The organism is Pedobacter sp. P26 (genome assembly GCF_050632135.1).
Taxonomy (GTDB): Bacteria; Bacteroidota; Bacteroidia; order Sphingobacteriales; family Sphingobacteriaceae; genus Pedobacter.
In genome coordinates this window covers 6,283,575-6,341,245 of sequence record NZ_CP192574.1, presented here as the reverse complement: position 1 = coordinate 6,341,245, position 57,671 = coordinate 6,283,575, and the positions used below count along the sequence as shown (strand labels likewise).

Sequence of the window (57,671 nt, the reverse complement as noted above, 5' to 3'; positions counted from 1 at the left end):
AGAGGAGCAGGGCAGAGGTTAAAAAAAACGGAAGCTTTTATTCATTAGGGATTCTATTTCGGTTTGGTTCTGTGCTGCTGCAACAGCTTCAGATGTTAACAAATATCTACATTAAACGCTAAAAAGTGATTCTTGTTTTGTGTGAGCAAAAAACAGATATAAACAAAAACGTCCCGATTAGATCGGGACGTTTAATTATTTTTTTCGTGATGGATTAACCTTCGGCTACCTCGTGAGTTAAAGCCTCATCAACCAAAATACGACCGCAGTGTTCACAAACGATAATTTTTTTACGTTGACGGATATCTAACTGACGTTGAGGCGGAATCTGGTTGAAACAACCTGAACAAGAATCACGATCAATGGTTACTACCGCTAAACCATTTACCGCATTTTTGCGTAAACGTTTGTAAGCAACCAATAAACGCTCTTCGATTTGAGGCTCAGCTTTATCTGCTTTCTTTTGTAAATCTTGCTCTTCTTTTTCAGTTTCAGCAGTAATTACATCCAGTTCGCCTTTTTTAACTTCCAAATCTTTCTTTCTGCCATCTAACTCTGCTTTAGCTGCTTCGTAAATTTCAGTTTTAGAAGTGATTTCGAAACCGTGTTCTTTAATTTTCTTTTCAGAAACCTGAATATCTAAACCTTGAATCTCAATTTCCTTAGTTAAAGCATCGTATTCACGGTTGTTTTTAACTTCTTTTAATTGAGTATCGTATCTTTTGATGGCAGCTTGCGCATCTTTAATTGTATTTTTACGGGTTACGATCGAATCTTCAAGATCATCAAGTTCACCTTTGATTTTTGCAATTCTAGTTTCTAATCCTAAAACATCATCCTCAAGATCGGCAACTTCCATTGGTAATTCACCACGTACCTGGCGGATCTTATCAATTTTTGTGTGGATATTTTGTAATTCGTATAAAGCCTTTAGCTTTTGTTCTACGGTTTGTTCCATTAAAACAAGTAATTTATGGGTTTGTTATTTCAACTCTAATAATCAACGACTTACGCCGTTCTCTTTAAATATTGGGACTAAATTTGGGACTATCTTAGTGGTAAATCCCGCAAGGCACAGCCTGACTTTCCTATATTAAAGCTTGCAAAGATAAGGATTATTTTTTCTTATTAGTAATAGTATCTTTTTTTATATCTGCTTTCGCTCTAGCCATAATCAATTCTTTTTTAGATTGATAGACGGACGGTTCGGGATTTATTATGTTATCTATATTGGTAACCAGTTCTAATATCTTCTTGATATCGCTGTTATTTCCATCCAGTTGGTCCTGATCCAATAATTTCGACAAATCTCCGGTTATGACAAAAGCAAATTGCATCGTACCTTCTTCGGATTTAATAAGAGTTCCTAGCTCCTGAACAAGCTTCAAAAGTTTTTCCCTACAAATGTTATTCATCAAATCCTTGATTAAAGTTTATTTAGCTGGTTAATTATGCACACCGGTTGAGCCTATTGAAGGAAGGATGTAATTAAAGTTGCCATTAGCCCCCGAAATATAGAATTTGGAATCGTGCATGATTTTTTGACCATATATTATTACAGCAACACGCCATCAAGCATTTTGCGATTACTTCGCCCCTTGTCCTTCTGAGTTGTTGAATATTTACAACAGATGATAAGTTTAAATTCCGAATCAGAAAAATCTGCATTAATTTTAATACTGGAATCGGGCTTCACAGGGATAAGATGTCTACCTATTTCTGACACAAGCCTCTCGAAGGTATCAAGATTAATAGACTGAGATTCGGACCACCATTTACTCCTCTCTCCGAGGACTCGTTTTCCCCCTTATATCCTTCGCCTATATCAAAGAACAAACCTTTGTGCAATTCAAAATTGCGCTTTAAATTGAATGGGATTTGACAACATTTAGAAATTGTCAACGTTTTTTGCTTGGTTAGACAAACACCTACTAACTTTTAAAGAGTTGAATGTCTCAATTTGCAGGAACATCGGATTGATTATTATAAGGGTTGCTGGCAGTTAAGTGGACATTTCACTAAAACTGGTTCTTCCCCACTTTCGCCGAAATATCCAATTTAGTTTTCACAGAACATTATTATATCCATAATGATAGCATCCGGGTTGCTACAGTTTATGTTACCTCTCCCTATAACATATCTCGGATTGCTACTCATCTGAAGCGGCCTTTTGTCAAACTCCTTTCGACAGCAATCATTTCAATCTGCGATGCCCTGAAAACAACATATTCAACTTCGTCGTTGCCTAAACTAGAAATCACGCCATCATACCCATTAGCAATCATCATTTCATGTCCGCGCTCGCTATTAAGACAATCACGCATTTCACCAACTTCACCTAAGCCAATTTCATCATAAAGTGTACTAAGCGCTGTAGCATTATCCAGCTTTTGTCCACTGAGTATTTCCCAAATTAACGAAGCCTGAGATTCATTATTAAAGATGCCATGTAGCCGCAGGTCAATTGGCATCCGAATATCTAAATGTGCAGTGATGATTGTATCTCCGAAAAGCTGTGCATTTTCTCTTTTATCGGCAAAGAAAAAACCATGGACTGTGTTACCCCAACCAGTATTACTGCCTTTGAAAGAATCCTCGAAACTTTCAAAGTAGGCATCTGTTCCATGATAGAAAACTCCATATGGATCAACTATTGGTGACTCATACTCCCATACCATTGTCTGTTCTTTTTATGCCGATTTTCGTCTTAATAAACCCTTAATGCTAAAAGTCCTTTTTCCAAGTTCAAGGGCAGAGAGTATGGAGCTTGATTTTGCCAGACCCAATCCCTTGAATTTCGCGAGTTCCGTATGGCTGAGCTCAGAAAGTCTTGACAGGTCATTATCGACAGAACTAAGTATTTTTTCACCCAGCTTTATTGCATTTGCATCTGATGTTCCAGATCCGATCAGCATTGCAAGGAGTTCTGCGACGGTCATTTCGCTAGGTCCATTTTCTAAAAACTTTTCTCTTGGCCGTTTTTGAGGATCCCATGATTTTATGCCACTTTCTTTCTTTTGCTTCCCTTGGTTGAACAGATCCAAAACTGTCACTTCTTTTTCGCTGGCATGCGCAGCTGACTGAAACAAAGATGCAAAAGCCGAAATCCAAAGCTCGAAATCCTCCTGCCAGATATACATTCTTGCTTTTTTGGTACTCCCATCTTCGTATTTCACTAGATTGGTAATCCGCATATAGTTGCTTTTATTTCTGGCCAGCTTGAAATCCAGAAAAAGCTTTTTCTTCCCGAAGAAAAAGCCTCTGATGCAATGGTATTATCCTTCATAACCTATTTATATTTAAATCCTTACCCAAATCTCCTTATTGAAATTTAATTAGTCGGTTGTATATTAGGCAATCCGATTGAAGCGCTTTTAAATCGGTTAAATAACTGAAATACAAGAAGATTAATTTTTATGGAGTCAGTGGTCAATCACGAAACCGAGCGCACTTGTGCCTATTCTGGATGCAAAAGATTATTTGAAGGACGGAAGGACAAGGTATATTGCAGCGATCAATGTCGCAATTCCGCAGGCCGCGAGAAAAAAGATTTCAAAGTGGGAAGAGCCTGAACATTTTGGGCAGGTCAATAGGATCATCATGCGCAATTACCAAATTTTAAAACGACTTTATAACGAAAGAGGTATGCCAATAAAAAACTGGCAACTAAGTGATGAAGGATTCGAATTTAAGTTTATGACAGGCATTTATAAGTTGGATGAGGGTATTGATATCTTTATGTGCTACGAGTATGGTTGGTATCAACTCCAGGACAACAAGGTCAGAATCTATTTTGTTCCCCGCTTTTTTTAACTGGACTAGCAAGTGTTGTTAACAATGAGAAATAAGCTTCATTGTCCAAAATAATGTGCCAAAATAAACATAAAATACTCGTTACACTTTATAATTTTGTATAACCGTCCTTTTGTTTCCCCTCGCAAACGCGATTGCGCCATTTAAATATGAAATCAATTGATTTACGCCCACCTGATATAAATCTCTAATTGTTGCGTCAGCAGGTGGTTCCATCATCATCGACACCTTGTGCCATTTAAGTTCCCTACACCAAGATTTTATCGCCTTATCCTCAAATGAAGCATAAAGGTCATGTGCGAATTGATTTCGTATTTTACCGATTAATTTAAGATCATCCTTGACAATTTTCTCAATCAACCCCAAACAGTATACCATCCGAACACGATTGCCGAATGTTCCCAAAGGCTGGTTATATTCAATTAACCTTTCTACTTCAGAATCGTCTTCGGGAAAAAACGCTCGCAATACGTGTTCGAGAACAATATCCAAATACGATCCGCCAATGATTACGATAGCTCTATCATCTCCAGCATTGTAAACGAACAATTCGCTGAATTTTAAAAGCGCCTCATTCAGCTCAACATACCTTTGAGCTGCCTTCCCTGATAATATAAACTTCGGATCCATCTTCTTAAATTTGATCAAGAATGGTTATTTTTTCAGTTATGAAACCTGCTGGTATCTTTTTAGTGCTCCGTCATTCCACAAAATGATTTCATTCAATAATGATTGGTCAAGATCGGAGGGAAGGTAATCGATTATTCTAAATCTATCAAATACGAGTCCCGCTTCATATGCTCTAGCGTGCCAAATATCTCTCGGAAAATATTGAGCGCAAAAGAACAGTCTAACAGGGGTTAAAACCGGTTGCCTCGTAAACCACAGATTGCAAAAAGCATTAGTGTTCAATTCTGAAAGGGAACTAGCCCAAGAAGTTCCGGTTTTACATTGTCCAAATGCAATCATCTGTGATGGCATTTTATCAGAAAAACCTTTCCATACTATCAAATCTACGTTATCATCTTGGGGTACATGTCCGGGGTTGGGATGAATGCTACCTCCTTCTCCTATCCTTTTGAAGATGGTATCTAATTTGGCCCTGAACCCGCCGGCATTACTTTTGCTTGTGCCTAATACATCGGCTTGAGCGTTATCTCCAAAAACCGCAGCGCTATCTCGGCACAGAGTTTTTCAAATACCTGAGTGCCATCTAAACCATTCTGCTTTTTTTCATCACGCATATTGAGCCTCGTTGCAAGTAATAGAAATACATAAACATGGCTGTACACCGAACTATCCTCTGCTTGTTGTAAAGTATAGTCATTGTCCTTCAGTCTAAAAGGATATAATCCACCAGTACTTTTTATTCGAAGATTAACCTCTGCTGCTATTTCATCAACTTTCAGTATAAAACGATCTGTCTCATCTTCAATGCCCGAGTTAATAATCTCATCGGAGATAAGCATAGGTGTTTTTAGCAGCTTATTGAGCGAAAGATTGGGATCATGTAGACATAGGTATTCAGCATAGTCGGTCCAATCTTGCGATGATGTCCTCGAATTTGGAATTCCGTGTGGTAGTTTGAACATAGCTAGTCTTCAGAAAATTCTCGTTTCTTTTTTGCATCTGGTCCTTGATTCGACTGCCATTTTTTAAGCATGGCATCATAAAGCTCTTCTGCGATGTTAGCAATTGTTCCAGCTTGTTTGAGAATCCCTTCATCCTTACCATCAAAACCCTCCGTGTAAAATGACTGTGCTTTTTGAAGTGCGCGTTTGGCCTCTAGTAAACTTTGCTCGAAGGTTTCAGATTTTGGCTGGCTAATCTCATAGGCCTGAATCAAAGATACTCCATCGCGTAGTGCATAAGTCGCCTCCTTATCTCGGATTACTGCCTCAAGCCGTCTCAAGTCTGGGTTTTGTGAGACAATTACCGGCTCCCGTTCACTTTTATTACTTCCAAACAGCCAAATTAATAATTCTTCAAGATTATCTTCTTTGTCTACAGGAACAGGATTTTCAACCTCTTCGGAAACGTTTCGAAGACCTAAAAAATCCTTAAATCCATCGTATGTAAGCCCGGTGTATAGGTGCGAGAAATAAAGTCTATTTGCTTTGATATCATCCCTATCAAATCTGCCTTTTTTTTCCGCTTGTTCAATTACCTGCAGACCCTGATATAGTTTTTGTACTGTTTTATGTGTATCTCCAATCTGAGATGCTATCTCTTCAAGAGAAATATGGTATTCATTTTTGATTTGCGATATGTATTGTGCTTTTGCATAACTTCCCCACTTTGCTGGACCATTGATATGCTTAAATCCAATAAATTTCCATGCTTCTTTTCTATCATCAACAAATATGACAGGCAAACTGTCAAGTTCGTTCCTAAGCTCAATCGGTATACTTAAAAGATTCTTATTAATACCAATAAAATCTGCCAGTTGAGGATTGATTAGTGCTTTTACCGCAGCCAATCTTCTATTTCCTTCTATAACAACATTCTTCCCATTTTCTTTGACGGCAATTAATGGTTCGTTATCGAAAAAGCCACTAGCTTTTATTGAAAGTACAATCTCTTCCACGCCCATAGCATTCCAAAGAATTTTAATTATATCTTTTTCTGGGGTCGTTTCGCCTATGCTGAACTCTGCAATCCTGGGATTTCGATGATCAAAGCTAAGCGTTGCAGGATTTATAATCTCAATGTTCTTCTTCATTGGCTGTTTCGTTAAATAATATTAAATCACGCTTACGGCTGTTAACAGTGATTTCATTTCCTACCAACAAGTCCCTTGAAAACACTAAAAGTTCACTTCCATGTTTTTTTGTCTGGAGTGTATAGCTTAGATCAAATCCAGCCATTCTATAATCTTGGTATATTCCTCTAATCTCAGATACGTTGTCATAACTAATTAACCACTTAATGTTTCCATCCAATGTACCGATAGTATTCGCAAGATCTAGATGATTTTCGTGACTATAGTTGTTCAAGTATAGATATTTCCCTTATTGTAGTAAGGTGGATCTAGGTAGATGAAAATTTCATCCGTATTTCCATGATAAAGCTCCAAGTTCCGCAGAATATCCAGTGCATCGAGATTAGTCAAGGTAATGTTTGGTGAATGTGTTGCAATTTTTTGCACTCTCTTGATTAGGTCTTCCTTATTAAACCTAACGTCGATCAGATAATTTCCTGTCTGGTTAATACCACCAATAGGCCCAGCTTTATAAATGATTCCTGAACGATTCGTTCGGTTTAAAAAAAGGTGGCAAAGCCCAGCGATAAAATGTCATTATCCGCTCCCTGTCCATAGACAGCCTTTTGGTTGTGCCACTCTTCAATCGTAATAGGTGTTGATTGAATCAAATCGACAAATGCTTCATTATGATTGAGGATTGAAAACCACATGGCATACATCGCATAGTCATAATCATTAATATGGATATGGCTGAAAACACCATTATATAGCATGTTAAGTGCCGCTCCGGCTCCTCCAGCATAGAGTTCTACATACACTCCACCGACAAGCCCGTTGATATTGGCCAGGTCAGCGATAAAATTTGTAAGGCAGGCTTTACCGCCTGGATACCGCAATGGACTTTGGTTTCTTGGATTTGCCAATTTTATGATAAGGTTTTTAGCAAAGATAAATAAACTAAGGGATTAAAATAACATTTGTGCCAGCACTAAACGGTTGCTAGGTATTTTCATTGATGAAATTTAGTACAGGATAAAGTTTCTCCCAGGTTTTCTTAAGCTCTGCTTTTGTTTTGGTATAATATTCATTATGCACTAATAAATTGAGGTCGTTGTGTCCAAGGTAATCTTCATGCCCATTTATATAACCTATTAAGGCCTGTTTGAGTTTAACGTCAGGCAAAAGCGTATCTGAGGAAGTGAGGTGGCCTAGCATCTGTCTTAACGAAGGAACCCAAGATTTAGGCACACCGGTTTTAATTCCGAGAACTTTTTCAGATCAGTTTCATTGATATCATCCTCAGATATACCAAGAGCAAGAAGATAGCGTCTGCCTTTTTCGATTTTTTTTGCATTTTCCTCGTCTATTTTTTGCTGTTCGAGTTTCATCAACTCATGAATTTCATTTTGCTTATTTAGATATTGATATACGACCATATCCAAATAGCTTCGGAACAGTATTACGGTTGCATTAAACTGGTCGTTTAAGTTTGCCTCCCTAAGCTCCCTTGAAAATCTTATCTATTCTTAAATTCCCTGACCGCCAATGATGTGCTATTGGCGGAATAAGCTTGTTAGATGGAGCGGTTGTACTCGGATTCTTTAGCAAGGGAGTAGCCGGAGATTCTTCTTCGGGAGTAATTGGTTCTTCTATTACATCAGAATCATCATTATACTCCATTTCAAAAGTCTTACTTGGTTGAATCGCTAGGTTTAGATCTGGATCTTTATCAAATTTGGAAAGGTATTGCGCTTGAAGTTTATCGTCACCATAAGTTCTAGAATTCAAAAAGCCTCTAACAGCATCAGACGCCAATTTCCCTAACCGTTTCCTGTATTCTTCCTTTGGAAGACTATGTACCAGTTTTCCCTTACTATCTACCTCAATCCCAAGAAAACTCTTACCGTGCTTGGATTTATAAACGCGTTCTATATTGGTAATTGAAAATTTGGTTTCATCTGCAAGTGCCAACTTATCCTCTTCTTTTAGTTCTAGCTCTTGCAGTTCTTCAAAAATATTATATCTGGTAAGAGAATCCTTGATGGCTCCACGAGGAAGGTTGAATTTTGCAGCAATCTCATCGATGGACATACCATCATTAAACTTGTGATAAAAGAAACGGTCTTGTTTGGTCTTGTCCCACTTCTCGATTGTAGAACCATCCGTATGCCTGTTTACAATTAATGTATCTGCAGCTTCGCGATTTGGTGCAATAATGACAGCAAGGGATTTAACGTAATCCGAATTAAATTCATTGAGCAGTCTTTTTACGACTGCATGTTTACTGTTTTTTTCGGAATTAAATCCGGATCCACAAGGACTTTGCAGGCAGTTACCCTTCTATTGCCTTCTACAACCACATACCGATTGTTCTCCTTAAATACAATAGGTTCTTCATTAGGCAAGAAGCCCATTTTGGCAATATCCTTTGCCAACTGAATTACCTTTTCGTATTCGAGCATATATTCTACCACCTGGTTTTGGGTGGGCTTGCTAGAGCCAAAACCTGAAAGCCTTGGATTTTCATCGTCCAACTTAAGGCTTTTAACCTGAAGTTTCTTACGTTGCCATTGAGAGTAGTCAATCATTTTTCAGAAAAAATTTCGTTTAAGGTAGGAAATAAAAACCTTTATTTGGATAATCTAACCATTAGTAGGATAAAACTTCAGTATTTGCTCGTCAAGTTTTTATAGAAAATGATAATTGCCGTTATTTTTCCTTTTTAAAATACGAAATAAGCTCTTCGTGCGAATGGAAAACCGGAATACCATTCCTCACCGCAAACTCAACCTCCTTATCTGCACCATTAGACTCGCCCGGAAGTCTTAAAAGCCCGTTACATATTTCAAGGTAGGCGAGATCGAGCTTTAGCCACGTTTCATATTCCTGATATGCATTCATGTGTAAAAAATGAGTTAGGTGAGGACAGTAGGGCGCAAACCCAGCATTGATCAAAGCATCTGCAGAATCCATCGAGTTTTTAACATTTTGTGCCACATCACCCTTGGTATATGGACCGGAAATAAATATTCGTTTCATTATAAAATATAGTATAACCAGAAAAAAAGCACTAAAAAGACAAATGGCAGAACCCTTACTACAAACCAAGATATCCAATATTTGCCATCGGTCACTGATATTGGTTCATTCGAGGTTTTATCTAGTTCGGAAATCAAGGCAACCGCATCAGGTACCTGATTCATATGGATATGGTAGGTTCTTTTTATCTCCTGTTTCAACCCCTGAATATCAAGAAGATCATTATAAGGCATAAATCAAGCATCGTCACTTTGATGGGTGTGCTGGGTTCAGTATTATAATTTATAAACATCGTCAGAGCTAAGCAAACTATTGTTTGCCAAGTCCTAAAGAAAAAAGGGCCAAATGTAAACTTTCGCGCTCGTTTATAGGTTCCGTCTTTTCTTATTTGATATGAGATTGTTATACCTTTTGTGATAAAGTCCCAAAAAATATAGGTAGAGAAAATAATCATCGACCAAGTTGCCTCTGGAAAAATGCTGGCTTCTTTTATCGTGTGGCTTCCAAAATCGATCTCTGCTCCCCGAACGATGACAAAGTACGATAATACAAGGAATATATCTACCAAAAGTATAATGTATTGCAAGCTAAATATCGAGTTTATCTTGCCAGTATTTCCAACAGATTGTGAAATCTGCCATCCAACCCAACTGGTGGTGAGAATTACAACACAAAGTAATAAATGGCTGTAAACATAATGATACTCCTGGACGGAACCGAGGATATTGTTCGATCCTTTCAAATTAATCAATTCACCGCATTTTAGTGCTACCTGACCTACCGCTAAGGCAAATAGCATTTGCACGAAAATCTGCCGAAGGTTTGCATCTTTATTCATTAGATATTATTTTAAGATTTCATTAGAAAACGATAATTATTTGAAACGCTACTCTTGCATGTCTAATTTAGCTGAAGAATAATATTCACGACAGTGTGCTTATTTTTTTATACTCTTCAGCACATCTATCTTTCGGACAAAATCATCCAAAGTTGTTTTTATAGATAGGTTCAATGCGGTTATACTTTCCGCAAGCACCATGTTTGAGTTCAGCAATGTGTGATATTGTTCATTTACATTTTGACAATCCTGACACAACGATGTGACCTTTTTGATATATAAAAAATCTGGAATGAGAAATGTTGCTAATGCCTCATGCAGTGCCCTAATATAACTGTCAAGGTTTATCATATCTCGGTTAACAAGTGCACTAATGATACTCTGATGGTCCAATTTGTCAAGCTTAGAAAGCAGCTCATCCCTATCTATTGTATCTGTATTGTTGTTGTCAAGTTCTAAATGTAAATCGGATAGGTTTTTCAACAATGTTTTAGAGTTCACAAAATAATTATCCTTTGCAGTGTCAAAATGGGCTGAACTTTTTTCTATGTAACGATAAAGCTCAGTAAGATTACCGTGAAACAAATCGACATCAATCGCTAGATCGTTATAAATTCTTATCCTTTCAGATTCCTTCAGCCGTTTGTAACTTGTATTGAAAGCTGAAAAATATGCATCATTTGCCAATATTTTGGAAAGCCTGTCCAAATAATTAATAGGAAGATATGTTACCAGAGCAAATTCCGTTGGACTGGAGCTTAGCTCTTCCAATGCCGACTTATTATTTTCTATTTGTTGGCTAAGATGCCCTGAAGCATCTTCAAGAAGATTTAAAAGGTAGATACTTTTTTGCTTACTCTCGTTACGTTTTTTCCTTCCGTCCTTAATCTTATCCTTCCAGATAGTGAAAAGAAAAACGGAAACTGTAACGCATCCAGTGATGATTGGGGGCCATAGCTTATCGTTACGAACGAAGAACTCGCCTATGTCGTTAAATAGTTTTTGCAAGAGGTTAAATTTAGATGACTAATATATGAATTTCCTTTTTTCCAAAAAACCCTTTATAAATCCATATAAGTTAGTTACAAAACAGCGATTATCTATCTCCTAACTACATTCGTTCTGCTATGGATCGATATGGTTCATATTGCATTAGTGTTATCGAAATAGCATGTACGATTGCTGTTATTTCGTATTTGCGGCCTAAAGGAAGATCTCCCTCTACGATAGTGTGAATCACTTCAGCTTTAATTTTAGGATCCATTTTCCCCTCACCGATGAATTTTAAATGAACCGCATCACACATTTGATCTACTTCATTAATAAAGTCGTTTTTCCAAAACTCTACGCCTTGGCTACAGGCATCTGAAAACACTTCCATCGAAACAGGGTAAATTTTCTCTCCTTCAAAAACAGTATTTACTGCCGCTTTTTTTGAAGTTTCCTCTAAACCAAGAAATTCCTGTTGGTGCGAATCGTTTTTTTCATCCATGTAAAGGAAACAAGAAAATTCACCAACCAACATACTATATGGGTTGTCATTCCGATTATCTAAAAAAACAAAGGCATTATTTTTAAACGTATAGCCATAGCACCTCAATAATTTATAGCCTATATCTTTAATGCCATTTTTAGCTTGATTAACATATGTTTGCACATCACCCGGCATAATATTTAATCCTTCATCAATTATTACACGCAGCTTTTCCTCATTTTCGGTGTTTAACTTGTATTGTTTATTATCACTAACCGATAGCCTCCAAAATATCGATGTCCAGAATATTAAAGAGTGGAAACTTTCCTCATTGCTCAGATATTCTTGGTCTGAAAAGTTTTTCAAGCTGTTGGAATAGCTACTCTCCAATTTGCCCAATCTACTTTCGCAATGGGAACATAAAAGATAGTCTACTATCATACTGCTCCTGGAATTAGCAATATCTTCATCGGAAACCTCACCCAGTACCGGCTCCAGCCTTTCTGGTAAAACTGCCCCACCAAAATAGCTTTTTACGTGTCCCTGTGCTAGCTCGAAACCAAGTTCAAGATCCCTACCTGGCTTGCCATGTACATTATCAATGGTTTTCATCAGAAAATGGGGAACCAGGTGCGATCCTTTTTTATCTGCTTCTCTTTGTAAACATAATGCACATTTTGACATAAGCTATTGAAATTGATTTAGTACGAAGTTACCATAATAAGTATTTCACATCAAGCATTTCATGCCAAAGGATTTGTAAAATTGTTTTTCCAAGACTTTCTGATACCCGGTAAAAAACCTTTTATTTACCAAATGTATATTAGCGACCTCGAAGACAATATCCTAAAAGAAATTAGCACTGCTGAAGAACTATGGATTGCCGTCGGCCTCATTTCAAATCAAGGACTGTCTTACATAGAACATTTAGGTGCTCAAGTTCACATTCTTGTTGGTATTGACCTCCCGACACCACCTAAAGTACTGAGAAAGCTCGTGTTATGGGCGACCCAGGGGAGAATTAAATTCAAGATATATAGCTTAGAAGGTACTTTTTTCCATCCCAAAGTTTATATATGGAGAAAGGGAAGCAAATATAACGCCTATGTAGGTTCCGGCAATATGACTCAAGGTGGTTGGAAGAATAATGTTGAGCTTTTTTGGCAGGTCGAAAAAGAAACGGAATGTCACAAATTGGTTGATTGGTTTAATATCAATATGAACATGGGTATAGCTGTAGATGAAAATTTCATATTGGATTACGAAAAAAGGGTCTTCAATCCTGGAAAAGAAGCTACCAGACAACACCGTAAAAGGCTTCTAGAGTTCAAAGCGAACTACGAAAACGATTATGACTTTTATTTTAGGAAAGAGGACTTTGATGCCTTTACTCTCGAAAGAGCTGTGACTAACAATTCCGTAGCAAAGCAAGCCAGAAAAACCGTCAATCGGAAATTACTCGCTTTACATTACAGGATTTTTCCGAAACTGCGTGAAATGGGACTTGATTTGCATCACCATCATAAGCCGCAAAATATAGTTTCCAGTTTTGCGCACACTGCTCGGAACAGTAAAATCCTTAACGGCATGTGGTTATACTATGGTAAGTCGGCAGACGAAGCCGCCTCACATCCAACCAAGCACGATTCAGAAAAAAGCATGAACAATCATGTACGACTGCAATTAATTATAAGAGAGCACACAGTTGGTATATGGTGCGCTGTTGGAAAGGGTGGTGGTAGCAAGAGAGATCGCAATTATTTTTATCAAAAGATTCAATTGAAAGAAAATCAACATCATTTTTTCAATCTCTTGAAAACCTTGGGCGATGAGTATTTTATACAGGTTGCGGGTAAGAGAAATCCTGCCTATTTGAAAGATATTGGGACACCAAAACAACTTTACGACATCGTTATAGAAGACCGTGATAATCAGGATCAGTATTTTATTATTGGGATGGATATTACTCCAACCGACGAACGTCTACATGACAGTAGATTGGAGGATTTTATACTTCATGAGTTTGAAAAATTGTATCCGGTTTATAATTTCTTTAGAGCTCCAATAAATTGGTAATTTATCCAGGTTCGTTATAATTGATTGTTTAGATATGCTAAAGTTTTTTAGATGATCTGTGTTCACAGGTTTACCCAGCTGTTAAAACTTAAATCCATAAGTAATGTTATTGAAGAAAAAACTCATGGTGATTTTAATGCAAAAACAGATGGGCAGTGGCACCAAAGCTTTGGTTCTTGGCGCTATTGCAGGACTTGCTTTGACCACATTCTATTTTTTGCTCAAACGCAAGGATGCACAAGGCCCGGCAGGTAGACCACAGGATCACGATATAAAAGATTTAAACATGGAAAGATATATATTTGACATTGCTACCGACAAAGGTAGCGTCCCAGCTGTAGTGGAACAGGCAGGTGATTGCTATAGCGTTGAACTGGACGGCAAACAGGCGGGAACCATGTGGCAGAATGAGCAAAAGGGCATGCAATGGCAGACAGAGGATCAGGACCTTGAGTCTCATATATGGGAAATTGCCGTGCATTTATCTGAAGCATTTTCGAGAAAAGGTTTTCCTAGTTTACTCATGGGTACCTACCCAGAAATAGCATCCACCGTTTGGAAAACTAAAGAAACGCTGGAAGTGAACCTCAAACCAGATACAGATATGGAAGTATTCACCACTTTTTTGAAGGACGAAATATTAAACCTAGTAACCTTTGAAGAGCATCTTGATCTGATGGTCAAAAAAGAAAATGATGCTTATTTTCTGATTGTCGGTATAAATTAACACGAAATCTTGCCCATCAGATTCATCACATAGGTTAAAGTATATTAGTTTGTGTTATTTACGCATTCCCTTTTCAGCTTGAATCTTTGCTGACTCTTCAAACTGGGCTTCAGTTATGCAACAATCTATGATCCTCTTACCACTTCCACAAACACATGGGTCATTTTTCCCAACATGTGTAACTCGCGTAAAAAAGTTCCCTCATCTCCATTTTTCAATTTAATATCTTCACCGTCTGCAGCCTTTTCAAATTTCTTCATCATTTCCAGCGCTTCTGCCGTCAGCTTTTCGGAAGCCCCTTGCTTCCACTGCCACCCATCAGGATAATTGTAGAATTCCTTAAATCGCTGAAATGTGAATGAACTCTCCAAGATTGGTGGTGATTTTTTGAACCTGTCCTTCTCTTCCTCTGACTGTTCTGACAGATACTTATTTATATTCTTTAGATCTTCTTTAAGCTCAGACCCTTTTATAAAATATTGATCCTCCCTTATTAAAAGTGGAGCAAGGTTAAGGTGTAAGTTATCATTAGACGTGAAGATATTGCAAAATGGAAAGTAATACAGATATTCAAGGTCAACTTTATTCGTTGGCCTGGTGCTTATCAAGCCTGACTGTAATCCGACGTGGAACAATGTATTAACTCTTAAAACGTGATACGAATAAGGTACAAAATATTTCAATGGGGGCTGCCCTGATCTGACCCATTGCTGCATGGTGTTAAAAGCACGTAAAAGATTTACACCAGATGTCCTGCATAAGTCATGAAGCAATATCTTCTGGTTTTCTGGTCTATCGATAGACTCGGTTACAAAAGCATCAAGTTCCTTGAAGTTAGAAAGTTTGATTTTCCCACCCCTATCTTGAAGTTCTTTTTTTAAATTTACAAGCAGGTCCTCGTGTGTTGTCGTATTTCGCCATAAAATCGATAAATCGTGGTCGGCCTGTGAAAAATTTCCTTCGCGCCAGTTATAAATTGCCTTTTCTTCTGCCGTCTCCTGTACGACCCATCCTTTTGCACCATCTTCAGTTTGCACAGTTTTTCCAATTTCGACCAATGGCCTACCATCCATTTCAACAGCGCCATTCCCACAAAGCTCGCCTTTTAAAGGCTTAGAAAAATGCATATTAACAATGGTGTTCGTGGGAAACAGTTTTTTAGCAAAATCGATGACTCTATCTTGAGATGGAGCTTTACCTTCTTTTTTAGATCTCCTAGTATTTCCATTACCAAAACTGGTGTAATGTCATGCTTATAGTAGTAACTAAGCCTCAAAAGTTCTTCATAACTCAAAGACTGAAAGGTAGATTTATCAATGATAATAGTTAATGCCATAAATTTATACTCAATTTGAAACAGTATTAAATCTCACTTAGACAATAATTGAATGTTGATTTAGAATAATAAATATCAGCATTTTCTCACAAAGATCCCTTAAACTCCTATATTCTGATCACACATTTTAGGCGGTAATTTGAACAAATGGTGTTACAACATTTTTTATAGCTGCATTTGAGCTCGAGATGTTAAATCTAAGATTTAATTATTTGAAATTCCTGCCCTCATGGAATGCTTTTTTCGTGGCATCTTCTCGAACCTGAGCGCGTTTATTCTGTGAAGGATAGGGCGCGGTTTTTTCATCACCCCGAGCAAGTGTCAATACAGGTAGTTCATCTACCTCGCGTTGAACCAATTTGCCCAGCATCTTTGTAAAATCAAAACATTTGCTCACGATTACGTGCACCACCTGCCCCTCGCGCTGCAAACGGCCTTCGACCATAAGCAGCCTAGCGTGAAGTATTTCCTTCCTGTAGGTTTCAAACAGCTTTTCAAAAACCACAAGATTTGAATACCCGGTTTCATCCTCTATGGTAATAAAGCAAACTCCTCCAGCGGTTCCGGGGCGCTGGCGCACCAGTACCAATCCGGCTACTTTGACCAGTTGCCCATCTGTAGAATCGTTATTGATGTGATGGCATGTTCGGATGTTAAGCATATCCAGCTGCGAGCGGACAAAGCTCACCGGGTGGGCTTTTAGAGATAAACCAACCGTTGCATAATCCTGCACCACATGTTCTCCCTTGCCCATAAGTGGCAGCTCCACCTGCATTTCCAGCACACTTTCCGATGCCTGTCCTTTGAACAATTCCACTGGCATATCCTGCAGAGCGGAAACTTCCCAAAGCGCCTTGCGCCGATCCATTCCCATTGACCTAAACGCATCCGCATCAGCCAGCCTTTCGAGCGCTGCAATAGATACTCCCGTGTCACGAAGTGCGGTAATACTTTTATATCCACCAGCTCTTCCATTCACCAGAATCTCCATATCATCGGCCCTTATTCCGCTGATCTGCCTAAATCCCAAGTGCAGCGCAAAGTATTTGCCCGATTTTTCTTCAAGCCTGTTGTCCCAAAGCGAATAGTTAACATCCACTTCACGAACCTCCACGGTATGTTTCTGCGCATCGATAACAATCTGCGCCGGCTGGTAAAATCCCATTGGCATACTATTGAGCAGCGCCGCAGCGAAAACATCCGGGTAATAGTGCTTCAGCCAGCACGATACATAGACTAAAAGTGCAAAACTTGCTGCATGGGATTCTGGAAAACCATAGCTTCCAAATCCCTCCAGCTGCTTGAATATCCGCTTGGCAAACTCCAACGTATAACCCTTGGCCAGCATGCCATCGATAAGTTTCTGCTCGTACTGGTTCACCAATCCCTTGAACTTGAATGTTGCCATACTTCTGCGCAGGCCATCCGCCTCGGCAGGTGTAAAGCCAGCTGCCACGATTGCGATTTTCATCGCCTGTTCCTGGAACAGTGGTACACCGAGCGTGCGCCCCAAAATTTCTTTAAGTTCTGGCGAAGGGTAGACTACAGGCTCTTCGCCATTTCTCCGGCGTAAATAAGGATGCACCATATCTCCCTGAATTGGGCCGGGCCTAACGATTGCCACCTCTATAACCAGGTCATAAAATTCCCTGGGTTTTAGCCTTGGCAGCATCGACATCTGCGCGCGGCTCTCGATCTGGAATACGCCCAAGGTATCAGCCAGGCAGATCATATCATAAACCTCCGGGTCATCCTGGGGGATATTGGCCAGCGTATATTGCACGCCGTAATGATCCCGGCAGAGATCAAAAGCCTTTCTAATGCAGGTAAGCATCCCAAGCGCCAGCACATCTACCTTTAGAAAACCAAGCGCATCGATATCATCTTTATTCCATTCGATATTGGTACGATCCTCCATCCGGGCATTCAAGATAGGGCACAGGTCTGTAAGCTTCCCTTGTGTAACTACAAATCCCCCGGTATGCTGACCCAATTGGCGCGGGAAGCCCATCATTTGGGAAGTAAGCTCTAGCGTTTTTTTAAGATGCGGATCATTTGGATTTAGACCTTGCTCTGTAACCCTTTTTCCCTCGAACCATTCATCTGTAAACTCCCAAATTGAACTTGACAATCGGTTAATGGTATCAACCGAAAGTCCCATTGCCTTGCCCACATCACGGATTGCGCCTTTTTGGTGCTGCTGGGTAACTGTAGCTACGATTGCCGCTCTATCACGCCCGTATTTATTATAGATATACTGAATGATTTCTTCTCTTCGCTCATGCTCAAAATCGACATCAATATCAGGTGGCTCATTTCTGGCAGGGGAAATAAAACGCTCGAAAAGCAGATCAAATTTCATCGGATTTACCGATGTTATGCCTAAAACAAAACAGATTGCAGAATTGGCCGCCGAACCACGTCCTTGGCAGAGAATGCCACGTGACCTGGCCTCGCGGACTATATCTTCTACAAAAAGAAAATAATTGGCATAATCCATCTGCTTCACAAATTCCATTTCGTGGTTGATCATCTTAATCACTTTATCCGGAATGGTTTCACCGTAAAATTCATGCGCCCCTTTCCAGGTAAGGTATTCCAATTCTTCCAATGGCGAGCGGCCGCTTTTATTGATCTCCTCTGGGTAAACGTATTTGAGCTCATCCAGTGAGAAATTGCAGGCCTCGGCTATCACCATCGTATTTTGAATGGCACTGGGATATTTCCTGAACAAGCGTTTCATCTCTGCCACCTCTTTCATATACCGCTCTGCATTCTGGTGCAGCCGAAATCCAGCCTCCTGTATTGTACATTTTTCTCGCACGCATGTAAGCACATCCTGCAATTCCCTGCGCGAAGGGCAGTGGTAATGGATATCGCCTGTTGCTACAACAGGGATATTGTAAAACCTTGAAAGCTGTGAAGTACGAAAGATCAGTTTATCATCATTACCCATGTATGATCTTGTAGCTGCAAGGTACAATTGGCCTCCTAAAGCTTCACGGTATTCTGCCACTGAAGAGATAAAACCGGGATCGTATTCAAACCTGCGGTTGAGCTCACCGGGCATTACCACTGTAAATAAAATTCCCTTGCTATGGCTATAAACATCGGCTCTGGAGATATGGCATGAACCTTTTTCGGCCCTCATATTTCCAAGTGTAAGCAGCGCAGACAATCTACCGTATGCATCTTTATCCGTAGGGTAGGCCAGTAAACTTGGCCCATCCAGTAGATCAAGCCTGCATGCGGGGATAAGCTTTACATTTTTCTCCCTACATGCGGCATGCGCCCGCACGATTCCTGCCAATGTATTTCTATCTGTAATGGCTATTTTCTTATACCCGAAAATCTCGGCCTGTTCTACCAGCTCATGGGCGTGCGATGCTCCCCGTAAGAAACTGAAATTTGAAGTAACCTGTAATTCGCTGTATCCCATAACCCATCTCCTCTATGCAAAAAATCCATGTATAAACCATTTGTACTTATTCTCGCTGCCGTAGTGCCCCGAGCGGAACAGCCAATATCTGCCGCCCTGCTCGTCCTCCACCTGGTAATAATCCCTATGCTCGCCCTGATCGAGCCACCATTCGCGCTCGATGCGCTCAGGTCCATCTGCCTTTGCCACCATATGTCTCACGCCTTTATAGATAAAAAACTTTGGCGGGTGATCGGGTATGAAGGCCATTACCTCGATTGGAACAGGTATTTTTAGCAGCTCAGTAGGCCTGGGTTTATTCACGCGCCAAGGGGTAGCCGTTTTTTCGGTTACCGAAACAGCTCTTTGCACCGATCTCTCTGGCCAGTATTTGGTTGCCGGCAGGTAGCGGTGGATAACCTGGAAGCCTACTTTTCCGGCCACGCGGTCAAGCAGTCGGATCACGCTTTTATCATCAAGGCCGGGAGTTGATGTCCACATTTCCTCCTGAGGCACTTCCACATCATCCACTTTTGGCGCATCCAGAACAAAAAGCTCTATGCCAAGGGCCGGCCTGATCTGATCGATCTTCAGTTGAAAAAGCTTGAACAAATGGCAGATGCTATGGGTGGCACCGCTTGTCCCAATATCCACCCGGACAACTTTTCCATCGATACGGTAGCAGGTTAGCACTCCTGTTCGCAAGCCTTTTCCCTCAGCCTGCATTCGGGTGCACAGATTTTCCAGCAGTTTATTGATGGCTATTTCTATTCCATTTCGGGTCTTGATGGGCTCAAGGCATGCCAGCCTTTCGCTAAATGGCACTGGCACCTGCAGGGGAACAAGCGCTTCGTTTTCTGTACCGATGGCCTGCGCCAATCGAAGCAGAAAATCTTCGCCGAACCTTCTGCGCAGCACCGACCTTGGCATTCCGATGAAACTTTTGATCTGGTAAAATCCCAATTTGCACAATTTTGCCAGCACCGCCTCCTCTAACCGCAGGGCCTCCGGCACGAGATTCAGCAATGCATCTACCTGCTCTCCGGTTGGGATAAGTGGGGTAACCTTGCCGTAATGGGAAATAGCCCACGCGGCACCGGGCGTATCGGCAATGGCTAGGCGCACGGTATAACCTTTGCTTTTTAGCCTTGAAACTATTTCTTTCAGGTAGCCCCGTTCTCCGCCCCACAGGTGCGTGCATCCGGAAACATCGAGCAACAGCCCATCCATCCCGAAATCATCTATCGCCACTATCGGGGAATAGCGCACGCACCACTCGCCAAGACCTTTGAGCAAAGTTTTAGGCCGCCCCGGTTTATCATCCAGCACTTCAAGGCCTGGGCATATAGCCTTAGCATCGGCTGCACGCATACCGACTTCCACTCCAAAATCGCTCGCTATGGGGCTAACCGCTGTGATCATCATGCGCCCATGATCGGGTGCTGCGAAAACAAAGGGCACGTCCTTTAGTTCTGGCCTGCGGATAAGCTGCCAGTCAGATAGTAGTTGCCTGAACCATATGGAAACAAAACGCCTTTGCATGATATCTATCCAATCTGCCTGCCCTCCAGTTCAGACCAAACGATTTGTTTTTTAGCTTTTTTGACTTCTTCGAATTTTTCTCCCGCCCACTCCAGCACAAAACTTCCGGGGTTGCCGTTACGAACTTTTAGCAGCTCTACCTGCCAACGCGGAAAGCCAAGACCGGGCATTCCATCTTCTGTATGTGATGGCAGGGGACTGATCCTCCATCTTGCGGTGGCCACTGTACTTGCTGTTTTATTTTCATCTTTTCGCAGGATAAAACCGGTAATCCCACTGGATTCTACCGCTAGCTGCAACCTTCGCGATTCGATAAGGCTAAGGTTATTAACCTCGGCCACCACCGCAGCAAGCCCTTCGCATTTTAGCGCTTCTTCTGTGATCCATAGCACATCCTTCTCCGTTTGTACATCCATAAAAATGATGCGCTCGGGCTCTACATTAAAAAGGCTAAGTGAGGCGGGAAACAACCTGCGCGAGGTACTGACCCATACGCATGCCGCACCATTTTCCATCAGCACGGCCAGAACCCCGGCGATAAAGCCATCGCTTGCAGCCGAATGTTCGGGATGTACGGTAATGAATTCATGGATTGCCTTCTTGGGAAATATGCTGCCTGGAAAAGAATTTTCTATTTCTCCAAGGCCGATACGTTCAGCCTTGCCAGCGGACACGGGCTTAAAGCCCTGCCACAACAGTATATCCTGTTGCAATTTTTGAAACAACTCCCTTTTAGCATCCATGACGTGATAAATTTTATACTATTATTTTTAGCATTAACAAATTTAACAACAAACATAGAGCTAAAATTGTTAGTAAATAATAAAATGTTGAAAAGATTGTACTTTTGGTGGATAAGTCAGCTTTATTCTCGACTCGCGCATACCCGAAGATTAGTTCCGACACTGCTAAATCCAATAGCTATCTGAAATTGAATAATGCCACAATTTCGTTTAAATTTGAATATAAATCACCGATATCAAATACGTATGAAGTCTACGGAATCAATCAGGCTATTTGCCCTCGATACTTCTTTTATCGAATCCCAGAATTTCCTTGGGGGAAAACTGTTGAAAAACCTGGCGGATATGGGCAAAGAGAAACACGTAAAGATTTACATCACCGATATAGTCTATAGAGAAGTTTTATCCAGATTCGCAAAACGTCTTTTGGAGGAAGAGAGCAAGATTATCACGGTAAAAAAACGATTGCCCAAATTCGGGTATTAAAGAATTTCAACGACTATGCAGCCTATTTTACCCTGCCAGAACTGGATAGGGCCAAACTTATAGATCAGTTCAGGAAAGATTTTGACGAATGGATCAGCTATGCAGAGGTAAAAATCCTGCCTACCAAAGGGCTAACAATCGAGAAAGTGATGAACGATTATTTTGAAAGCAATCCCCCTTTTGCATCCGCAAAAAAGAAATCCGAATTCCCAGATGCGTTCAGTTTTTACGCGCTTGACCAATATTTCGAAATGGATAAGAAAGAATGTTTTTTTGTAACACTCGATGCCGATTTTGACAATGCTTTGTCCAACCACGTTAAACCTATTAACGATATCGCAGAAAAGCTTGACATCATCAACAGGGCTAACGAGCAGAGATTTGGCATACTGAAGCTGATTGAGGATACATATGCTTCCTCAAAATCCCAATTGGAGCATGATGCAAAAATTCGTTTTTCTAAATACCTAGAGGAGGTAGCGAGCACAAAGACTGAAATCAGAGGGATTGCTATCGATCATCTTGAATCATTTGAAGTATCCGATTTTAAGTTTGATCGCTATAACATTGTCTCGACCGGTGGATTTGGCGCGCAACTACAATGCACCGCTATTGTCACCTACGCCGTTACTTTGATATTAAAGGATGAGATCCACACGCCTCATCTAAACAAAAACGAATTTGGATATATTGGGGTCGAGTATTCCCCCTACGTGATGGAGGCTGAGAAAGCAATAAATTTTTACGTTACTGTAGACTTCAACCCTGGAACCGGAAAGGCCGATGCAAAATTAACAGACGCTGTTAGCCCGACAGGCATAGACATTTTTGACGATTGGGACTATGACATATTCTTTAAACAGCCAAAGCTCAACAGCTAATACATTGGGATAAACCGCTACTAAATATTTTTAGGCATCAAGCGCTATTTTCTTCTTAGTGCCAAATTGTAAGGAGGGAGGCGATTAATCAAATTCGAATTCCACCTTTTCCTCAAGGCATAATGCACGCCATTTTTGCTGCAACAGATTTGCCAGATCGAGGGTCGACCTCATATCCAAAATTTCAGCTCTGGTAAGCACTAAGATGCCTATTCCAAATTTGCTTACCGCCCGCATGATTTCAGATTTAGCGGCCTCCGTCTCATCTTTGCCCGTTACTCCGGAAAGCGTCAACAGTATCCCGTACCTACAGGTAGTGTCGCTTACCTTATTAGCAAACCAGTTGACCTGATCGCTAGTTGTTTTCTTTGTCGTGTTTTTGCACTCGATTGGAATAAAGCCATCGAGAAAATGGAGTTCAGAAGTACGCCTGTCATTGGTGAAGATAATATCAAGTTCTCTAGAACCACTTTTATTGAATTTATTTTTCCCGTAGAGTTCCAAGCCTTTCATTTTGCCAAAAAGATAGCATCCCAGCTCCTCAAGGGCTGCGCCCTTATGGTCTGGAAGCTTGGCTGCATCGGATTTCTCCAGCAGCTCCTTTATCCTTATGGTTGAAAACTTGGACATCTTATTTGTATTCCCTTTATTTTAAATAGTATGTAAAAACTTTTTTTACCGTTTATTCTTCAAGTATTTTTCACGATACCCTCTAATCTTTATATTATGTTATACCGAACTTTTCCAAAAGTTTCTACTAAGGTCCGAACCCGCTTTCAAACGGTAAACGACAGGTCGTTTTCAAACGCATTTGGTAAATCCTGTTCTATACATCAATAGATAAAATCGATGATTTTATCTTCGATTATCGCCGAAAACAGTGCCCAACATAGCTTCCGGGCACTGTCCAGAAAAGGACAGGCTTAAATGGCTTCTATGATTAGGATAAAATTTTCGGATTTCATCATACCTAGGGCAAACTTAGCTGCAGGTGCACAATGCCGAAAGGACAGGCAAATCGGCTCGCGCAATCAAGCGAGGCGCATTGATAGAATCGTCAGAAAAATAAAATGGTGGTACTTTAAGAAATGGTGGTATCCCCGCTTTAACGGATAGATAAAAAAAGCGATTTCTATACTAGGAAGTAGTGGTATTCCCAAACATCAAAATGGAGAATTAGCGCATAAAAAAAGGGCGGATATACATCCAACCCTTTCCCTTCTTCAAAAATCTTGTTGCTATTCTACCATGCCGGGTTTAACCAGCTTGTTTTATAGATATAGTTTTACATGCTTGGTTTGCGACCTTCGGAGATAAATGACAACCAGTCCTGGATCACTTTAATTTAAATTACAAAAGAAAAACTAACTCCAATGGTCAAAATCCAGCACCTCCTGATCAATGAACTCCTGTTTGATTTCAGGCAACTCCGGATATTCCTTTTTATTGATCACTCCCTCAAGGCGATACTCTGGACTTATAGTACATCTTTCCAGCAGGCGTGAAGGGATCTGGGTAACGGCGATCTCGGTAATCCTTTCATCGCTCAAATCTCCCATTAGCCATTCCCAGGCCAGCTCATCGGTAAGTATACATGGCATTCGCATCTTGGAGTTATGCACCTGCTTCATCAGCTCATTGGCCTTGGTAATGCCTATAGCAAACGTCTTTGTAACCTCGCCGGTATCTGTATTTACCCAGTCGCTATAAAGACCAGGAAGCCAGAAATACTCATGGTCTTTCACGGTAACCTGGTAAGGATATTTTATCGTCTCTTTAAGTTCCTGCCCCTTTTTACCGATCTTAGGGATATGCCTTGATTCCACTATGCCGGTAGACAGCACCAGGCATCTGCGCGACCTGGCGGCATCCTTCCACATTGATCGCTTGCCACTTTCGCTAACCCAAAGGTTTTCTGCCTTAAAATTTAAAGTAGTTAGTTTCCTTCGAAAGGCGATGGCCTCATCGGCACTCATCCTGCCGGGCACATAGCCCCACTGTGCTTGTACCAGCTCGAAATCCCTGCGGTCATCGGTAGCAATTGCTATCGCACATGGAGGATAATTAAATCCATTATGTACATCGACATTCAGAAAATCGTAATTTCTTACCGCTTTCTCCAATTGCTTAAGCTGGATAAATTCAGTTCTTGTTACTTTTTGTCCATTGTAATAACACATAACTATTTCTCTTTCTTAGAGCGGATGTGATCCGCTATTAACTTCCCAATTTCTGTAGCTTCCTTTTGCCTGCCCTCTGGTATGGAGGTCCAGAACTTTTTATCATTTGTCCCCACTGCAACTGTAATTACCAGGGGCTTGGATCCATTTTGAAAATTCACATGAAATACCCGTTTTCTTGCAACCTCATGCTCGACAACCTGAAGGTTAAGCTCGCCATAGAGCAGCTCAAACGGTTTTTCAATATCTCTCATTAGCTTAAAGATACCTAAATTATTTTAGGTTTTTATCCTCTCCAATTTTCGTTTCTAAAGAGTTCCATTGTCTAATTACTCGTGAGTGTGGTAAGTAACCAAGAGTGGCCACTGACTTTTAATGATGATTTTTGTCATAAGCCATTGTTTATCTAGTTGGGCTAAAAAACTTATATTGCGAAAAAATTAATCTCTCATGGATAGCCAGACGCAAAACCAGCTTTTTGACAGAATTCTTAGAACTGTATCTGAAAATCCAAATATTGGGTATGTCGAATTACAAGAATTGGTAGGCGAATCTTCCATAAATGACTCAATTTATAAATTGGTATACCTTAGATTATTGATTTCGAGTAGGAAGTCAATATCAACAGACACATTTTATCTACCTGGTGAAGTTGATGATCTCGTAAAAAAAGGTAAAGAGTATGAAGCTATTGTTGAGATCGTTAAGAAGAAAAAAGTATTTTCATGGCGAGCATTTTTTATGTCTTTCGGAATATCTTTCGGCCCAATAGCCTCTTATTCTATATTCTTTGGAATAAACGTTAGCACAATGGTCGCAGGGGCCATTACATCTTTAGCTTTAATAATCTTCATTTTTTCAATTTTAAGCAAGTATAAATTATCGCTACAAAGCCTATCGTTATTGATATTTTTTCATCTAGTGGTCTTTCCCGCTATTTACGCGGGACTTCTTAGAAGTAATCCATTTAGTTTTTCTGTTGATGGAGAAGTAAAATCGATAGCCAGTATATCTGCCAGAAAAAGTGCATTGGAAAAATATGACTTTAAAAATGCTAGTGCTGCCATTAAAGCAATAGAATTAATGCTAAAAAATAATTCGAAAGAATTATATAGTAACACAAAAAAACTTGAGAGTTTTGGCATTATCAAAATAGACACGTTCTTACTCCATAAGACTTTTAATCTTCCGCTGCCGGAATCTTTTGATGATTCTTCGGGAGCATTTCTGCATATTTTTAATAGCAAAGGGGACTTGATTTCAAAAACACATGGATTGGGCGGGCCAAGGAATGATTTGGATAAGTCTTCAGATTCTTTAAAAGAGCTATTAAAAAAACAGTCGGCAAGGTTAAATATTGAGGTTAAAAATTACATGTTAAATGATAAAGCTATTACTGAGAATAGGTTTTGGACTTATTTAGATGTACTACCGCATGCGATAAACATATTTTCTCTCAGCAATATTGTGCCCAAAACTAGTTTAGCTAATTTAATATTTACTTGCCATCAATGGATATTCTACATTCTGTTTGGCTTTACTGCCCTAACTGATATATCGAAAGAAATCCTAAACAAATTTCTCAATAGAGATCAAGAGAATTAAATTAATCACCAAGCTGGAAGGTTTATAGAAAATGGTAATGCATTTTTACAAAATGGTCACTTCTATGATCTAAATTGCCCTTCAGACCAATTGCACTATTAAATCACGACTTATTAATCTATGGAAAAGTTAGCACTATTTTCGCACGATAAAAGTAGCGCAAATTGTTCTGATACTATCAAAACCATTTTTTTTAAGACACGATTCCTATATTTTTTATTGCATTATCATCCAGAGTCAGTCTTCCAAAGAACCGCGGATACATCATTAATATCTTGATATATAAGAAAATAACCGACCTATATCCATAGGCCGGCTGCAAAAAATAAAAAACAATACCCTGGGTGATTCAATGGCTATCCTGCCGCCTCCCAGATTAGGCGGAGCAGTTTCTTTATAGTGTCGCGGAAAATTTCGCGTTCTTCTAAAATATTGATGTCTATTCCGCAAACGCTGCTTTTATTGTTTTCACCATGCCAAACATTGTAATATATCCCGCCAAGAATAATGGCAAAACAGGCCCTTAAGGAAATATCACCACCTCCAGCATATTTATCTATATATTCGAGCAATATCGAAGCTTTACGTTCCCGCTCTTCGGAAACCGCTTTCATCGTGTTGTTCTTTTTGGAAATCTGCCAGAGTATAAACTGCTGCATTTCGACATTGGTGGCAAAGTGGTCGAACTTGCCCTGGTATATATCTATGATGTAATCCCGCAATACCGATACTTCCGGGAAGTTACCATCATCAACCTTATCAAATACCTGTTCCCAAAAATCAGTGTTGTGGATATATTCTTTAAGCAGGTTCTCGAAATCCCCGAAATAAGTGTAGATATTCTTTGGATCAACATCCGCCGTTGCCGCAACCTTGGTAACCGATAGGCCGGTATAGCCCTCCTTTTTAAGAATATCACCAACCGCATCCAACAGAGCGGCCCTGGTCTCTTCGGAGTTTCTTTTCCTGAATTTGTTCTTTCTAGTTTTCATCTGTAAGGGTAGGGTCATTATGGGCTATTGGTACCTAGAGCCCAGCTTCAGTTTTTTAGAGATATCGGCAAAAGCGTTAAGCACTTTATCCAAATGTGGCCTGGTGTGGGTAGCCATCAAGCTCATTCGTATCCTGGAATCTTTTTTGGCGACCGCCGGGTACATTATGGGGTTTGCATACACCCCGGCTTTAAGCAACAGTCTTCCGATTTCCAGGGTCATGGGGATATCGCGCACTTTTACCGGCACAATACCAGATGCTGATGTACCAATATCAAGGCCCAGGCCCTTCAGCCCATCCTGAAAATACACGATATTATCCCACAGCAGATCCTGCCACTCGGGCTCCTCATCTATCAGATCAATGGCCTTTAAAATTGACATCGAAGCAGGTGAGGCAGTAACCGAAAACAAATGCTGGCGCGACTGGTACTTTAAAAACTGGATGAGCTCTGCACTTGCTACCACATAGCCGCCTACGTGTCCGAATGTTTTACTAAATGTTCCCGAAATAATATCCACTTTATCCAGCATATTATATTCCTCGATCAATCCCCGCCCGGTTTTTCCAAGCACTCCAATGCCATGCGCATCATCTACCATAAGGTAGGCACCATAAAAATGGGTGAGTTCCAAAATCTTATCCAAAGGGGCAAGGTCTCCATCTTGCGAATAGACACCATCGACTACAACGATCCTAGTGCGATGGGTATCCCGGCTTTCGCGCAATGCCCGCTCAAGGGCATCCATATTATTGTGAAGGAACATCTTGATATTGGTATTCATGCAGCCTTCATATACACTGGCATGCACCGACATATCCAAAATCGCCATATCTTCTTTTTTAAGCAGACATAACAAGCTTGCACTATTTGCCGTATAGCCGGTTGTATAGGTAATTGCCGCTTCACGCCCAAAGAATCCGGCAATTTTATTTTCCAGCATCTCATGAAAGGAAAAGTGTCCACCTATAGCAGGCGATGCACCAGCCCCAGTTCCGTATTTCATGATCCCATCGATTGCCGCCTTTTTTATCATTGCATGCTGGGTAAAGCCGAGGTAATCATTAGATACCAGGCTAACGTACTTTTTCTTTCCTCCATAACCGGGTATATCCATTTCCACCTCGGGACCGCAACCGCTCATGGTCTCCATTCTATAGTTCAGATGCCCACGTTCACGGAGGTAATCCAGGTACTCGGCAAAGAATGCTGCACGCTGGTAGGCATCCATCCCGTGAATGTTTTCGAAGTCCTTAAAACTTGCTTTTTCAAAATTTAATTCCATATATTTTTATTCTTTATGGGAGTAAAATTATCACCTCAACCCACAGGGCATTTTGAATTAGCAGACTATTTGAAAAAAACTTTTTTTGGGCTAAAAATGTGCGTTTATTCATATTTGAGAGGCGTTAAATCAATGGTTATGGATTTAGCTTTTTTGGTTAAGACAATCAGCAGTTAACAAATGTTAAGCGGTTTTCTGCTCTCAGACCATCTCAATTTGCAGCTCGGCTTTAAGCCTGGAAAAACTAACCGAAGTCATGTGCAGATACGCTGCAATCTGCTTATCAAAAAACTGCAGTTTATTCTCATTTTCTAGCATTGGAAACTGGTTGTAAAACTCCCTGATCCTGTCGATCCCTTTGAGATTAAGCAGTATATTTCTTAACCGATCTTTATCCATAATGCTCGACAAAATATTTGCCGCCAGCATGCTAGCGCCGGGATGTTTGGAAAATATCTGTTTGAGCGATATAGACTCAATAGATAGAGCGGCGGTATCCCCGCATGCCATAAGTCCGGTCTTTGCCCTTCTTTTATTAAAGAAGCTATCGGCCAGCAACGCTATCTCACCTTTCTGAAAAATACGGAAGGGGATTTTATTTCCATTTTCATCGCTATAATACGCATAGGCCATGCCCTTTGAGATAAAGAATGCTTTATTGGCTACTTTATGTTCCGGCTGGATGATGGTAGGCGTAGAAAACTCTGCAAATTCCATTTCGGAATCCAGGGCATTCCTGAAGGTATGGTCATCTATTCTTTTGAAACTATCCAAAAATGCTAGTAGATTCTGGAATGCGGTTCTCGGTAAACGTAGTTTTTTTGTATTCATATCTGCTAAAAATATTTGGGTACTTTATTATTAAACTTGGTATAAACTGCTTTTTTATTTTGCTTTTTCATCCCCAATAAAAAAGACAGGCTTCCATCCGAAAGGCCTGTCTCAATCACTATAACTATTCCTAAAACTAATTTTCTGTTGAAAAAGCATAAACTGTTCTTGTTCTATACTGCTCGCCCGGTCTGAGCACGGTACTTGGAAAGCTCGCTCTGTTTGGGCTATCGGGAAAATGCTGGGTCTCCAGACAGAATGCCGTGCGCAGGTCGTCCGGACCAGTTCGCAACCTGTTTTTGCCAGCCATGAAATTCCCTGAATAGAACTGCAATCCCGGCTGATCGGTAAACACCTTCATCACTATTCCAGACTTATCTCCCTTGGCCATTACGCTTGGGATGATCTTGCTTTTGTTAAGTACGTAGTTATGATCATAGCCTTTACCAAACCGCAGCTGCTCATCACTAGCATTTATCCTGCCGCCGATTGTTGTAGCGCCACGGAAATCAAAGACCGTTTCCTCAACATCCCTAATTTCTCCAGTAGGAATGAGCGTGCTATCGACCGGAAGAAATGCATTGGCATTGATCATCAGCACATGGTTCAAAATACTTCCCGAACCATTCAGATTAAAGAAAGCGTGATTGGTAAGATTGATAATTGTAGCTTTATTGGTCTTGGCCTCATAATCGATAACCAACTCATTGTTTCGGGTGAGAGTGTAGGTAACCTTCGTTTTTAATTCCCCAGGAAATCCATTTTCTCCATCGGGCGCTGTAAACCTGCACACCATTGCCGAATCGCTAACTTTTTCCAGTGACCACTTTTGATACTGAAAACCTTCTTTACCTCCATGCAGTGTATTTAGACCATTGTTGATGGTCAGCTGGTAGGACTTTCCATCCAACGAAAATTTTCCTTTTGCAATACGGTTCCCATAGCGACCGATGGTGGCTCCGAAATATGGTTCCGTTGAGGTATCATAATCCTCTGGGTTTTCAAACCCTACTACAACATCTGTAAGCTTTCCATTTTTATCCGGCACTTTTAACTCCATTAGCCGTGCCCCATTCTCGCAGAATTTTGCGCTTGCACCGCCCGCACCAGTAATGGTGTAGGTTTTATATTCTGGCTTATTCCGGCAACTAAAATTCACTGTCGCCAATATTCCAATGGCTGATACTGCCACTGCTTTCACATTCAAATTGATGTTAAAAATTTTCATAGGTAGGTGTTTTTAATTTCAATTTCTTCAAGTAAGTGCGGCAAGGCCATCCGGCTCATGCCGCAACTTCTCATTAACTAACTAAACTACTATATACTAAAACCTAAACCATGAGTATAATAGCCGTCTACTTATTGATTAATTGTTAGCACTCTGGGTGCTAAACATTCTTTGTTATCTCTCATTACGTGTATGCGTTTCTCGTAATTGGGCCTTCAATTTTCTACTCTCGAGAAAGCAAATGCAGCAGTTATATTTCCAATTACTTTTTTAACGATTATTATGATAAATTTTCTGATTGATGGATCGGATTTTCGGTATTTGAATTTTGATGATCTTTCTATCAAAAGTCATTAATCCGCATTCTTCTTGCTCCACATCAAAGCTTTGCGTAAAGATTGACGCAGTTAATCCCTTTTTCTCAAAATCAATTAAACGACTCACAAAATCTTCATATTGAAATAGATAATCGTCCAAACTATGTGCTTTTCCATGTCCCCAGCTGAATCCTTCACGCCATTCATGGCCAGGAATAAGTGCCAATACTCCACCGAACTCCCCTAAAACCGAAGCCTTACCACTTATGGCCTTTGGCATAATAGGATAGCTATAATGATGTATGGAGTTAAAATCACCAGATGCAATAGTATCTGCTCTGCTACCTGTGTTAACATTTACCAGTCTTGAAGGGTCTAATTTTCTAACTAGCCCCTCAATTCTGCTTCTATCGAACATAGCCCAATCCTCATTAAAGGGAAGCCACATAATGATCGAAGGGTGGTTGAACTGCTGTTCAATCAATTTTACCATTTCTGATTCAAACTGTTTTCTTGAGGAAATTCCGTCTATGGATTTATCTATCAAAGGAGATCGACATGGCATATCTTGCCACACCAGCATACCTAATTTATCACATAAATAATACCATCTATCAGGCTCCACTTTCAAGTGTTTCCGAATTGTGTTAAACCCCATAGATTTTATAGTTTCGATATCAAAACTCAATGCCTTATCACCAGGAGCGGTATAACCTCCATCTGGCCAATATCCCTGATCTAAAACACCAAGATTATAAACATATTTATGATTTAGAAAAATTCTCTCATGGCCTAAACTATCCCTTCGGATCTCTATCTTTCGCATTCCGAAATAGCTTTCTACCTCATCTATTATTTTTCCTCTCTGCATTATTTTGAGCTTAAAGGAATAGAGGTGTGGGGCATCTGGCGACCAAAGCTTTGCCCGAGGGATTTGTAATGTAATTTCTTTATCAGCCCTAGCTTTCGCTACTAATCCTTCACACTCTAATAAAAGTTCGTATTCTCTACCTTTATCGAGGTCTGCCTTCACATATAAATTTCCTTTGTCTATATCGGTTCCTATTTTAAGATCTTTGATGTATATCAAAGGAACCTCTTCTAACCACACTGTCTGCCAGATTCCACTGCATGCCGTAAAAAAAGAGGTTCTGGGGTTTAGTGTCTGTTTTCCGACTACATTATCACCCGTATTGGTAGGGTCAATTACCCGAACGACCAATTCATTTTCCCCAACTACAACATGATCCTTAAGATCAATTGAAAACCCATCAAATCCACCAGTATGTTTAGCAATTAGCTTTCCATTAAGATATATATCAGCCTTGTAATCAACAGCTCCAAAATGCAACAATAATCTCCGTTTATTGGATAATTTATCGATCAGAAAACTTCTTTTGTACCATAGAGCATTTGAAGGCAATAGGGGCTTCGATACCCCTGATAAAATGGACTCAACAGCAAAAGGAACTGTTATCTTTCCAGCGAATATTTCTGGACAGCTAGCGATGCTATCTGTAATTGCATAATCCCATAGGCCATTAAGATTTTTCCAAGTAGCCCTTCTCATCTGAGGCCGTGGATATTCAACAAGTCCTTTTCCTGGACTGATTCCAGAAGTCCAAACAGTAGACATGTTTACCTTTTTTTATTAATTCTATTATCATCCAGTACATCTATATTCTGGCAATAGCCAACTTGAGCTGCATTGAGCGACAGAAAAATCAAAAACACTTTGAATTTGAAGTAAACTTTAATTTTCATATAAATTTGAGTTGTTGAAAGGATTGCTTAGGTTTCTTTTGATGTAATTTGTCTCGGGTTTTTTATCCAATAGGGCGGCAAAAGCCGCCCCTGGACGATCACTAACTATTCAACTAAAACTAATATTATCTACAGCGCCTTGCGCTCAACCCTTTCATTTACCTTATACCATTTTCCATCTTCGAACAATGCTCCTTGATGGTCGCCCGAATGCCTATTTACATCTATTCCCAGTACTTTTCCGCCATAATAAAAGCCTATATTTTCAGGTACTATGGTATGGCCAACTACAATACGCTTCACTCCGAACACACGGAGTGTTTCCAAAACCTCAGCTTCTGTAGCCTTTGGATCGAAAAAATATCCCCGGTACCAGAACAGCGAACTCTCGCCCTTGAAAAACGGATCTATTTTGGCATCGCCAACCCCTTTAAGCACTTTCACCTTATCGTAATATGGCCTGCAGAGCTTATTGATATCCGCTACTGAAAGTCCAAGTGAATTGATGACAGGAGATACACCTGCATGCATACACAGGTTATCACCTATCTTTTCTATGGTATTTTTTGTGCGCAGCCATTTTCCGAGCTCGGAATCCACCCCATAAAGTGATAGATAATCAACCCCTAGGATCTTAGCCGATTCCATATATTTTGGCTGTACATACCGCAGGTCGCCCGATAGATTCATAATATCATGGTTCCCCAAGATCGTGTGCACATATCCTCCCGCAGCCTTGGCCAACCCCTCGAGCTTATAGATCAGCCAGATGCTTTCTGTAACCGATAGTCCGCGATCAAACAAATCACCACAGATTACCAGATGTCCCTTTCCAAACGTCCATTCGTATTTTTCATTGATGATTTTATTGGCCACGAGCAGTTTCCGAAACCCCTCGAACTCTCCTTCGATATCCGAAACAATGAACATCTTTTCAGGCTGAGCGAATTCGGAAGGTTCAATTTTCAGCTCTGGCTTTAGGGCCACGATGAAATTCCAATCCCCATTTCCTTCAAATTTTACATCGATATTTTTTGAGCCTTTGGCTTTGCTAGGAAACCGTTCTAAAACTGATTTTCCCGCTACTACTCGGCTTACCAAAATACTGTCCGGAGAGTAAACCACATAGGGGCCATCATTTACCTCTTGGGAATAACCAGTAAATGCTATTGTTGCTAGCAAGCATGCAATTATAATCTTCTTCATTTTCATAACTTTAAATCTTTAACCTAACTTTCTGCCATTTTTTTAATAGGCACCCAAACCTGTTTGAACTCCATAATCTTGCTATCGATCAGATACTTCAGAATAAATCTTGCCTCTGAATCCGATAGTCCAAGTTCCTGCGCTACATCCTCCAGCACAAAGGCTTCTTCGCAAACCGCCATCTTAAATGCATCGACCACTTCACCAGGTATCCCCAACTCTTCCAATGCCATTATTTCTTATTTTTAGTAAGTGATTTAATCAGATCCGTTTCTTTTGAATCATAAGGCACGCCATCTTTTCTAAAAATATCATGGAACCAAATTGCAGGCTCCTTATTGCCCCAATCCTTTTCATCCCAGGCGTATTTAGTTTGTGTTTTTCCATCGACGAGTCCCCAGTTAATAGCACCTATATTCTGCTTTTTTAGCATAGGCAGGATAGCAGCAAATGTGGATCCTCGTTTTCTGGCCATGTATTCCGTACAGATCAAAGGCCGTCCTCCGCTTACTTTATTTAGCGAATCAATCCTCCGCTGATGTACATCTGGCTTATCATAACTGTGGTAGGTAATGATATCAGAATTCTCGACCTGGAATTTGGCGATTGCCTTTTCATTGTCATCATAAACACCAGAGGTCAGTGGCTGGGAAGGATTGATTTTCCTTGCCCAGCCGAAAGCCTCTTTCATCAAGGGACGACTATTATCATGTTGATCGAACTGACCGGGCTCGTTGTAGAGATCCCACATCAATATCCGTTTATCATCTTTAAAGGTTCTAAGTATATCAGAAACGTAGGCCTGTAAGGTATCCAATAGCGGACCTCCTTTTTGTACGATATTTCCCGGATCTTTGAGCCATCCACTGTTGTGCACTCCAGGCCTTGGCAATGGCTGTCTGCCTATTGCATATTTATCATTCCAACAGTCATCGAAAAACACGAACAATATTTTCATTCCGTGCTTCTTAGCTACTGAAAGAACGTTGCACATGCGGTTTTTAAAGCCGGATTTATCCTGTTGCCATGCAGCATGGTGAAGGTATATGCGCATGCAGTTCATGCCAATACTTTGGGCCCAACCCAATTCTTTGTCGATTTCCGAAATGTTGAATGTTTCCGCCTGCCAGAATTCCAATTGGTTAATGGCATAAGCAGGGGAGTAGTTCGCACCAACTAGCCACCCCTGTTCTCTATACCATTTTTTTGACTTTTCCAGTGGCTCAGGTCTGTGCCAATAACGATTGCCAAACCATCATTATGCAAAGAAGTGCACCTATATTTGTTTTCATTTGATCAATATTTTATGTTTTCCAGCCTCAAGCTGCCTTTCGTATCCTTTAACTCCAAGTTTGGCTATTAGTCCATCTGGAATATCCACATGTAGTTCTATTGCTCTCAGAACCCTTTTCCATTTTACGCTAATTAGGCCAAAAGGAGTTTTGTGTGTCGCGCTTACCCAATCCAATCCTTTTGGAAATACAGGCGCTATAATGAGCTTAGAAAACCCGGCAAAATCTTCATCCAATTTTATTCCTGCTAAGCTTCGATAGCACCATGCCCCAAAATCCCCGAAGAATACATGGTTCTGTGATTGGTTTTTGGGATCCCAGCCTTCATACAACGTAGTGGCACCTTCGCTTATCCATTTTCCCCAGCCCGCCTTTGGATTGGTAAGCAAGGTAAATGCCTCATCGGCGCAACCGTTATCGCTCAGTGCCGATAATACCCACTTTGTTCCCAATACCCCGAAATCCGGAACATAACCTCTTTCGCGAACTCCCTCGGCAAGTTCTTTTGCCACAGTGACTCTGGAAGCTTTAGGGCAAAGTCCGTTTACGAGTATTCCACTAAGCGCGGTCAAGGTCTTTATTTTATAACTTTCACTTGGGATGTCGAAAAACTCTTTATTGAAAGCCTCTTTCACTCTCGTTGCAAGTGAGCTGTAATTATTCTCATCCTCTGATTTTCCAAGCGCAGTTGCCATTTTAGACAGCACTTGCAGATTTTTAAACAGAAATATTGTCGAGGTTAGTGCTTTTGGCGTTTTTTGGATTGATAGAAAATCGTCAAGGCCAGTTGTGTAGATATACCCTGTAGGCTTTGCCTTTTCTACCAAGAAATCAACATACTTTTTTACCGCAGCGTAGTTTTCTTTTAGCACTTCTGTGTTTCCGGTGTTTAGGTAAACTTGCCATGTGATGAGCGGCAGCGCTGAACCCCAGGCGGGGCCAAAATCGGTATCAGCGGTGTCTATCCAAGAATAGCCGATTCCACTAGTTGGGGCGACGCCAGGCAATTCTCCATTCGGTAATTGTACATCGCGGATATCGCCCAGAAATTTTCTGTAGCTTGAAGCAGCGTCGAAACTCCAAAGCCCAAGTTCACAAAGGTGGTGCGCATCGGCAAGCCATCCCATTTTTCCCTTTGCGGACAATCTGTTGGAATGCCAACATAATTGGATCTATAGCTCTGCAAGGCCGCCCAATTCAACTCGTTCAGCATCTTAGAGGAACTTTTAAAAGTGCCTATCTGCTCGAACCCCGTACTGTAGAACTGCCCCAGTATCGATGACTTTGAGAGTGTAATACCTTTTGAAACTATCACCTGCACATATCGAAACCCATGATAGGTAAACCTTGGGGTATAGGTTTCTGCGATACCGCCTTTAAGTATATAAACATCTGTAGCAAACTTTGGATCGGATTCTGGTCCGATCATTTGCCCGGCATTTTGTTCTACATCCAAACTGCCATCCGAATTTAGCCTTTCGCCATATTTGAGCACTACTGTGTCGCCGGCTTTTCCACGTACCTTTAGCCTAACTACACCAGCAAAATTCTGGCCCAGATCATATAGATATTCCTTTTCTTTTGTCTCACTGAATGAAACTGGTTTAATGTACTTAATTACTCTTACTGGTGGCATTTGCTGATCTTCCAATTTTCCACCAGGAGAGTTGGTCAGCGTTACCTTCTTCCACGATTGGTCTAAAAATCCAGGGCTATCCCAGCCCCTGACTTCTTTTCTTGCATCGTAGATTTCCCCGGCAACCAGGCTATTGAACAGGCTGCCGCCAGTTTCCCACTTCCAAGAGCCGTCTGAGGAAATAATCTGCTTTTTGCCATCGACGTATTCCAGTACCAGATCTGCTATAAGCCTTGGTGATCTGCGCCAACCGATCTTATCAAAATTCCAAATGGTTTTGCTCTGCATACTAAACCAACCATTTCCAAGCTCTACCCCCAAACAGTTTGTACCTTTTTTCATTAATAATGTAACATCGTAGCGGTTGTAAAGCAATCGTGAATCATATTTTGTAAAGCTCTGCTCAAGAACTGAGGCACTTACAGAACGACCATTTATAGTGGTAATTTGGTAACCAACCCCGCAGATGAAAAGACTAGCAGACTTTAACGCGCCACTGACCTCAAACTGCTTCCGCAGCAATGGGGCTGGTCGGAACTCGACGTCCTCTGTGGCACATATCCAGGATCCAGTAAATTCATGCGAAACCTGTCCCATTGCCCTACTGATGTTCGTAAGCACGGCCGTATAGATTATCATTAAAAAACACAGAATCCTCATATTATTTAACAGCTAACTGTACCATGCTTTTTGCAGGCATTACAACTTTAAGCGTCCCATTTTCGAACATTGCCCCCTTGAATGCCGCTAATTTTACTTCTGGGTCCTTTCCAAAATCATTGAACGAATTGATTTTTGGGGCAGTTAACAATTGACCCGATACATTTACACCTTTTACGTCAATATTAATGGTAGTTTCTTTGGATGGATCAAGGTTTACCAGAGTGATATTTGTGATTCCATCCTTTACCGAAGCTGATGCATTTATTGCTTTAATAGATTCGCTTCTAAACGCATAATCGGGTGAGGAAATTTGCAATGGCAAGAGCTTTGCATCCTGGTGCACCTTCATCATATCGAACACGTAGTATGTAGGGGTAAGCACCATTTGTTCTCCTTTTGTAAGTATGACCGAATGGATTACATTTACCGTTTGTGCCAGATTTGCTACCCGCACGCGGTCGGAATGGTTGTTGAAAATGTTAAGGGTTGAAGCCGCAATCAGCGCATCGCGCAGGGAGTTCTGCTGGAACAGCCAATCTTTAGGCTGCCCGGGTTCCTGCGCAGTCCAAATTCCCCATTCATCGACCAATAGTGCCACTTTTTTCTGGGGATCATATTTATCCATAATTGCACTGTGCTTTGCCACGACCTCTTCCATTTTTAATGCATTTTTTAACCCTCCAAAATATTGGTCTTCACCAAAAGAAGTGGCAGAACCTGAAGGTGGCCAGTGGCCTGTGATCAAGGTGTAATAATGTAGCGAAAGTCCCCACATCTGGCTCCAGTGGATATTTTTCATGCACACTTCTGTCCAATTGTAATCTTCGGAATTAGCTCCTGAAACAATCTTCTTTAATTTCGGTGCGCCTGGGTAGGTTTCGCAAAAGCTTGCGTATTGCTTGTAAAGATTAACATAGTGTTCTGCGGTCATATCGCCACCACATCCCCAGCTTTCATTTCCAACTCCCCAGAATGATACACCAAAAGGTTTCGGGTGTCCGTTTCTTCGCCTCTCTTCCGCAAATGCCGATTTTGAATCTGAATTAAGGTATTCAATCCAACTCGCCATCTCTTGAGGTGTTCCAGTTCCTACATTACCGGCGAAATATGGCTCACATTCAATTTTTTCACATAGTTCTAAAAACTCGTGCGTTCCAAAGGAGTTGTTTTCTTCTACCATTCCCCAAGTTGTATTGATCCTAATTGGGCGGGCGGATTTTGGCCCAATGCCATCTCTCCAGTGATATTCATCCGCGAAACAGCCTCCCGGCCATCGTAGATTGGGAACTTGGATTTTTTTAAAGCTGCTACGATATCCTCTCGGATTTTTCCGTTTCGGTAAAATCCATCATAAATGCTTCTGCCCAAGTGTTCGGCAAACTGCCCATAGATATGTTTACTAATGATCGGGGCATCAGATTTTGATTCCAATTTGATATCAGCTGTTTGGCTAAATACCAAAATTGGGAATAGGAGCAATGCTATTATTAAAAGGCGGTTCATTTCTTTGGCTTATATTTTTCTTCTAGAATCCAATTGATGCAGTCATCAATCCATTGTACTTTGGCCTGGCTATTGTTTGCACCATACCCATGATATCCTTTTTCGTAAAGGAATAAATCCATTGGCACATGATGCTGTTTTAGTGCCGCCGCGAAATAAAGTGTGTTCTTCACATCCACTATTTTATCATCCATACCAGAGGTAAGGTAAGTTGGTGGAGTTTGTTCTGTGACCTGAAGTTCATTGGAAAATTGTCTGATTTTCTCCTTGGTTACCTCTGGTCCAATGAGATTGGCTCTTGAATCCAAGTGCGTAAGTGAATCTGCAAAACTGATCACCGGATACACAAGGATCATAAAATCTGGTCTGAGACTGGTTTTATTTAAGTTGATGAGTTCTGAATTCTGGAAATGGGTACCTACAGAAGCAGCTAAATGTCCTCCAGCTGAAAAGCCCATGATACCAATTTTTTCAGGGTCAATTTTATATTGTTTAGCATTTTCTCTTACAAATTGTGTAGCTCGCTGAGCGTCAGTTAGGGGAACAACCTCTTTACGATCCATGAACTGGATTTTCGGAACTCGGTAATCGAGCAAAAACGCCGTTATACCAGCTTGCTGTAATTTTTTACAAGCTGGTAAACCTTCAACTGAATTCGCTCGCCCACCATATGCTCCGCCTGAACAGACAATAACGGCCGTTCCTTTACTGATGTTTTTCTCGGGTTGAAATAATGTAAGCTTCGGAATTTCCGTTCCACTTTTTGCAAAAGGTATTTGCCCTTCTGGATAAAGTCGAATTATATCCTGTGATTTGACACTCAGGCCAAATAGGCAAAAAAAAGCGAGATTGAGGTATGTTATAGTTTTCATTAAATATCCTTTATGTACTATCTAGATTACCTTAGGTCCATCTTTACCGTTCATGGGTAATTCCTATGGATAAATTTTTAGATAATTTTGTAAGTTTTTATCTTCTGGTCAAATAAAGCAATTAGTAAATTACCTCGAATTCGAAATCCTTTCAGTTTATTTTTTTCCTCACCTTCCAATTGAAGACTATATTTATATTCTCCACGCTGATTCAAGTCATACACATCAATTGTATATCCTCTATTAAAATCTTCAATATCTTCATTATCAGCTCTTAATCCCGACTGAATAAATAAGTTGCTTTTCCATACCCATGAATATCGATTCACCCTAGCAGCTGGAGCTGACATACTTAATCTATTTTGGCCATTGTAGCCAAGTTGTATTTTCGAATGACTTGTCGTGTCAATAGTTTTTGCCTCGAATTGCCTTTTTAAACTTGAATCTATAACAAGGAAGTCATTACGATATAAATAAACATAAACTATCTTACCTGATTCCGAGTCACTTAGCAAAATTCCATCCTTACTAAAATAATTATCCCCTTGCGCTTTGAGCAAAGTTTTATCTATGATAAATCTGTTTGTTCCGGCAAAAGCCTTCCCGATCACAATTCCATCCTTTCTATCATTAAGACGGACGATTAAACTGCCATCCTTGACTGAAACTGCTTTGTCAAACTTGATTTTGGGCATCTTATAGTCTCGCGCTAAAAAATCTCGAGTATTCCCTTTGAAAAACTTTGAAACGAAACTGTCATTAATAAAAAAAAATGGAGAGTCTATATTTAAACTGGCTCTGAAAAGGGAGGTGCTTTGAAAAATATTACCTCCTATGGTGGAAAAACATGAAGAATGATCGTTTATATTTATTTCCTTTATGTGTTGAACATATTTTTGATGCCCTAGATAAATCTTGTTATCGGTCAGTCCTACAAGTCTCCAAATTGGCTCTATGCTGATATCTTCGCCGATTTTTTGCAGGTGATGTGAACCGAAATTCCGAACAAAACCATTGGGTGTGGTCTCTCTAGTTTTAGCTAATCTATATAGGAACAATATTATACAAATTGCTAACGCAGTTAAGATTGTAAGATTAAGTAATTTATTTTTCACTTTTAAGCAGCTAAATAGTTGGAGGTTTGACCTCCAACTAGACCTAATAATAAATTTGATAAAGGAAATAAGATTGGTCGGGCCAAGAACACCCAGATGGAGTGTAAAATGCAGGATAACCGTTAACAGTGCAAAGAGGTCCTGTTTCATTTGGAGCGCATTCTTGAAAATCATCGATTGGCCCAAAACTGCACGGTCCCGACGTTGGCTTATAATACCCATAGAGCTGCCCTAAAGAACTCTTTTTTGTCCAGCAAACGCACTTACTGCTGCGATTAGGATTGCTGTAAGCGCAAAAATTTTCGTTTTATTCATAATTTAGTTTTTTAGATAATACCTACTCTATTCCAAGGTTTTCGGCTTCCCCTCTTTTATCTTCGTACTTAGGTTCTAATATCCGGTTATCGTGGCTCAAGATTATACCGATAAGTGTAAACAGCGTGACTGATAAATTGAATGTCAAATGAGTATTCCAACTCATCTTTTCCAAAATCCCTCCGCAAGAACATGGAATATCCCTTGTAAACCTTGTTACGCAAACAATATAAGCTGAGAATAAAACCATTAGAAAATATGATAAGTACAATCCCATCACTTTTGTCATCTTAAACCACAGCAGAATGATAGCCAAGAATTCTATTGAAAGAACGAACCAGACTGCAATCCCTGGAACATCCGATAGCAGAACTGACTGTCCAACTTGTGTTCGAAATTTATCCAGATCAAACACTTTATTTAACATTGCATATGTAAAAAGAGACATTAATGCAACACTCAAAAAGTAGACGTACTGAGACTTTTTATCCATTTTTCTTTATTTTATCAATCTTTTAACCGTTTTAATTTTTCGTGTAAAGGAACCTTGGAATATTCTTCAATCAACTTTTGCTCCGTCCCATTGACCAATGGGCTACTGCCAACCTCACGCTTTAGAGTATCTAACTTTAATCCATCTTTATAGTTCCTGTCTTTAAAAGGAATACCATCAATCATCCATACCGGTAATGGAGCGGATTTTAGGTAGTGGTCGAAAAATTGCTCGGTACGAATAGTCAAATCCACCTGGTTTTTATAATTTCCTATTGCGTGTTGCTCATTATAGTACTGGAGCAACCAAGCTGGCTTACCCAAGCGTGATAACGCCAGAAAAAATTCTGCACCTTGGCTAAAGGGAACATTAACATCTTCTCTGTTGTGAACTATCAGAACTGGGGTTGTTACTTTATCTACATAGAATACTGGAGAGTTTTGAATATACCACTCCGGTCTCTCAAACATCGACCTAACCATACGAGTCTGCCTCCATTCGATTACACCCTGAGGAGTTCCTTGATCCCGTACTTGATGATTTTTTGGGGACCAATCGTTATACCAGCTGACTAGATTTGTCACGGGGGCACCAATTGTTGCAGCTTTAAACCTATTCGATTGAGTTACGAAATATGCAGTTTCGAACCCTCCATGACTATGCCCGCTTAAGCCAATGCGTTCCCGATCTACATATGTTCTTTTGCAAATTTCATCAGTTCCAGATTCCAAGCATTCTAGTGCACTTTTTAGTACTTCCCCAACACGGTACTTCATATCGGGAACAAATACCAAATATCCACGGCTGACCGCTCTGGGAATATCTATATCCACAGTGTGCATAAGCTTTGGTTTCAGAAAATCGTAGATCGCATCTGATCTGTTTTCATAGTAAGTTATGATTACCGGATATTTCTTACTTAAATCAAGGTTTTCAGGCTTATATAGGATCCCTTGTAATTTTGTTCCTTTAGCAGTTTCCCAAGACAACAATTCTGAAGTCAGCCAGTTATATTTTTTTCAGGATATATATTGCTTACTTGTTTAACATTATGTCTATCAGATATAAACCAATTCGGAGAATCGCTCGCTGATGATTTTCTGAATAGCCAAATATTGGCATTTTGGGCTTTGATTGGTCTACGAAAGTTTCCATCAAATTCGTCCTTTATGATAGAAGCATCTTGATAAACTATTGACTTTGGAGTCGAGGCTCTGTCTAGGCTAATCTCAAAAAAACCATTTCGCTTTGTAACAGAATTTAGAGCAGCAACGGTCGCATAACCAGATGTTGATGATTTTTCCGAAAATGAAAAATCTGGTATTTCCTGAAAATTAATCTTATTTTCCCGCCCAAAATGGTTTGTAAGACATACCGGCTGAGTTTTTCCGCTGGGATCTAGTTTCCAAAAATCAAATCCATCGTTAACAACTAAAAATCCATCACTCAATATCTGAAAAGTAGAACTGGGTTCGAACTTTCTATATGGTTCTGCGGCCAGCAAAAAATCGTCTGAAGATGCTTTTTGGAATGAATTAGTCGACGCTGTCAGATTAACAGTCTTTTTTTCGATTACATTATAACTATAGTAGTCACCATGTTCAGCATTAAAATAAACAATAAATTGAGAATTGTCTGTGGCATAAAAACTATCACCTTTTTGAGAAACGGAATCCATTTGATCCAAAGAAATTGCTCTACCATCCTTTTCAGATATCATAAAGTCGAGTTTTGTCATTGACCGATCCTTCGGACCATAAGCCAATCTATTTAAAGGATTATCTCTCTTTCTCACTAACCATGTGTGTTTACCGATTTTAACAGCTTGACGAAGGCTATCCTCTAACTGCACAACCCGCTTTTCGGTCGGAATTATCAATGCGGCATAGCCACGCGCTTCTTTCGAAGGCTTGAATTCATCGCGATACTGAGACGGCCAATCTTTAAAAGTCCACAATGTGACTTTAGCTTGGTTTTGTACTTCCTCAATGATTACTTTTGTAGGGATTTCAACCAGTGTCACTTTGGCGACACCGGAAGGGAAAAGGTTATCAAGGGAAGATATTTTCAGTTTCTTTTCAATTTGTAGGGTTTTATCATTGCCAATATTCAAAGTTTCTCCTGTTTTACTTTCGATCCAAATAGAAGTAATTCCCTTTGTGTCCGTTTTTAAAAATGCTTTCCCATACCTTTCTGCTACAGCATCGACCTTTTTGCGGCCACCGGTTTTTGGATTTAAAACAAATGTCTCATTCTTCTCGATGCCGGATTTTTCCTTAAATTTTATTGCGTATTTACTGCGCTGATTAAACTCAATAGGGCCAACTACCAGAGCCGAATACTTAACATCATAACTAGGTAGGGACATGACAAATAAAGAGTCCCGCTTTTTGAATACCAAGTAGTCATCTTCAATAAAAAAACAGACCTCAGATGCATTGATAATTCGCTTCTTTTTGTCACTAACCTTTTGAACTATAGTTGTAAGAGATTTTCCATTTTCAATGGAGTAACAAACATATTTACCCGTAGAGCTAATTAGGGCCTTATTATAGACCTCCGGCCAATTTTTAACCGCTTCTCCATCTATAATCGGCTTGCTCTGTCCGAACAAAGTCGTGCAATTCAAAAGAATACTGGTCATAAAAAAAACTTTGATTAATCTCCCGAAATGATTCACCATGTTTTTTCTCCTTTTTTCATTTTTTCCAAATTAGATTTAAACTCCTTTTCCTCACCATTCGTATACTCCACGGCTTTCGTTTGCCATTCAATAGCTTTCTTTGACTTTCCAGCTTTATATAAAAGGTTCGAATAGGTATCAATATTATTTGCTGAATATTGATCTGCTGGCTCTCCTGCTCTTATTGAATTTGGGTTTTCTATTATCTTTTTTGACTGGATTGCCGCACGTAATAAAAGCTTTTTATCATTCACGTTTTTGAAAATCAGACTGTAGAGTGTATTGTTAACGGACCAACTCAATTGACGGTAGTTAGTCATTTTTTCAACTGGGTCATATTTTTCGAGACTAGTTAAATAGGCATCTGAAAACTTATCCCATTCATTTTTAATTTTATAATACTTAATTCTACTAGCGTTAATTATCATGCCTGCATTAGCATTGCGATATTTCTTTGAAATATTTCTTCTTATCTTTTTCCAATCTGGATCATCGGACACAGGTTGCTTAAAAGCTTTATCCTTATAAATTACAGAATTGATTTCGTCATCGATAATCTTTTGTTGGTCTATTACTGTTAAACCTTCCTGTGCAAAAATCATTGCCGGAAACAAAACAATAAGAAATACTAATTTTAATGATCTCATGTTATTTTTGATTGTGTGTAAAAAAAGCAAAGCAGTAGCTAAAGCAGATCATGAAAACCTGCTTTGGCACTACCTTTTCAAACGTTAATAATGTGGTACGCCGAGCACGCCGAACGCATCAGTTCCAGCACCTCCTATTTTACCTTTAATGGCCAAAGTGATGTTCCTGTGCCTAGCGGACGAAGGATTGACTGCGCCACTAAGTGCATAAGTAAATAACAAGGCGCCATTGGAGTCACGGATCTGAAATGTATCAGCACCAGCCGGAATTGGCACCGGCAATGGCAAAGTGCTAAACTCCGTTACCTGTTTGTATCCCACGGCACTAAAAACATTTACACTCGGTGCGGAGGCACGAGTGATGCTAAGGGGCCCAGAATTTGGGGAAAGGTTAATCACCCGCACATTTATAACATCGTCTTTTGGATAGAGAGGAATATCGTCCTTTACAAAAACTGCTTCTGGTGCTGTATGAGTTCCGGTCAGGTACAAGGAATAGATTCCACCGTTAGAAATATTCGGACTTTGTTCGAAATAGGGCGCATTTGGCGAAATACTGGCAAATGCTTTAATTGGTGAGGAATTACTAGCAAACAGTGTGAATATTTTATAATTATTTAATGCACAACTGTCCATAACATTGTTGTTCAGCCGCACAAATTTACCCTGGGAAATCACATTAGTGATAGTTAGCGAAGCCAGTGGTTTTACTGGAATATCGTTGGTACTATTCTTCTTACAACCAGTACTTCCGGTGATTAGAAGAATGGGTAATATTAATTTTAAGTAGGTTCTCATAATCTATCTCGATTGGTTAAAGTTTAATAGCCAGGTGTCTGGATAACATTCGGATTAAGTGTTAGCTGTGCGGGCATCACAGGATACAATGCCTGGTATGGCTGCCATTCGCCCCCACCTTTTACTGGAGTTGCAATGCGCATAACCTCGTCAATTTTGCCAGTACGTTTTAAATCGAACCAACGGTGACCAAATTCAGAAAACAGCTCGATCCTGCGTTCCGCCAAAATTGCATCCAAAAGTTTTTCTTTGGTATCAGCCTGGGTATCTCCTAGACCTGCCCGCTTGCGTACTACATTTAACATATTTTGCGCCTCAGAAATTTTGTCTTGCTTTACACAAGCCTCTGCGCAAATCAGATATTGTTCAGCCAGGCGGAGAACCATAGAATACTCATCTACTGGTGCATTTAAAGTAGCCACTTTATATTTATAAGGGTAATAATAAGTGTTTGTGCCGACTATCCTTGTTCCAATCCACGAAGTTCGCCGCTTATCGCCGCTTTCAAAAGCAGAGAGCAGGACCGGATTTATTCGAAATGGGTAACTAGAACCATTGGGCCCACTGGCAGGGATGATAAAACTCTGTGCCTCTTGAGTATTACGTCCAAGGAACACTGGTTGCAATTGTAAGATGGCTTCTGTGCTACCTGCTTTAAAGACGTTGTCCAAAGTCGTCAACATATACAAACCTCTATTTTCTATCACAGCTTTAGATTCCTGTTCGGCATCAGTAAAATTATTCATATAAAGATAGGTCCTTGCTAAAAGTGCCTTTGCAGCCCATTTGATTGGTCTAATTCTTGGACTGTTTACCCTCGAAGTTACAACGTCACTCTCCAAATAGGAATTTGCAAGATTGCTCTCAGCATCTTTGAGATCGCGTACTATCTGCTGATAAACTAAATCTTTTTTCGTTCTACCAATCGTAGAATTAATAAAATAATCGGTACTTGTGAGTAAAGGGACATCACCATACATTTGTATTAAATAGAAGTATGAGAACGCACGCATAAATTTCGCTTCACCCAATAATTGTCGCTTTACACGTGCACCCAATTTAGAGTTTGGATCTTCCTCTGAAGATCTTTGTGCCTCAATACCTTCGATAATCCTATTACAGTTATAAACATAATTTCCATAAAATGTGTTCCAAAACTGGTAATTACTACTAGTTGCTGTTAATGCTGTTAATGTGTTTCTGTTATACATTATGTAATCGGTATTTGTGCCGAACATTAACAATTCATCTGAACTCAAACCAATAATTCCTGAAAGTCCCAAAAAAGTTGCCTGCGTAATAGAGGATCCGGCAGCGCTTGAATACAGTTGGGTCACCGCGGCAATTGCGGTTTCATTATTTGAAAATACGGCCTCTGCTGTCAATGAAGTTTGCGGAGGAGGAATTTCAATCAGCTTTTTGCAACCGCAATGAATAGTAGCAATTAGTACTATTAAAATATAACAAATTGATTTCATAACTATGTGTTTCTAATTAAAAACTTGCCCTTACATTGGCAACAATTGTTCGAGTTGGAGGGATTGCGGTCGGACCAGTTATTGGATTGGCACCAGAATACCTGGAAATCGTAAAAAAGATTCTGGGCATTTACACCAATCCCACACCCTTTCATTCCAACCCTTCCAACCCAACGAGAGGGAATATTCCAAAAAATTGTGGCATTGTTTAATCGTATATAGCTTGCATCTTCAAAGTTCTGCACAGTGTTAGTAAGTTGGCCATCAGTATACAATGTAGAATACTTTTGTATCACTGCAATATCCCCTGGAGACCTCCACCGGTTAGCTGAATAGGCGAATTCAGGCTGGTTGTAAGCTTCCGCGCCTGGCCTGCTATTTTCAAAGAAATAACGGGGCTGAATCTGTTTGACGTAATCAAAAGAAAGGTTTAAGCTAAAATTTCCGACTGTAAATGTAGTCTGCAATCCAGCATAATATTTTGGGTTTAAACTGATTCGAGTGTATGATGTTTGGGCCGGAGTCCCGCTTCTGTCTACTGGGTTTCCGTTAATGTCTGCCAAAGTCTCCAATCCTGTCAAAGGATTTACACCCAGATAGTTTGCATACAGTGCTGATCCCAATGGTTCGTCAATTTTGTATTTCGTCGCACCATTAGGTATGCGATCTTGGTTTGGAATGGAAACCAATTTGTTTTTAGGAACAGTGAGATTAGCGGCGAATGTCCATTGGAAATCTTTGGATTTTACCGCGATTCCCCCTAATAAAAATTCCCAACCAGTGTTCTCTACTACAGCGTCAAAATTGACTAATATTTTAGAAAATCCAGCCGCGATTGGTAACGTTAGTTCCTCAAGTAAATTGGAACTTCTGTTTCGATTGTAATTGATCCCTAAAGTAAGGCGTTCTCTAAGAACACTTGCTTCCAACCCAAAATTCATTGATTTTTTTCTTCCCATTGCAACTCCTTATTAAGTAAGCCTCTTGGAGAAAGGCCAACTATTCCCTGGTATGGAACGCCTACTGTTGCTGAAGAATAAAGATCCATAAAGCTATAATCCCCGACAGCATCACTCCCAGTAATACCATAGCTTGACCTTAGCTTTAAAAAATCCAACCATGTTGCGTTTTCTTTTAACCAACGTTCTTCAGAAATGATCCACCCTGCAGCAACTGAGCCAAAATTACCAAAGCGGTTTGCAGGACCAAAACGAGCGCTACCATCTCTTCTAATCGATAGGTTGAATAAGTATCTATCTTTGAAGCTATATTCTAATCTCGAAAATATAGCATTATATCTATATTCTTGGTAAAATGCACCCGTTTGACTAAAACTAGATGCGGCAGCTAAATTTCTAACTTGGCTATCGCTATTTTGCCCATACCCCACGATACCGGACGTCTCTGCTTGACTGCGATTATATGTTGTGCCCAAAAGCGCTTTGATTCGATGAGCTCCAAATTGAAGCCCATAAGATACTTTTGGCTCAACGATCAATGAATTCGACTGGGTAAAACGAAGTGATCCGCTACGCTGAACATATATTTGATCTGCTGGGGGATAGGTTGCTAACAAATCTGCCGAAAATTCTTGCTGCTGAGCTCGATTGTAACCGATACTCGTTGACAAGTCAAAACCTTTAAAAATGTTGTAAGAAAGATCAAGATTGCTAGTCAGATTATTAGTTTTTACCTCATATGGATTAGTCAGAAAACGTGGAATTGGATTTAGCGGGAAAGTTGTTACTCCATCAGCATTGATCGCCCAATTTACAGAACCATCGGGATTATAAACGGCTGGAGCATTTGGAGAAAGTAACGATATGATACCACCACCAGGCAATGCACTGGAAAGACTTGGAAGGCTGTTTTGTCCATTTAAATAATTTGCGACAAGACTCATTTTAAATTTTTGGTTGGCTGAAGCAGAGTTTAATGAGGTACTCAACGCTACATTGTCGTTTCTAAAGTCCTGACCGTAGGGGCTGCCCTGACGGTTTGCTGTTAGAGCGACTCTATAATTAGAATTTATTGACCCTCCCGAAACTGAGAGGTTGGCATTGCTATAGTTTTGAGTTTTGATCAATTCTTTCTGCCAATCGGTATACCTAGTTTGATCCCAGGTACCATCCAAATCATAAGTACCAGGTTCCACAATTTGATTTGCATTAGCATAAGCTTCACGCCTGATTTCCAAATACTCCTCAGTGTTCAAAAATTTTGTTATCTGAGGTACTTTGTCCCAGCCACTTTGTGCTGTTAAATCAATTCTCAGTGCACCAGGTTTTCCCTTCTTAGTGGTGATGATTATCGCCCCATTTGCTGCTCTAGATCCATAAATAGCGGTAGCATCAGCATCTTTCAATACTTCGATACTCTCAATATCACTCGGATTTAGATACGTCAACGGACTGCCACTAGATTCCCTTTGCAAAGATGGTGTAGCACGTCCCCATACTTGAGGATTGCCTGTGCCTTCAATCGTTGATCCAGGGTAAGGAACCCCGTCTACCACATAAAATGGAACTGAGGATCCTTTAAGACTACTTGTGCCTTGAATATTAACGTTAACTGTTGCTCCAACGTTACCGCTTACTTGTTGAATCCGCAAACCGGCAACACGTCCTTGTAGTGCTAGCAACGGATTACTAACAACTTGGTTTTCGATATCTTTTGCCTTTACTGAAGTAATATTTGCAAGACTCAAACGCCTACTTGTCTTTCCATAGGCCTGAATTTGCACTTCGTCAAGTGGATTTTGAGTTGGCTCCATCCGGATATTTCCCAGTAATTTGGCTGCAACTATTTCTTTTTGATTATATCCTAAAAATTTAACAAGAAGCGGTGCACCTTCGTTGACATTACTTAGAGTAAAAGTTCCATCTGCAGCTGTACTAACACCTTTTCCATTGCTTTTTAGTACCACACTTGCCCCGCCTAATGGCGTTCCATTTTCATCAATTATCTTTCCCGTAACATCTATTAGAGTTTTTGTGGTTCCGGAAAAATCTGAGGTTTTGGGAACAACTTTTGGATAATGATCGTTTTTTCATCGATTAAATAGGAATAATCCTTAGCGGCTACAACCTTATCAAATACTTCTTTTAAATTGGAATGATCGAAATCTACGGACATCCTTTCATTGGCATTGAATTCCTCGCTACCCCATATTACCGAATAACCCGTTTGTTTTCTTATCTCCTTAAATAACTGACTAAGAGTGACATTGTTTTTCTTAAATGTTACTTGTTGAGCCATCGATGCCGCAGTTACGTTCAGCATCGAGCCGATTAAAAAAATAATGGACAGCCTCATAATAATTAGCATTTTTCGGATGCAGAAATAGTGGCTGCACCAAAATTTGTATAAATTTTTGTACATTCGTTTGTTTGGTTAAAATCTTTAAATCATTTGTTTCTCGCAAAATTTTATTGATTATCCAGACGATTTACCGGGAGCGTTGCAATCACTCCCGGTTATTTTTTGGACATTCAGTTATTGTCGTCAAGGGCCTAAAGTTCTTTTCTCTTTCATTTTTGCTTTGTTCGTTTGGTTGTGAGTTATTTGGATTTATTTTCTACAAAAATTGTTCGATTTTCAAGTTTAAAGCCGACCAATCCGATTTTGGCCAATTTGTCCAAAACTTGTGAAACTTTATAATAACGGGAAATCGAACCAGAAAACTTTTTGTGCTTAAGGTCATCACTGTTATATTTCACCTCTACATTATACCATCTTGCCAACTGTTTCATTACATCTTCCACCGATTCGTCTTCGAACACGAAAAAACCATTCTTCCAGGCCACTACATCATCGACATCAACTTCCGAAATTCTTATCAAATTTGCACCAGACAGAGTTGATTGCTCCCCTGGTTTTAGTACTTTCGCTTGGCCACCTAAAGTCGAAACCTGAATCGATCCTTCTAAAAGCGTCGTTTTAACCATGGTTTCGTCATGGTAAGAATTTATATTAAAATGCGTTCCTAGAACCTCCACTTCTTGTTTATCTGTTGCAACTATAAACGGGTGACTTTTATCTTTTGCAATTTCAAAGTAGGCTTCGCCGGCTAATTCTACCCTGCGTTTAGATGCGGCCGCAAACGAGGAAGGGTATTTTATTGAAGAAGCGGCGTTGAGCCATACCTTGCTTCCGTCGGGAAGTACCAGCACCTGGGTCTCGCCGCGGTAAGTTGTGAGCGTTTGCATTTTACCAGATTCTTGCTTGTTATCGATTATGGTATATACTAGCTCACCGTTTTCATTCTTTGTTATTTTTACACCTGATTCTTCAGCCACATTCCGCCCTTTTACATCAGCAATGTAGATTTTCTTTCCATTTGAAAGGGTTAGCGTTGCTGCTACTTTTCCGGGGTTGATATCGGCTGAAACAATACTTTGGTCGGCTGACTTCTTACCCGTTTGATAAATATAATGTCCCAGAAATACGGCTAGTGCGATAGAGGCTGCGATTGAAACCTTCACCCACAGTTTAATCGCAGGATTTTTTCCAGAATTGACTTCATAACCTGCCGACCCTTCATTCTAATCTCTTCGTGTTCTTCCTCGGGTAAGTATACTGGCTCATTGTTATTTAATTCATGAACCCAGCGTTCAAGCAACTCCTTCTCCTTTTCAGAAGCTTCACCAGTTACGGTATTTTTCCAGAAGTTTTAATGCGTCCTTCATATCATTTATAATGGAAATAATTGATTTTAGATTGTCAATATTTACCACATTTTATAACTAAGCCGATTAAATGGACAGCTACTGTACAAAATATTTTAAAATAATTTCAATCAACTGATATTCAATGCTTTAAATTAATATCAAAAAATTTTATTTCCAAATGATTGACCTTCTTTTCTGGTCTTTTGGCATAACTATGGCTTTAGTCTAGAGCTAGAACCTAAATAGCATATAGATGTACAGGAACAAGCCAAGTTTTTTGCGAAGGATAGAAAGGGCACGCGTGATATGCCGACTAACGTTCTCTTCCGATGTGCCGAGCACTTCCGCGATTTCCCGGTGGCTGAGGTTTTCTTTGCGGGAAAGCAGGAACACTTCCCTCATTTTGGTAGGCAATAGATCTACCTGTCTGTTGATAATTTCTATAATTTCTTTCTCCCTTACCCGATAGTCGGCCTGCTCACTAAAGTTTTTTGCATAGCTATCCAATGATTGCAGATATTTATCTTCCACCTTTTGATGGCTAAATATGTCCAGGATTTCATATCGCACGGCGCGATATAGATAATGTGTCAAAGGGGTTTCAATGTTAATGGATTTATGGCGATTCCAAAGGCTAACGTAAACTTCTTGAACTACATCTTCTGCCGCTTGGCGGTTTTTTAACTTTTTATCGGCGTAGATGATAAGCAGATTATAGTAACGTTCGAAGATTTCCACAAAGGCGTTCCTATCTCCCTGTTTCAGCAGGGCATAAAGTTCAGTGTCCTTATGGGTACTATAGATCAACATCGAATGAATGGTGCTGAGGTTGTTTGCCGTCAGTCTAATTTAAGAAATTTTGTTGCAGCAATGATAAAAATATTTTCTTAAAAATAATGTTAAATCTTGTTTATCAGAATTAATGTTTAGTTCCCGAGCGGTAAAGGTGGGACATCAAAAGCTATCAGAAATCCTTTTGTAAATGCTGAAGGTTATTCTCAATTAGAAACCGCTTGTATTCGAAAAGGTGCTCAAGGGTTAGGCCAGGAATATCCATTAACTCGATTGGGGATTTTTCCAATAACTGGCTTAGGAGGATGAGTCCATTACACTTTAGCAATTCGATAAATGTATGGCCTAACTCCAAATCTTCTACATGCTGATTGACTAACTCATTCACTTTGGCGAAATTAATTTAAAACCAAAGATAAAAATTTTCGTTATAAAGTCACTTATATTAAGGGTTATTATTATAGGTGGTATATCATAAGGCTGTTGATTTGTTTTGTAACATGCCCAAAGGAATTGATCTTTCAGAGAAAAAACATACCCTCAAACCAGATATTTATCTGAAGAAGTTTGGCGAAAGAGTACGCTCTCTGAGAATTGCTAAAGGATATACCAGCTACGATATGTTTGCCTATGAGCACGACATTAATAGAACGCAATGGGGAAGATATGAAACTGGAAAAGATGTACGCCTTTCTTCCATTCTACAAATCGTTTCCGTTTTCGACATGACCTTGGAGGAATTCTTTAGTGAAGGATTTTAGATTCGCTTTCATTTTTAACTAATTCAAGACTACCTGTTACTTGATTATTTAGACTTGCCGCCATTCAAGTTTAAACCTAATCAAATAAGTAATGAACAGAACCTATATTGATGGATTGTATGCTGCGATGGAAGATGAGCTGGCGGATATCCATCAATTTCCCGAACATTTTTCGCGCTCGCTCGGCATCGTTTCTTCTTCGATGCAGCTTATTCACAACCACATTATTTCCGATGGCTTTGCCTGTGATTCTGATGAAATAGAATTTTTTAAGGTCATTAAACCCAGGTTTTATCACTGGTATATTTTTCTGGTGGAACGCCATAATATCATGAAGGGGCTTGCCATTGGTATTGAGCACATGGCAAGGGACTACTATCTGCAGGAACTTTCCTTTATCAAGCGCTTTTTCGACCAGCATGCTTTTGTGTACCACTATTTTTTGGAAGGTGAGACTTCTAGGGATTGTGATTTTTTCCTGCGTTCTACATTTCAAGCCGCGCTTGATGCTCCTGGATTTATGTTGGGCAATTTTTCGACCAACCATGATTACACCTTTGCCAAGATCATGGCCTATGAACGGTTGCAGGAGTTTCTCATTGTCCGGCTCCGCGCTACCTATACCGCTGAAGTCGGTACAATTTTGGGTGAACTGCGTTCCGCTAAAAAGCGTACCTGGACAGATGAAAAGATCAAGTTGGTGGAACTTGCCTATGGCATTTATTTCATGGGCTCTGTAGATTTTGGGAAGGCTGATATCTCTGATATTATCGCAGGGCTGGAAAATTGCTTTAATGTTCACCTTGGCGTGGTATACCGCAGGTTCGTAGAAATCTCGCGGAGAAAATCCGAAAGCCATACCGCTTACCTTGATGCGATGCGTACTGAAATTGTGCGCCGCATCCACGAAAAAGACCGTTACAAGCCTTTTGTTCCCAAGAAAAGGCCGGGTTCTGATACGGATAAGAATATCTAACTATTTAAATGTTGTCAATCTCCCACTTCCGGCTTTGAGAATTTTGCTCCCAGTATCTGTTAGATCTTTGACATCTGGGAACGAAACATTATCCGCTTATTGGGCGGAAATTTTGCGAAGGCGGAGGTGGAAGCCCCGAGCTGAAAGCGCATTGGCAGACGAGGGTCCGGGTTGTAGAATCCGACGTGGGTAGTTCCGATTAACATAGAGGCCATCTTTAGCGGGTTGATACCACGCTTTTTAGGGCCAGCTTGAAGGGGGCATTGCCCCCTTTTGCATTTACGGTAATATAGAAACAATCTATTACCTATGGCAACATATATAGACGCTAGCGAACTGTTATCTGGCACATCCATAACAGGCTTCTTAGAACGGCTCGGACACCGGCCGGTTAGGCAATCCGGCAATGAAGATTTTTACCTGAGCATGCTGCGCGAGGAACGTACTGCTTCGCTCTGCGTGAACGAGGGGCTTTCGGTCTGGTTCGACCACGGTGGCCCGAATGCATCCGGGATAAGGGGCGGGAATTTGATCGATCTTGCTATTTCCTACTGGCATCCTATTTCTTATTCCGATGCGCTTTATAAGATAAAAGAAGTGATGGGGAATGTTATCCAAACAGGTGCTTCAGTCTCTATGAAAAATCAGGAGCGCAAACGGCTACCGGTTAAACTTCCCCATTACAAAATTGAAGCGATAAAACCTCTTGGTAAAAATCCGGCCATTACCAGTTATCTGCAGGGCAGGGGAATTTGGGGCATGGCAGATCACGGGCAGATCCAGGAGCTATACTATTTTGTAAGAGACGATAAGGGTGTACAAAAGGATTTTTTTGCTGCTGGGTGGCAGAATGAAAACGGTGGTTGGGAAGTTCGCAACAAATATTTTCAGGGCTGCCTCGGCCATAAGGGTTTAACCTATATTGAGGGCGATGATGATAGACTTGTCATTTTTGAGGGCTATATGGATTACCTGAGCTGGAAGTATGAAAACGAAGATTGCTATCCAAGTGTGATCGTGCTAAACTCCCTTTCTCTCTTGCCAGCTGGGATCAACAGGGCCAGAAAATTCGAATACATTGAAACTTATTTTGATAGGGACAAAGCAGGATTGAAAGCCACCTTAGATTTTAAGGAAGCGCTACCTATGGCAAAAGATTGTTCCAGGGTCTTTTTTGGGTTTAAGGACTATAACGAAAAACTCATGTCCGATCTGAAGTTTTTGCGTGATGGTTTTTCAGTTCAGGAACTTGGTTCGGTTAATGAAGTATGCCAGCCTAAGCGCTAATGAAATTCTGATGCCTGTATATACGGATATGGGTCTTTCTCAAAATATGCGTATAATCAAATATTAGCATATTCCGATATAGGAAGATGTGTAGATATTCCAATTAGGCTCGATATCTAAACATGACAACATATTCGGTTATACACATATTTCAGCCGCCCCTTCGCTCCGTATTAGTTGCAGTTTAAAATTTTGTCTAGATATGGCTAGCTAATAGAATAGCTTTTGATTGGTAAATTCTAATCTCATCGATTGGCATATTTCAATTCTTCATTTGGCGTTGTGAGGGATTTTGCGCTTTGCGAAATGTCCATTTTCCTTCAAAAAATGGAGCAAGCCGAAGTTGGGCAGAGCCCTACTTTGCTTGCCCCCTAGCGCTGCTGTGGGGGTATCAAGTATCCTCCGGGGATACTTGTCCGCGCTATCGCGCCATTGCGGTGGGAAAATAGGAACCTCTGGGGTATCCCGTTGATTTATTTTAGGCGTTTTAATCTTTATTCAGTATGGAGGATACCAATATCCGTTCGGTGAGGTTTTCGGTTGCTGTAGATGCAAAGTTTGAGAAGATTGCCGTTAAACTTAGCCGCACCAAAAGGCTGCTGTTCATTCAGATGGTGGATTACTTCTACAAGAGCAAAAAAGATCCGATGGATCTAAACGATGATCTTTTGAAAAACACCCTTGTTAAAAACCACCAGCAGTATATCAGCTTTATCCGCGCGCAGGAAAACATGCTACTTCTTCCGATCAAAGCGGAGGTAGATAGGGTTTCAAGATCCCAGCGCGATATCATCGAAAGATTTAATTCGGAAATACTAAAGCACAATGCGCTTGTTCTGGGCGGCCAAAAATCACACACTTTGGCCATAGGCGGTATGGAAAAGACGCTTGCGCTATTGTTGAAAAAAACGAAAGATGCAGATGTGCTCAAAGCGCAGTTTCTTTTTTATTTGAGGAATATGTTCTGGCAAGGGAAACACTGGGACCTAAGGCTTCGGCCAGGGAAAAACAGGAACTCTCTTCCAAAATTAAAGATCAGGTTCGATTGCTTTAAGACCTATTTATGTTCATAAACATTACCGATAAAAAAGAAGCGGAGAACAAAGGCAGCAGTGCTATGCTCGTGCATTATCTCGAAAAGGAAAACAGAAAACCGAAAAAGGAGCAACAGGAATTTTGGTTTAATGCCCTGCGTTCGGATAT

General features: G+C 40.3%; 58 protein-coding genes and 1 pseudogene (1 of these 59 only partly in view). 11 read left to right on the top strand and 48 right to left on the bottom strand.

The genetic code is table 11. The annotated features are described in order from the left end of the window. Nucleotides 1-214 precede the first annotated feature (214 nt). The 4 genes from ACQ86H_RS29660 to ACQ86H_RS29645 all read right to left on the bottom strand — a co-directional run bounded on the left by ACQ86H_RS29660 (nucleotide 215) and on the right by ACQ86H_RS29645 (nucleotide 3,194). Complete coding sequence (locus tag ACQ86H_RS29660; protein WP_121285379.1) at nucleotides 215-958, bottom strand: zinc ribbon domain-containing protein; 744 nt, start codon at nucleotides 956-958, stop codon at nucleotides 215-217. 157 nt (nucleotides 959-1,115) lie between these two features. Next, on the bottom strand, nucleotides 1,116-1,415 hold the full coding sequence (locus tag ACQ86H_RS29655) for a hypothetical protein (protein ID WP_431293420.1): 300 nt from the start codon (nucleotides 1,413-1,415) through the stop codon (nucleotides 1,116-1,118). A gap of 738 nt (nucleotides 1,416-2,153) precedes the next feature. Next, nucleotides 2,154-2,678 carry a hypothetical protein gene (locus ACQ86H_RS29650; protein ID WP_431293419.1) on the bottom strand — a complete coding sequence of 175 codons (525 nt, stop codon included), beginning with the start codon at nucleotides 2,676-2,678 and terminating at the stop codon, nucleotides 2,154-2,156. 12 nt (nucleotides 2,679-2,690) lie between these two features. After that, nucleotides 2,691-3,194: a UPF0758 domain-containing protein gene (locus ACQ86H_RS29645; protein WP_431293418.1), complete on the bottom strand. Its 504-nt coding sequence runs from the start codon at nucleotides 3,192-3,194 to the stop codon at nucleotides 2,691-2,693. Between the two features lie 259 nt (nucleotides 3,195-3,453). On the opposite strand from ACQ86H_RS29645, the gene ACQ86H_RS29640 reads away from it, so the two are divergent. Then, on the top strand, nucleotides 3,454-3,813 hold the full coding sequence (locus ACQ86H_RS29640) for a hypothetical protein (RefSeq protein ID WP_431293417.1): 360 nt from the start codon (nucleotides 3,454-3,456) through the stop codon (nucleotides 3,811-3,813). Nucleotides 3,814-3,894: 81 nt separating this feature from the next. Here the strand turns inward: ACQ86H_RS29640 and ACQ86H_RS29635 are convergent, their stop codons facing one another. From ACQ86H_RS29635 to ACQ86H_RS29580, 12 genes are all read right to left on the bottom strand, one after another. Beyond that, on the bottom strand, nucleotides 3,895-4,461 hold the full coding sequence (locus ACQ86H_RS29635; protein WP_431293416.1) for an MltR family transcriptional regulator: 567 nt from the start codon (nucleotides 4,459-4,461) through the stop codon (nucleotides 3,895-3,897). 485 nt (nucleotides 4,462-4,946) lie between these two features. Beyond that, the gene (locus tag ACQ86H_RS29630) at nucleotides 4,947-5,405 is read right to left on the bottom strand and encodes a hypothetical protein (RefSeq protein ID WP_431293415.1); all 459 of its coding nucleotides are present in this window, start codon (nucleotides 5,403-5,405) and stop codon (nucleotides 4,947-4,949) included. Nucleotides 5,406-5,407: 2 nt separating this feature from the next. Then, complete coding sequence (locus ACQ86H_RS29625) at nucleotides 5,408-6,535, bottom strand: ParB N-terminal domain-containing protein (RefSeq protein WP_431293414.1); 1,128 nt, start codon at nucleotides 6,533-6,535, stop codon at nucleotides 5,408-5,410. Beyond that, a complete protein-coding gene (locus ACQ86H_RS29620) occupies nucleotides 6,519-6,809 on the bottom strand; it encodes a hypothetical protein (RefSeq protein WP_431293413.1) in 291 nt (96 codons plus the stop codon). The genes ACQ86H_RS29625 and ACQ86H_RS29620 overlap by 17 nt, the downstream gene beginning before the upstream one ends. Before the next feature lie 265 nt (nucleotides 6,810-7,074). Beyond that, on the bottom strand, nucleotides 7,075-7,440 hold the full coding sequence (locus ACQ86H_RS29615; RefSeq protein ID WP_431293412.1) for a DNA adenine methylase: 366 nt from the start codon (nucleotides 7,438-7,440) through the stop codon (nucleotides 7,075-7,077). A gap of 76 nt (nucleotides 7,441-7,516) precedes the next feature. Further along, nucleotides 7,517-7,765 carry a hypothetical protein gene (locus ACQ86H_RS29610; protein WP_431293411.1) on the bottom strand — a complete coding sequence of 83 codons (249 nt, stop codon included), beginning with the start codon at nucleotides 7,763-7,765 and terminating at the stop codon, nucleotides 7,517-7,519. Nucleotides 7,766-8,014: 249 nt separating this feature from the next. Beyond that, on the bottom strand, nucleotides 8,015-8,608 hold the full coding sequence (locus tag ACQ86H_RS29605) for a hypothetical protein (protein WP_431293410.1): 594 nt from the start codon (nucleotides 8,606-8,608) through the stop codon (nucleotides 8,015-8,017). 176 nt (nucleotides 8,609-8,784) lie between these two features. Next, nucleotides 8,785-9,105 (bottom strand): ParB/Srx family N-terminal domain-containing protein, encoded by a 321-nt coding sequence (locus ACQ86H_RS29600; RefSeq protein WP_431293409.1) that lies wholly within the window; start codon nucleotides 9,103-9,105, stop codon nucleotides 8,785-8,787. Nucleotides 9,106-9,226: 121 nt separating this feature from the next. Beyond that, nucleotides 9,227-9,556 carry a DUF4406 domain-containing protein gene (locus ACQ86H_RS29595; protein WP_431293408.1) on the bottom strand — a complete coding sequence of 110 codons (330 nt, stop codon included), beginning with the start codon at nucleotides 9,554-9,556 and terminating at the stop codon, nucleotides 9,227-9,229. 196 nt (nucleotides 9,557-9,752) lie between these two features. Next, nucleotides 9,753-10,394, bottom strand: a complete 642-nt coding sequence (locus ACQ86H_RS29590; protein WP_431293407.1) for a hypothetical protein — start codon at nucleotides 10,392-10,394, stop codon at nucleotides 9,753-9,755. Between the two features lie 99 nt (nucleotides 10,395-10,493). Further along, nucleotides 10,494-11,402, bottom strand: a complete 909-nt coding sequence (locus ACQ86H_RS29585) for a hypothetical protein (protein ID WP_431293406.1) — start codon at nucleotides 11,400-11,402, stop codon at nucleotides 10,494-10,496. A 103-nt stretch (nucleotides 11,403-11,505) separates the two neighbouring features. Further along, the gene (locus ACQ86H_RS29580) at nucleotides 11,506-12,552 is read right to left on the bottom strand and encodes a hypothetical protein (RefSeq protein WP_431293405.1); all 1,047 of its coding nucleotides are present in this window, start codon (nucleotides 12,550-12,552) and stop codon (nucleotides 11,506-11,508) included. A gap of 132 nt (nucleotides 12,553-12,684) precedes the next feature. Here ACQ86H_RS29580 and ACQ86H_RS29575 point away from each other — a divergent pair, with 132 nt between their 5' ends. After that, nucleotides 12,685-13,944 (top strand): restriction endonuclease PLD domain-containing protein, encoded by a 1,260-nt coding sequence (locus tag ACQ86H_RS29575; RefSeq protein ID WP_431293404.1) that lies wholly within the window; start codon nucleotides 12,685-12,687, stop codon nucleotides 13,942-13,944. A 103-nt stretch (nucleotides 13,945-14,047) separates the two neighbouring features. Continuing rightward, the gene (locus tag ACQ86H_RS29570; protein WP_431293403.1) at nucleotides 14,048-14,671 is read left to right on the top strand and encodes a hypothetical protein; all 624 of its coding nucleotides are present in this window, start codon (nucleotides 14,048-14,050) and stop codon (nucleotides 14,669-14,671) included. 125 nt (nucleotides 14,672-14,796) lie between these two features. On the opposite strand, the gene ACQ86H_RS29565 is transcribed toward ACQ86H_RS29570, so the two are convergent. The 4 genes from ACQ86H_RS29565 to ACQ86H_RS29550 all read right to left on the bottom strand — a co-directional run bounded on the left by ACQ86H_RS29565 (nucleotide 14,797) and on the right by ACQ86H_RS29550 (nucleotide 21,710). Then, nucleotides 14,797-15,798 (bottom strand): hypothetical protein, encoded by a 1,002-nt coding sequence (locus ACQ86H_RS29565; RefSeq protein WP_431293402.1) that lies wholly within the window; start codon nucleotides 15,796-15,798, stop codon nucleotides 14,797-14,799. Between the two features lie 417 nt (nucleotides 15,799-16,215). Continuing rightward, the gene (locus tag ACQ86H_RS29560; protein ID WP_431293401.1) at nucleotides 16,216-19,446 is read right to left on the bottom strand and encodes an error-prone DNA polymerase; all 3,231 of its coding nucleotides are present in this window, start codon (nucleotides 19,444-19,446) and stop codon (nucleotides 16,216-16,218) included. A gap of 12 nt (nucleotides 19,447-19,458) precedes the next feature. Further along, the gene (locus tag ACQ86H_RS29555) at nucleotides 19,459-20,967 is read right to left on the bottom strand and encodes a Y-family DNA polymerase (protein WP_431293400.1); all 1,509 of its coding nucleotides are present in this window, start codon (nucleotides 20,965-20,967) and stop codon (nucleotides 19,459-19,461) included. A gap of 5 nt (nucleotides 20,968-20,972) precedes the next feature. Beyond that, nucleotides 20,973-21,710, bottom strand: coding sequence for an ImuA family protein (locus tag ACQ86H_RS29550; protein WP_431293399.1), 738 nt, complete (start codon nucleotides 21,708-21,710; stop codon nucleotides 20,973-20,975). Between the two features lie 246 nt (nucleotides 21,711-21,956). On the opposite strand from ACQ86H_RS29550, the gene ACQ86H_RS29545 reads away from it, so the two are divergent. Together ACQ86H_RS29545 and ACQ86H_RS29540 are read left to right on the top strand one after the other, a co-directional pair. Continuing rightward, entirely contained in the window at nucleotides 21,957-22,196 is a 240-nt protein-coding gene (locus tag ACQ86H_RS29545) for a hypothetical protein (protein ID WP_431293398.1), read from the top strand. Continuing rightward, a complete protein-coding gene (locus ACQ86H_RS29540; RefSeq protein ID WP_431295498.1) occupies nucleotides 22,115-23,077 on the top strand; it encodes a PIN domain-containing protein in 963 nt (320 codons plus the stop codon). Before ACQ86H_RS29545 ends, ACQ86H_RS29540 begins: the two co-directional genes overlap by 82 nt. A gap of 84 nt (nucleotides 23,078-23,161) precedes the next feature. Here ACQ86H_RS29540 and ACQ86H_RS29535 read toward each other — a convergent pair whose 3' ends face one another. The 3 genes from ACQ86H_RS29535 to ACQ86H_RS29525 all read right to left on the bottom strand — a co-directional run bounded on the left by ACQ86H_RS29535 (nucleotide 23,162) and on the right by ACQ86H_RS29525 (nucleotide 25,511). After that, nucleotides 23,162-23,707: a restriction endonuclease gene (locus ACQ86H_RS29535; RefSeq protein ID WP_431293397.1), complete on the bottom strand. Its 546-nt coding sequence runs from the start codon at nucleotides 23,705-23,707 to the stop codon at nucleotides 23,162-23,164. 734 nt (nucleotides 23,708-24,441) lie between these two features. Continuing rightward, nucleotides 24,442-25,257: an SOS response-associated peptidase gene (locus ACQ86H_RS29530; RefSeq protein ID WP_431293396.1), complete on the bottom strand. Its 816-nt coding sequence runs from the start codon at nucleotides 25,255-25,257 to the stop codon at nucleotides 24,442-24,444. 2 nt (nucleotides 25,258-25,259) lie between these two features. Beyond that, nucleotides 25,260-25,511, bottom strand: a complete 252-nt coding sequence (locus ACQ86H_RS29525; protein ID WP_431293395.1) for a hypothetical protein — start codon at nucleotides 25,509-25,511, stop codon at nucleotides 25,260-25,262. A 196-nt stretch (nucleotides 25,512-25,707) separates the two neighbouring features. On the opposite strand from ACQ86H_RS29525, the gene ACQ86H_RS29520 reads away from it, so the two are divergent. Beyond that, nucleotides 25,708-26,862, top strand: coding sequence for a hypothetical protein (locus ACQ86H_RS29520; RefSeq protein ID WP_431293394.1), 1,155 nt, complete (start codon nucleotides 25,708-25,710; stop codon nucleotides 26,860-26,862). A 356-nt stretch (nucleotides 26,863-27,218) separates the two neighbouring features. On the opposite strand, the gene ACQ86H_RS29515 is transcribed toward ACQ86H_RS29520, so the two are convergent. From ACQ86H_RS29515 to ACQ86H_RS29395, 25 genes and pseudogenes are all read right to left on the bottom strand, one after another. After that, nucleotides 27,219-27,854 (bottom strand): TetR/AcrR family transcriptional regulator, encoded by a 636-nt coding sequence (locus ACQ86H_RS29515; RefSeq protein WP_431293393.1) that lies wholly within the window; start codon nucleotides 27,852-27,854, stop codon nucleotides 27,219-27,221. Nucleotides 27,855-27,878: 24 nt separating this feature from the next. Beyond that, nucleotides 27,879-29,141: an aminotransferase class I/II-fold pyridoxal phosphate-dependent enzyme gene (locus ACQ86H_RS29510; RefSeq protein WP_431293392.1), complete on the bottom strand. Its 1,263-nt coding sequence runs from the start codon at nucleotides 29,139-29,141 to the stop codon at nucleotides 27,879-27,881. A 201-nt stretch (nucleotides 29,142-29,342) separates the two neighbouring features. Beyond that, a complete protein-coding gene (locus ACQ86H_RS29505) occupies nucleotides 29,343-29,972 on the bottom strand; it encodes a Crp/Fnr family transcriptional regulator (protein WP_431293391.1) in 630 nt (209 codons plus the stop codon). 136 nt (nucleotides 29,973-30,108) lie between these two features. Next, nucleotides 30,109-31,200, bottom strand: a complete 1,092-nt coding sequence (locus ACQ86H_RS29500; protein WP_431293390.1) for an aldose epimerase family protein — start codon at nucleotides 31,198-31,200, stop codon at nucleotides 30,109-30,111. A gap of 270 nt (nucleotides 31,201-31,470) precedes the next feature. Then, a complete protein-coding gene (locus ACQ86H_RS29495) occupies nucleotides 31,471-33,153 on the bottom strand; it encodes a glycoside hydrolase family 2 protein (RefSeq protein WP_431293389.1) in 1,683 nt (560 codons plus the stop codon). Between the two features lie 257 nt (nucleotides 33,154-33,410). After that, nucleotides 33,411-34,487: a metallophosphoesterase gene (locus ACQ86H_RS29490; protein WP_431293388.1), complete on the bottom strand. Its 1,077-nt coding sequence runs from the start codon at nucleotides 34,485-34,487 to the stop codon at nucleotides 33,411-33,413. A 23-nt stretch (nucleotides 34,488-34,510) separates the two neighbouring features. Next, on the bottom strand, nucleotides 34,511-34,720 hold the full coding sequence (locus ACQ86H_RS29485; protein ID WP_431293387.1) for a hypothetical protein: 210 nt from the start codon (nucleotides 34,718-34,720) through the stop codon (nucleotides 34,511-34,513). After that, a complete protein-coding gene (locus ACQ86H_RS29480) occupies nucleotides 34,720-35,625 on the bottom strand; it encodes a cellulase family glycosylhydrolase (RefSeq protein ID WP_431293386.1) in 906 nt (301 codons plus the stop codon). The genes ACQ86H_RS29485 and ACQ86H_RS29480 overlap by 1 nt, the downstream gene beginning before the upstream one ends. Before the next feature lie 150 nt (nucleotides 35,626-35,775). Next, complete coding sequence (locus ACQ86H_RS29475; RefSeq protein WP_431295497.1) at nucleotides 35,776-36,015, bottom strand: alpha-L-rhamnosidase C-terminal domain-containing protein; 240 nt, start codon at nucleotides 36,013-36,015, stop codon at nucleotides 35,776-35,778. A 75-nt stretch (nucleotides 36,016-36,090) separates the two neighbouring features. Next, nucleotides 36,091-38,012: pseudogene (locus tag ACQ86H_RS29470) on the bottom strand (family 78 glycoside hydrolase catalytic domain); the annotation flags it as partial. Between the two features lie 64 nt (nucleotides 38,013-38,076). After that, nucleotides 38,077-39,258, bottom strand: a complete 1,182-nt coding sequence (locus ACQ86H_RS29465; protein WP_431293385.1) for an alpha-N-arabinofuranosidase — start codon at nucleotides 39,256-39,258, stop codon at nucleotides 38,077-38,079. Next, nucleotides 39,252-39,509: a hypothetical protein gene (locus ACQ86H_RS29460; RefSeq protein ID WP_431293384.1), complete on the bottom strand. Its 258-nt coding sequence runs from the start codon at nucleotides 39,507-39,509 to the stop codon at nucleotides 39,252-39,254. The genes ACQ86H_RS29465 and ACQ86H_RS29460 overlap by 7 nt, the downstream gene beginning before the upstream one ends. Nucleotides 39,510-39,577: 68 nt before the next feature. Continuing rightward, nucleotides 39,578-40,453: an alpha/beta hydrolase gene (locus ACQ86H_RS29455; RefSeq protein ID WP_431293383.1), complete on the bottom strand. Its 876-nt coding sequence runs from the start codon at nucleotides 40,451-40,453 to the stop codon at nucleotides 39,578-39,580. A gap of 77 nt (nucleotides 40,454-40,530) precedes the next feature. Next, on the bottom strand, nucleotides 40,531-41,568 hold the full coding sequence (locus ACQ86H_RS29450) for a hypothetical protein (protein ID WP_431293382.1): 1,038 nt from the start codon (nucleotides 41,566-41,568) through the stop codon (nucleotides 40,531-40,533). Nucleotides 41,569-41,905: 337 nt separating this feature from the next. After that, complete coding sequence (locus ACQ86H_RS29445) at nucleotides 41,906-42,376, bottom strand: MauE/DoxX family redox-associated membrane protein (RefSeq protein WP_431293381.1); 471 nt, start codon at nucleotides 42,374-42,376, stop codon at nucleotides 41,906-41,908. 14 nt (nucleotides 42,377-42,390) lie between these two features. Continuing rightward, nucleotides 42,391-43,365 carry an alpha/beta hydrolase family protein gene (locus tag ACQ86H_RS29440; protein ID WP_431293380.1) on the bottom strand — a complete coding sequence of 325 codons (975 nt, stop codon included), beginning with the start codon at nucleotides 43,363-43,365 and terminating at the stop codon, nucleotides 42,391-42,393. A gap of 11 nt (nucleotides 43,366-43,376) precedes the next feature. Continuing rightward, nucleotides 43,377-45,020: a hypothetical protein gene (locus tag ACQ86H_RS29435; RefSeq protein ID WP_431293379.1), complete on the bottom strand. Its 1,644-nt coding sequence runs from the start codon at nucleotides 45,018-45,020 to the stop codon at nucleotides 43,377-43,379. A 32-nt stretch (nucleotides 45,021-45,052) separates the two neighbouring features. Then, nucleotides 45,053-45,706 carry a hypothetical protein gene (locus ACQ86H_RS29430; RefSeq protein WP_431293378.1) on the bottom strand — a complete coding sequence of 218 codons (654 nt, stop codon included), beginning with the start codon at nucleotides 45,704-45,706 and terminating at the stop codon, nucleotides 45,053-45,055. An 84-nt stretch (nucleotides 45,707-45,790) separates the two neighbouring features. Next, on the bottom strand, nucleotides 45,791-46,504 hold the full coding sequence (locus ACQ86H_RS29425; protein WP_431293377.1) for a hypothetical protein: 714 nt from the start codon (nucleotides 46,502-46,504) through the stop codon (nucleotides 45,791-45,793). A 23-nt stretch (nucleotides 46,505-46,527) separates the two neighbouring features. Next, nucleotides 46,528-47,982: a RagB/SusD family nutrient uptake outer membrane protein gene (locus ACQ86H_RS29420; protein ID WP_431293376.1), complete on the bottom strand. Its 1,455-nt coding sequence runs from the start codon at nucleotides 47,980-47,982 to the stop codon at nucleotides 46,528-46,530. A 2-nt stretch (nucleotides 47,983-47,984) separates the two neighbouring features. Next, nucleotides 47,985-48,941, bottom strand: coding sequence for a hypothetical protein (locus ACQ86H_RS29415; protein WP_431293375.1), 957 nt, complete (start codon nucleotides 48,939-48,941; stop codon nucleotides 47,985-47,987). Then, nucleotides 48,920-50,908, bottom strand: a complete 1,989-nt coding sequence (locus ACQ86H_RS29410) for a SusC/RagA family TonB-linked outer membrane protein (protein ID WP_431293374.1) — start codon at nucleotides 50,906-50,908, stop codon at nucleotides 48,920-48,922. Before ACQ86H_RS29410 ends, ACQ86H_RS29415 begins: the two co-directional genes overlap by 22 nt. A gap of 56 nt (nucleotides 50,909-50,964) precedes the next feature. Continuing rightward, nucleotides 50,965-51,297, bottom strand: a complete 333-nt coding sequence (locus tag ACQ86H_RS29405) for an STN domain-containing protein (RefSeq protein WP_431293373.1) — start codon at nucleotides 51,295-51,297, stop codon at nucleotides 50,965-50,967. A 245-nt stretch (nucleotides 51,298-51,542) separates the two neighbouring features. Further along, on the bottom strand, nucleotides 51,543-52,466 hold the full coding sequence (locus ACQ86H_RS29400) for a FecR family protein (protein WP_431293372.1): 924 nt from the start codon (nucleotides 52,464-52,466) through the stop codon (nucleotides 51,543-51,545). Between the two features lie 417 nt (nucleotides 52,467-52,883). Further along, complete coding sequence (locus ACQ86H_RS29395) at nucleotides 52,884-53,462, bottom strand: RNA polymerase sigma factor (protein ID WP_431293371.1); 579 nt, start codon at nucleotides 53,460-53,462, stop codon at nucleotides 52,884-52,886. 482 nt (nucleotides 53,463-53,944) lie between these two features. On the opposite strand from ACQ86H_RS29395, the gene ACQ86H_RS29390 reads away from it, so the two are divergent. From ACQ86H_RS29390 to ACQ86H_RS29370, 5 genes are all read left to right on the top strand, one after another. Next, nucleotides 53,945-54,205 (top strand): helix-turn-helix domain-containing protein, encoded by a 261-nt coding sequence (locus ACQ86H_RS29390; RefSeq protein WP_431293370.1) that lies wholly within the window; start codon nucleotides 53,945-53,947, stop codon nucleotides 54,203-54,205. A 91-nt stretch (nucleotides 54,206-54,296) separates the two neighbouring features. Next, complete coding sequence (locus ACQ86H_RS29385) at nucleotides 54,297-55,181, top strand: RteC domain-containing protein (protein WP_431293369.1); 885 nt, start codon at nucleotides 54,297-54,299, stop codon at nucleotides 55,179-55,181. 309 nt (nucleotides 55,182-55,490) lie between these two features. Continuing rightward, the gene (locus ACQ86H_RS29380) at nucleotides 55,491-56,468 is read left to right on the top strand and encodes a toprim domain-containing protein (protein WP_431293368.1); all 978 of its coding nucleotides are present in this window, start codon (nucleotides 55,491-55,493) and stop codon (nucleotides 56,466-56,468) included. A gap of 503 nt (nucleotides 56,469-56,971) precedes the next feature. After that, on the top strand, nucleotides 56,972-57,541 hold the full coding sequence (locus ACQ86H_RS29375) for a BfmA/BtgA family mobilization protein (RefSeq protein ID WP_431293367.1): 570 nt from the start codon (nucleotides 56,972-56,974) through the stop codon (nucleotides 57,539-57,541). After that, a protein-coding gene (locus ACQ86H_RS29370; protein WP_431293366.1) for a DUF5712 family protein crosses the window boundary here: on the top strand, nucleotides 57,532-57,671 show its 5' portion. The gene runs 811 nt beyond the window's last position; the window shows 140 of its 951 coding nt (coding positions 1-140); it begins with the start codon at nucleotides 57,532-57,534; its stop codon lies beyond the right edge, outside the window. The genes ACQ86H_RS29375 and ACQ86H_RS29370 overlap by 10 nt, the downstream gene beginning before the upstream one ends.

Bases quoted from the DNA above. Each gene is read 5' to 3' on its own strand.
- ACQ86H_RS29545 (WP_431293398.1), top strand. From the start codon at position 21,957: ATGAAGTCTACGGAATCAATCAGGCTATTTGCCCTCGATACTTCTTTT.
- ACQ86H_RS29655 (WP_431293420.1), bottom strand. From the start codon at position 1,415: ATGAATAACATTTGTAGGGAAAAACTTTTGAAGCTTGTTCAGGAGCTA.
- ACQ86H_RS29435 (WP_431293379.1), bottom strand. From the start codon at position 45,020: ATGACCAGTATTCTTTTGAATTGCACGACTTTGTTCGGACAGAGCAAG.
- ACQ86H_RS29375 (WP_431293367.1), top strand. From the start codon at position 56,972: ATGGAGGATACCAATATCCGTTCGGTGAGGTTTTCGGTTGCTGTAGAT.
- ACQ86H_RS29580 (WP_431293405.1), bottom strand. From the start codon at position 12,552: ATGTCAAAATGTGCATTATGTTTACAAAGAGAAGCAGATAAAAAAGGA.
- ACQ86H_RS29570 (WP_431293403.1), top strand. From the start codon at position 14,048: ATGTTATTGAAGAAAAAACTCATGGTGATTTTAATGCAAAAACAGATG.
- ACQ86H_RS29560 (WP_431293401.1), bottom strand. From the start codon at position 19,446: ATGGGATACAGCGAATTACAGGTTACTTCAAATTTCAGTTTCTTACGG.
- ACQ86H_RS29595 (WP_431293408.1), bottom strand. From the start codon at position 9,556: ATGAAACGAATATTTATTTCCGGTCCATATACCAAGGGTGATGTGGCA.
- ACQ86H_RS29600 (WP_431293409.1), bottom strand. From the start codon at position 9,105: ATGATTGACTACTCTCAATGGCAACGTAAGAAACTTCAGGTTAAAAGC.
- ACQ86H_RS29385 (WP_431293369.1), top strand. From the start codon at position 54,297: ATGAACAGAACCTATATTGATGGATTGTATGCTGCGATGGAAGATGAG.
- ACQ86H_RS29520 (WP_431293394.1), top strand. From the start codon at position 25,708: ATGGATAGCCAGACGCAAAACCAGCTTTTTGACAGAATTCTTAGAACT.
- ACQ86H_RS29625 (WP_431293414.1), bottom strand. From the start codon at position 6,535: ATGAAGAAGAACATTGAGATTATAAATCCTGCAACGCTTAGCTTTGAT.
- ACQ86H_RS29430 (WP_431293378.1), bottom strand. From the start codon at position 45,706: ATGAGATCATTAAAATTAGTATTTCTTATTGTTTTGTTTCCGGCAATG.
- ACQ86H_RS29550 (WP_431293399.1), bottom strand. From the start codon at position 21,710: ATGGATGCTAAAAGGGAGTTGTTTCAAAAATTGCAACAGGATATACTG.
- ACQ86H_RS29465 (WP_431293385.1), bottom strand. From the start codon at position 39,258: ATGGTAGAAGAAAACAACTCCTTTGGAACGCACGAGTTTTTAGAACTA.
- ACQ86H_RS29575 (WP_431293404.1), top strand. From the start codon at position 12,685: ATGTATATTAGCGACCTCGAAGACAATATCCTAAAAGAAATTAGCACT.
- ACQ86H_RS29485 (WP_431293387.1), bottom strand. From the start codon at position 34,720: ATGGCATTGGAAGAGTTGGGGATACCTGGTGAAGTGGTCGATGCATTT.
- ACQ86H_RS29525 (WP_431293395.1), bottom strand. From the start codon at position 25,511: ATGAGAGATATTGAAAAACCGTTTGAGCTGCTCTATGGCGAGCTTAAC.
- ACQ86H_RS29405 (WP_431293373.1), bottom strand. From the start codon at position 51,297: ATGAGGCTGTCCATTATTTTTTTAATCGGCTCGATGCTGAACGTAACT.
- ACQ86H_RS29515 (WP_431293393.1), bottom strand. From the start codon at position 27,854: ATGAAAACTAGAAAGAACAAATTCAGGAAAAGAAACTCCGAAGAGACC.
- ACQ86H_RS29390 (WP_431293370.1), top strand. From the start codon at position 53,945: ATGCCCAAAGGAATTGATCTTTCAGAGAAAAAACATACCCTCAAACCA.
- ACQ86H_RS29490 (WP_431293388.1), bottom strand. From the start codon at position 34,487: ATGAAGAAGATTATAATTGCATGCTTGCTAGCAACAATAGCATTTACT.
- ACQ86H_RS29380 (WP_431293368.1), top strand. From the start codon at position 55,491: ATGGCAACATATATAGACGCTAGCGAACTGTTATCTGGCACATCCATA.
- ACQ86H_RS29445 (WP_431293381.1), bottom strand. From the start codon at position 42,376: ATGGATAAAAAGTCTCAGTACGTCTACTTTTTGAGTGTTGCATTAATG.
- ACQ86H_RS29495 (WP_431293389.1), bottom strand. From the start codon at position 33,153: ATGTCTACTGTTTGGACTTCTGGAATCAGTCCAGGAAAAGGACTTGTT.
- ACQ86H_RS29535 (WP_431293397.1), bottom strand. From the start codon at position 23,707: ATGTCCAAGTTTTCAACCATAAGGATAAAGGAGCTGCTGGAGAAATCC.
- ACQ86H_RS29530 (WP_431293396.1), bottom strand. From the start codon at position 25,257: ATGTGTTATTACAATGGACAAAAAGTAACAAGAACTGAATTTATCCAG.
- ACQ86H_RS29565 (WP_431293402.1), bottom strand. From the start codon at position 15,798: ATGCATTTTTCTAAGCCTTTAAAAGGCGAGCTTTGTGGGAATGGCGCT.
- ACQ86H_RS29500 (WP_431293390.1), bottom strand. From the start codon at position 31,200: ATGAAAATTTTTAACATCAATTTGAATGTGAAAGCAGTGGCAGTATCA.
- ACQ86H_RS29455 (WP_431293383.1), bottom strand. From the start codon at position 40,453: ATGAAAACTATAACATACCTCAATCTCGCTTTTTTTTGCCTATTTGGC.
- ACQ86H_RS29420 (WP_431293376.1), bottom strand. From the start codon at position 47,982: ATGAAATCAATTTGTTATATTTTAATAGTACTAATTGCTACTATTCAT.
- ACQ86H_RS29415 (WP_431293375.1), bottom strand. From the start codon at position 48,941: ATGGGAAGAAAAAAATCAATGAATTTTGGGTTGGAAGCAAGTGTTCTT.
- ACQ86H_RS29650 (WP_431293419.1), bottom strand. From the start codon at position 2,678: ATGGTATGGGAGTATGAGTCACCAATAGTTGATCCATATGGAGTTTTC.
- ACQ86H_RS29505 (WP_431293391.1), bottom strand. From the start codon at position 29,972: ATGAATACAAAAAAACTACGTTTACCGAGAACCGCATTCCAGAATCTA.
- ACQ86H_RS29660 (WP_121285379.1), bottom strand. From the start codon at position 958: ATGGAACAAACCGTAGAACAAAAGCTAAAGGCTTTATACGAATTACAA.
- ACQ86H_RS29605 (WP_431293410.1), bottom strand. From the start codon at position 8,608: ATGTCCATCGATGAGATTGCTGCAAAATTCAACCTTCCTCGTGGAGCC.
- ACQ86H_RS29645 (WP_431293418.1), bottom strand. From the start codon at position 3,194: ATGCGGATTACCAATCTAGTGAAATACGAAGATGGGAGTACCAAAAAA.
- ACQ86H_RS29425 (WP_431293377.1), bottom strand. From the start codon at position 46,504: ATGAGAACCTACTTAAAATTAATATTACCCATTCTTCTAATCACCGGA.
- ACQ86H_RS29555 (WP_431293400.1), bottom strand. From the start codon at position 20,967: ATGCAAAGGCGTTTTGTTTCCATATGGTTCAGGCAACTACTATCTGAC.
- ACQ86H_RS29590 (WP_431293407.1), bottom strand. From the start codon at position 10,394: ATGAATAAAGATGCAAACCTTCGGCAGATTTTCGTGCAAATGCTATTT.
- ACQ86H_RS29395 (WP_431293371.1), bottom strand. From the start codon at position 53,462: ATGTTGATCTATAGTACCCATAAGGACACTGAACTTTATGCCCTGCTG.
- ACQ86H_RS29630 (WP_431293415.1), bottom strand. From the start codon at position 5,405: ATGTTCAAACTACCACACGGAATTCCAAATTCGAGGACATCATCGCAA.
- ACQ86H_RS29510 (WP_431293392.1), bottom strand. From the start codon at position 29,141: ATGGAATTAAATTTTGAAAAAGCAAGTTTTAAGGACTTCGAAAACATT.